Origin of the sequence: Rosenbergiella sp. YN46, from assembly GCF_036620675.1 — a bacterium.
Lineage (GTDB): Bacteria > Pseudomonadota > Gammaproteobacteria > Enterobacterales > Enterobacteriaceae > Jejubacter.
In genome coordinates this window covers 1-41,914 of sequence record NZ_JAZHEE010000036.1, presented here as the reverse complement: position 1 = coordinate 41,914, position 41,914 = coordinate 1, and the positions used below count along the sequence as shown (strand labels likewise).

Below are 41,914 nucleotides of genomic sequence, written 5' to 3'. Positions count from 1 at the left end.
TAGCGTCTTGCGACGTTCAGGATATCAGTGCTTTCGAGTGCCCACACAGATTGTCTGATAAATTGTTAAAGAGCAGTTGCGACGGGGCTGAGCCTCACATCGCGAGGTGGCGTATAATACGCTTTCCTCTTTCAGAGTCAAGCCTAATTTTTCAGGCTTTTCCCCTTGTCGGGCCGACCAATTGTGTGAAGTGATTCACGTTGTCGTCTCAACGGAGGCGCATTATAGGGATCCCATTTTTTAGCACAAGCCTTTTTTCGATCTTTTCTTTCAAGTGATGTTTTTTCAGCCTTTCCGTTGAGATCCTGAACGATCCGCCGCAGATTTGTCACTTTTCATCCTTGCGACGCGCCAGAAAAGCGCCCACAGTCTTAAGAAAGACCATTTAACGATGAGGTAGCTATGGCTGAAGTTCTCCGTCCCTATAAGGGTCTTGCGCCCCAGATTGGGCAGCGCGTAATGCTGGATGCATCCAGCGTAGTGATCGGCGATGTCCGACTGGCCGATGACGTCAGTATCTGGCCGCTGGTTGCGATCCGCGGCGACGTCAACACAGTCTCAATTGGCGCACGCACCAATATTCAGGATGGCTGCGTGCTGCACGTGACTCATAAATCCGCCAGCAAACCCGAAGGCAATCCTCTGATAGTGGGGGAAGAGGTTACCGTCGGTCATAAGGCGATGCTGCATGGCTGCATCATAGGTAACCGGGTGCTGATCGGTATGGGTTCGATTCTTTTAGATGGTGCCGTCATTGAAGATAATGTCGTGATCGGCGCCGGTAGCCTTGTGCCACAGAATAAGCGCCTGGAGAGTGGTTATCTCTATCTGGGGAGCCCGGTGAAACAAATTCGTCCTCTGAAGCCCGAAGAGCGTGAAGGGTTGAAATACTCCGCTAACAACTACGTAAAATGGAAAGATGACTACCTGGCTCAGGAAAGCCAGAGCCAGCCGGACTCATCTTCTTCCTGATCGCGAATGCGCTGTTCCGCTTCTTCTTCAAGATCCCAACGTCGGCTCCGGAACAGCGCAAGCGGTTCGTCAGTTGTACCATAGCGCGCCACCAACGTATTGCCACGAATGGCGCAGGTCAACTGCATACCTCCGACCAGCGCCGGAAAACAAACAGCCTGACCTGCCTCGTCCCAGGTTTCACGTTCAGGAAACTGGATCGTTTGATTCACGGCGCCATTTCCTGCTTCAACGCCGCAATAACCGGTTCGATCTCCGGCAGTTTGCCATGCCATAGCAGGAAGGCGTGTGCCGCCTGCCCCACCAGCATTCCCAGGCCATCTGCATAGCGCTGTACGCCGCCATCCAGGCACCAGCGCAGGAAGGGCGTTAATCCCTGCTGGTAAAACATATCGTAGCCGCGAACATGGTGATTCAGTATTGATGCCGGTAACGCCGGCACCTCACCGCTTAAGCCGCTGGATGTCGCATTAATGATAAGATCAAATTCATGACCTTCGATCGCCGACATCTCCAGCGCACTGACGCTGCCGGTATGGTTAAAGAGTTGAGCCAGTTCCCGGGCCCGGGAAAAAGTTCGATTCACAATCGTGACCGGGCAGTCCAGAGAAAGCAGCGGCAGAAGTGCGCCCCGCGCCGCGCCTCCGGCACCCACCAGCAGGATTCGGTAGCCAGGGCGGATCAACTGCAGACGTTCCAGATCGCTGAGTAGTCCCACACCATCGGTGTTATCGCCCAATAATCGGCCATCATCCAGGCACTTAAGCGTATTAACAGCCCCAGCCAGTGAGGCACGCTCGGTCAGTTCATCCGCCCGGGCAAATGCCTGCTCTTTAAAAGGCACGGTCACGTTAGCCCCCCGGCCGCCGGTCATAAAGAAATGCTCAAGCGTCGACACAAAGTCATCCATCGGGGCCAGTACACGTCCATAGGGATGAACGATATTCAGCTGTTCCGCAAACTGGCGATGAATAAATGGTGATTTACTGTGTGCAATCGGATTACCGAAAACAGCGTAGGTTTCCATGCTATTACCCCTGACGAATAAGTTCGCCGGTCAAGGCATCACGAATTTCAGAAGGATTCTGGCGTCCGCCGGTTTCCCCGAGCAGGACAGGGAAGTCTGCGCCAAACTGCTCAGCCACTTCCCGGGCACTGCGACACGGCGGTTGCCCGCTCAGATTGGCGCTGGTCGAAACCAGCGGTTTGCCGTATGCCCGGCACAACGTCACCACCAGAGGATGATTGGTCACGCGTACCGCCAGCGAATTAAAGCGGCCCGTCAGCCAACGCGGCGTGCTCGGCTTTGCTGGAAACACAAAGGTTACCGGCCCCGGCCAGCGGGAAAATATGGATTCACGCTGCATCTCATTTAGCATGCTGTCATCGATGTACGGCGTAAGCTGCGAATAATCCGCCGCAATCAGAATCAGCCCTTTCTCTACCGGGCGTTGTTTCAGCGCCAGCAGACGGTTAACCGCGGCTTCACTATCAGGATCGCAGCCAACGCCAAACACGGCTTCTGTTGGATAAGCGATAACTTGTTGTTGATTAAGGAGAGCGATAATCTCCTCTGTAGACATGTCAGGGGGGTTATTCTTCACAGGCTGATTGGGCCGGAATCGGCTTTCCACATTGTTTACTCGCGCAAAAACGTTTTACACCATGCGCGGTCTTCTTCTCGATAAGCAGCGGGTAGTGACATTCAGGACACTCACCCACCACCGGTTTAAAATTGATGGCGAACTGACAGGCCGGATAACGATCGCAGGAATGGAAGGTTTTGCCGTAGCGGGAACGCCGCTGCACCAGGTGCCCCTGCCCGCACTGAGGGCAAGGAATTGCGGTATCGTCAGGTTTATCGATAAGTTCCGTATGTTCGCAGGCGGGGTAGCCGGTGCAGCCAATAAACATACCAAAGCGCCCCTGGCGTAAAACCAGATCGCGACCGCATTCCGGACACTGCTGCCCCTCCAGCACTTTAATGACATGTCCATCCGCCTGATTCTTCAATGGTCGAATGTAGTCACATGCCGGATAGTGGGAGCAGCCCAGAAACGGGCCATGTTTCCCGGAGCGTATAACTAACTCTGCCCCACAGCAGGGGCAGAGTTCCTGATTGCTTACATCAAATAGTGCCGGTTTGGCCATAGGAATTTATCGAACCGCTGCGTTAGTGCAGCTGGCCTTCGCTGGTTTCAAACAGTAACTCTTCCATCTGCTGATAGGCATTTTCGCATCCCGGGATGTTAAACAGCACCATCAACACTACCCATTTAAGGTCTTCAAGATCGAACTCGTCGGCGTCCAGCGCCATGACGCGCTCAATCACCATTTCACGTGTTTCAAGGTTTAGCACCTGAATCTGCTCAAGAAACAGCAGGAAACCCCGGCAGTCGGCATCTAAACGACGGCGTTCATCCTCAGTGTAGATACGCATGGAGAGCGGATCGGCAGCCAACTGCATCGGCTCTGCCAGCCCATCCTGATAATCGGCCAGTTTTTCCAGCCACATCAGGGCGTTATAAATATCTTCCCGCTCAAAACCAACGTCCGTCAAATCACGGGTCAGTTTGTCCTGATCCACGCGCGCTTCCGGCTCAGTATGGATATAGGTTTCAAACAAATACATTAGTACGTCGAACATGGCCTGCCCTCCTCAATCGGACATAGCCGCCGGGTACAGCTGCGATCCATCCTGCTAACTCCAGTTCAAGTAATTGAGCCACTGTCACTGGCACAGGTTGGCCGGCACGTTCAGCGACGACGTCAACAGGTGTAACCTCATCTCCTACGTTAGCCAGGAGGTGGGCAAATGGCAATGGGGGGACTTCGCGATCTGTGGGATTATTGTCCGCATTCGCTAAAGAAGGAAGCCAGCATAGCTCATTTTGTAAATTATCGATAATGTCCTGAGGTTCGGTAACCGCAATCGCCCCCTGCTTGATCAACCAATGGGTTCCTTCGCTACCGGGGCTACCGATAGCGCCTGGCAGCGCAAACAGTTCCCTTCCCTGATCCAAAGCGTAGCGTGCTGTGGTCAGAGAGCCACTACGTAATGAGGCTTCTACCACCAGTACCCCGCGGCTGAGTCCACTAATAATTCGGTTACGACGAGGAAAATGGTAAGGCAGCGCTGGCGCATCCAGCGGAAACTCAGAAACAATCGCGCCGCCCTGTCCGATAATCTGTTCGGCCAGTTGCCTGTGGCGTCGCGGATAAATCGTTGCCAGCCCGTTACCCAGTACCGCCAGCGTTTTGCCTTGCGCGGCCAGCGCGCCCCGATGGGCGACGGCATCGATACCTAATGCCAGTCCACTCACGATAGACAGCCCGGCAGCCGCCAGCGCATACGCAAAATGTTCCCCCCAGCGGGCGCCATACCAGGAATGGTTACGGCTGCCGACGATCGCCAGTTGTTCGCTTCGCAGCAGCGACGGATTGCCTTTTAGCATCAGCGCGCCGGGAAACCAGTCGATGGCTCGTAACTGTAACGGATATTCTGGCGCCAGCGCCGTGATCAGATGATTTTCCGGCTGTTCCAGCCAGCGATACGCCCGTTCCAGCGCCGCCGGCGCCACGCTGTTAAACTGCATACGCTGCTGCAAGGTCAGGCCCCGCAGCGCTTCATCAATCCCCGACGAGGCTGTAAATCGGGTCGCCGCCACCGTCATCTTTTCGCCGCTGAAATATTGCACCGCCATTAAGCGCAGCCAGAACTCTGTCTCATCCATGTCCGCCTCCCGGCACAGGCCGCCCGACAATCCCTGCGATTGGTGACTGATGCTGTCAATCAGGGGGCGATTTGTCTAGAATAAAGGTCATAATCCTTTCAATCGTTGAATACAGATCCGGATAGTTATGTCAGTTTTGCAGGTATTACATGTTCCCGACGAGCGTCTGCGCAAAGTTGCTGAGCCCGTCAAAGAAGTGAATGCGGAAATTCAGCGTATCGTCGATGATATGTTCGAGACAATGTACGCCGAAGAAGGCATTGGCCTGGCCGCAACCCAGGTCAACATCCACCAGCGAATTATCGTTATCGACGTTTCAGAAAACCGCGACGAGCGCCTGGTACTGATTAATCCTGAGCTGCTGGAAAAAAGCGGCGAAACCGGAATCGAAGAGGGTTGCCTTTCCATTCCCGAACAGCGCGCGTTGGTGCCCCGCGCCGAGAACGTAAAAATTCGCGCCCTCGATCGCGACGGTAAAGAATATGAACTGGAAGCCGACGGCCTGCTGGCAATCTGTATCCAGCACGAGATGGATCACCTGATGGGCAAACTGTTTATCGATTATCTGTCGAAGATGAAACGCGATCGCATCGTACAGAAAGTCGAAAAACTGGATCGCCTGAAGGCGCGTGCCGCCAGCTAAACAGACAGGGAATAACGTGTCCGAATCACTCCGTATTATTTTTGCCGGTACGCCGGACTTCGCAGCGCGTCACCTAGACGCGCTGTTCGCGTCTGAGCACCAGGTGGTTGGCGTTTTCACGCAGCCGGATCGCCCGGCGGGCCGTGGTAAAAAACTGATGCCCAGCCCGGTGAAAGCTCTGGCTCAGGAAAAAGGCATCCCCGTTTTCCAGCCCGCTTCGCTGCGACCGGAAGAAAACCAGCAGTTGGTCGCCAATTTAAATGCCGACGTTATGGTGGTGGTGGCCTATGGCCTGATCCTGCCCAAAGCCGTACTGGCGATGCCTCGCCTGGGCTGTATTAACGTTCATGGCTCCCTGCTGCCGCGCTGGCGCGGTGCGGCGCCAATTCAGCGCGCTCTGTGGGCCGGCGATGCTGAAACCGGCGTGACCATCATGCAGATGGATGTCGGTCTGGATACCGGCGATATGTTGTATAAGCTCGCCTGCCCCATTACTGCGCAGGACACCAGCGCCACGCTGTATGACAGGCTCGCTGAGCTCGGCCCTGAAGGATTGCTGGCAACGCTGACGCAGCTGGCAAGCAATCAGGCCCGTGCGGAAAAACAGGATGAAGCGCAGGCCACCTATGCCGAGAAACTGAGTAAAGAAGAGGCCCGCCTGGACTGGTCGCTTTCTGCGGCCCAGCTTGAGCGCTGCATTCGCGCGTTCACCCCCTGGCCGGTAAGTTACTTCACCGTGGGCGAGCAGCCGGTTAAGGTGTGGCAGGCCTCGGTCATCGATGCTCCGGTTGGAGCCGAACCAGGTACCATTCTCGAAGCCAGCAAGCAAGGCATTCAAATCGCCACCGCCGACGGCGTGCTTAATCTGGAGATACTGCAACCGGCAGGTAAAAAGCCAATGGCGGCCCGCGACCTGCTGAACTCGCGCCGCGAGTGGTTCGAGCCAGGCAACCGCCTGGCCTGACGACCAGACAGACTCACGCCCGGAAGGCACCTTCCGGGCATTTTTGTTTTTAACGCGGGCACAGAACCAATCCAGTCTATGAAAAAGAACACAAACCTCCGCAGCCTGGCAGCCCAGTCCATCGAACAGGTAGTGGAAAAAGGGCAATCCCTGAGTAACGTGCTGCCTGTTATGCAAAATAAAGTGTCAGAGAAAGATCGGGCGCTGTTACAGGAGCTGTGCTTCGGCGTGCTGCGCACTCTCCCTCAGTTGGAGTGGCTGGCCGCTCAGCTAATGGCTCGCCCGATGACCGGGAAACAGCGCATCGTCCATTATCTGATCCTGGTGGGAATCTATCAGTTGATTCACACCCGCATTCCGGCCCATGCGGCGCTGGCGGAAACCGTTGAAGGTGCGGTAGTTCTGCGGAAAATGCAGTTTAAGGGGCTGATTAACGGCGTCCTGCGCAACTTCCAGCGTCGTCAGCAGGAGTTGCTGGCGCAGGCGGAAAAGAACGACTGCCGCTGGCTGCATCCCGAATGGCTGTTGGCCCGGCTACGCAAAGCATATCCCCGGCAGTGGCAGAGCATCGTCGAGGCAAATAACCAGCGCCCTCCGATGTGGCTACGGGTTAACCGCCAGCACGGCAGCCGCGATGCCTGGCTTGAACGCCTGAAAGCGCAGGAAATCAACGGGCATCCACACCCGCGCTATCGGGATGCGGTTCGGCTGGATTTCCCACTGCCGGTGCAGGCGCTCCCCGGTTTCGAACAGGGCGATGTCACCGTTCAGGATGCTTCGGCTCAGGGCTGTGTCGATCTGCTGGCCCCCCAAAACGGCGAGGCAATCCTAGATCTCTGCGCCGCACCGGGCGGTAAGACCACCCATATTCTGGAAGCCGCTCCCGACGCTGCGGTCATGGCGGTGGATGTCGATGAACAGCGCCTGAAGCGCGTGCATGAGAACCTGGCGCGTCTGGGGATGAAGGCCGAAGTAAAATGCGGCGATGGGCGCTTTCCTGCACAGTGGTGTGGCGAACAGCATTTTGATCGTATTCTGCTGGATGCCCCCTGTTCCGCAACCGGCGTTATTCGCCGCCATCCCGATATAAAATGGCTGCGACGCGATCGGGACATCGACGAGCTGGCGCAGCTCCAGGCAGAGATTCTCGACGCTGTATGGCCGCATCTGAAACCAGGCGGTACCATGGTCTATGCGACCTGCTCCATCCTGCCACAGGAGAACAGTGAGCAGATCGCCGCGTTTCTTAGCCGACATTCCGACGCCCGTCTGGTGGAAACCGGTACGCCTGCGCAACCAGGTATTCAAAACCTGCCAGCTGCAGATGAAGGCGATGGCTTCTTTTACGCTAAGCTAATCAAGGGCTAATCCGCGACAGTGGATTAGGTTTACAGCATCAACGAAGCGATATGCGATGAAGATAATTATTCTCGGCGCGGGCCAGGTCGGCGGTACGCTGGCGGAAAACCTGGTCGGTGAAAATAACGATATCACCGTGGTCGATACCAACGGCGATCGGCTACACAGCCTACAGGATAAATTCGACCTGCGCGTGGTGCAGGGCCATGGTTCCCATCCCCGGGTACTGCGTGATGCCGGCGCCGACGATGCCGACATGCTGGTCGCGGTTACCAGCTCTGACGAAACCAATATGATCGCCTGCCAGGTGGCCTATTCGCTGTTTAATACGCCAAACCGCATCGCCCGTATCCGCGCGCCGGAATATGTCCGCGATGCCGAGCGACTATTCACGCCGGAGGCCGTGCCCATCGACCACCTGATAGCGCCCGAACAGCTGGTCATCGACAGTATTTACCGGCTAATTGAATACCCCGGTGCCTTGCAGGTGGTGAACTTCGCCGAAGGCAAGGTAGCGCTGGCGGTAGTGAAGGCCTATTATGGCGGCCCGCTGGTCGGCAACGCGCTGTCAACGATGCGCGAGCACATGCCGCATATCGATACCCGCGTCGCGGCGATTTTCCGCCACGATCGGCCGATTCGCCCGCAAGGATCCACCATTGTCGAAGCTGGCGACGAAGTGTTCTTTATTGCCGCTTCCCAACACATTCGGGCGGTGATGAGCGAACTTCAGCGTCTGGAGAAGCCCTACAAGCGTATTATGCTGGTCGGTGGCGGCAATATCGGCGCCGGTCTGGCTCAGCGTCTGGAAAAGGATTACAGCGTGAAGCTGATCGAGCGCGATCAGCAGCGCGCCGCCGAACTGGCGGAGATGCTGCAGGACACTATCGTGTTCTATGGCGATGCGTCGGATCAGGAGCTGCTGGCCGAAGAGCATATCGATCAGGTGGATCTGTTTATCGCCGTCACCAACGATGATGAGGCCAACATCATGTCAGCGATGCTGGCCAAACGCCTGGGCGCCAAAAAAGTAATGGTGCTTATCCAACGACGTGCCTACGTCGACCTGGTGCAGGGCAGCGTGATTGATATTGCAATTTCACCTCAGCAGGCGACCATTTCTGCGCTGCTCAGCCACGTGCGTAAAGCGGATATCGTCGGCGTCTCTTCCCTGCGTCGCGGCGTCGCGGAAGCCATTGAAGCCGTGGCCCACGGTGACGAAAGCACCTCACGCGTGGTCGGCCGGGTCATCAGCGAAATTAAGCTGCCGCCCGGCACTATTATCGGCGCGGTCGTGCGCGGCAACGATGTGATGATAGCCAATGACGATCTGCGTATAGAGCAGGGCGATCACGTGATTATGTTCCTGACGGATAAGAAGTTTGTTTCCGATGTGGAACGCCTGTTCCAGCCCAGTCCCTTCTTTCTGTAACGCTCAGGCGGCGTCTGCCGCCCTTATAAAATCCCTTAATTTTCAGTGGATAACCCAGGATATTCTCCAGCCGCACAAATGGCAAAGCAGACGGCTTCTGTTAAACTTAGGCGTGTCGGCATATACATGGAGTAATAACAATGAGCTTTTTTAAAGAGTTCCGCGAATTCGCGATGCGCGGAAACGTGGTGGATTTGGCAGTAGGTGTCATCATTGGCGCGGCCTTCGGCAAAATCGTTTCGTCACTGGTCGCAGATATTATTATGCCGCCGCTGGGGTTACTGATCGGCGGTATTGACTTTAAGCAATTTGCCTGGACGCTTAAGGAAGCCGTCGGCGATACTCCGGCTGTGGTTATTAATTACGGCGTCTTCCTGCAAAACGTGTTTGATTTTGTGATTGTCGCACTGGCGATATTTATGATTATCAAACTGATCAACAACCTGCATAAGAAAAAAGAAGAGGCTCCGGCAGCACCGCCAGAACCGACCAAAGAAGAAGTTCTGCTGGGCGAGATCCGCGATCTGCTGAAAGAGCGTAACGGCAAATCTTGATTCCCACTGGCGGCTACCCGGCCGTAGCCGCCAGACTTTCACATATTATCCCGGTAGATAACTGAAATAATCGAAGTCAGCGTGACAGCCGTCGCCGCTTATATCCTCGCAGTGTAGTCCGACAAACGCGCCGGTGAAGAATCCTCGCCCGGCGATATAATCATCTGACAGTTTCCAGGCTTCAAAGCTCAACGGTACGCGCTGCCAGCGCGCGCCATCGAACGAGTAGCTGTAGTGATAACTGAGATGATCGACTTCCACTCTCAGCCAGACGAAGGATACCTCTTCCGGAACCAGGATTGGCTCTTCGTACAGATGCCAGCCCGGTACGTTGCGATCCAACTGGATAATCTTAAGCGTTCTCCCCCTGCCCTCTTCCCGATCCATAAAGAAGTAGCTCCAGTTCCTGGTGTTGTAGTAGCAGGTCAGCCCCGCGCTCTGCTGGAAGTGAGCGGGATCAAACTGCATACAGGTTTCAGCCCGGAAACGGAAATGCTGCCAGCGCCTGGCGACAGTAGCCTGCGCAAAGGTCGAGACCAGGGAGTCATTGCCGTAGAGACGCAGAAATCCTTCACGGGCACTCAACGACCCCAGGCGATCGTCGAACGGAATGCGCAGCGTCTGGAGTGCAGGATCGAGTGTCAAATTGTCGAAGTCATCACGCCACGCCTCACTTTGCAGAACCTCACACTTTGCCGTTCCCGGCCCCGGGATTTGCACACCGCCCTGTTTTCCTCCTTCTACATAAGGCCAACCGTCCTGCCAGCCAATACGGGCGATAGCAGTTTCACGCCCCAGCGGGCAGTAACCACGGCCACCGGCTGCCAGCAGAGGAACCCCGGGCAATCGCAGAGGTCGGCTGGCCAGATAGGCCATAAACCACTCACCGTCCGGTGTGTTAACCAACGAGCCGTGGCCGCTTTTCTGCAATGAATGTTCGGGTGCATCCCAGGTTGTCATAATTGTGGTATCGGGATGCAGTTCATAAGGGCCTTCCGGCGCTCCGGACCGTAATACCACCACGGCATGCTCATAGCTGGTCCCACCTTCCGCCACGACCAGGTAGTAATAACCATCACGCTGATACAGATGTGGTCCTTCGGTATAACGCAGCGCCGTACCGGTAAACAGCGTTTTGCGCTGCGGAGATAGCCGTCTCTCCTGAGGAAAATATTCCTGAATCACGATAGTACAGTGCGGATCGCTGTGATGGCGCGGCCCCCAGGGGCGATAAAGATAATATTTACGCCCGTCATTGTCGTGAAACAGCGAAGGATCGAACCCGCCATTGCCCATCGGGATCGGCTCACTCCATGGCCCTTCGATCGAAGGGGCTGTCACCAGATAGTTACGGCCGTTTTTCCACGGTGAATCCACTACCTTAACATCGGTATAGACCAGCCAGAACAGACCATCCGCATAGCTCAGACAGGGCGCCCAGATACCACCGGAATCCGGGTTTCCCCTCATATCAAGCTGCGATACGCGATCCAGTGGGCAAGCCGCAAGCGTCCAGTTATTGAGATCCCTGGAATGGTAGATTCGTACACCGGGGAACCATTCGAATGTGGAAGTAGCAATGTAGTAATCCTCTCCGCACCGGCAAATGGACGGATCGGGATGAAAGCCTTTCAGTACAGGATTGGTTATTGTGGACATTATCTTCTCCCTGCTGATTAACTGGACATGGTGACGGTCGATGAGGCTGGCTCCTGCCCCTGAGAGGGCAGCCGGCGATTTTTCTCTAACTGGCGACTGATCTCTTCCACTCTACGGCTGTCCAGCTTGTAAAAGTGCAGCATGGCGAACATGCCTGCATAGAGTACGACGGGAACAATACAAAACAGCACCCGGATTGATGTCAGCACAAGTTCCGGCTGCGCGGCGGTGCTGGAAGAGTAATTGACAGCGGCAAGGATCCAGCCAATAAGCGCACCGCCAAACGCCAGCCCGATTTTGAGGCTGAAGAGATAGGTCGAAAACACCAGGCCGTCCAGACGACGACCGCTACGGCTCTCTTCGTAATCAACCACGTCGGAGGCCATCAGCCACTGTAGCGGCGTGGTGGTATTAAAGATAAACAGGAACAGAATATTCAGGGCAAACAACAGAGCAATGCGATCCGCCGGAATAAAGAAAATCAACAGGCTAATCAACGAGTAGATAATAATTATCCAGCGGAACGCGACAAGGCGATCGAAACGCCCCAACAGCCGGGAAGAGCACAGAGAGCCAAACATGGTTGCAATGCTGCCATAGAGCAGAAACTGCGTTGCCAGCGCCGGATGATCCATCACATATTTCACAAAGTAGAGGGTGGCACCGCCACGAACCACCGTGGAACAGGTCGCCATCATTTTGAAAGCGCACATAATTCGCCACTGACCGTTGCCCAACAGTAATCGGAGGTCGCGCACTACCGAAGCCCCTGGCTGAGGAGCAAACTGATAGCGTTCACGGGTGGCGAAGAAGCAGATATACAGCAGAACCACACCAGTAATGCCCAGCACGCACATCGCCCCAAAGTATCCCACTCGCTCATCGCCCTGGCCAATCAGACCAACCAGCGGCAAAGCGATCCCGCTGATCGCCAGCGCCCCCGCCGCCGCCAGGAAGAACCGCCAGGACTGTAGCGCATGGCGCTGTTTAGGATCGTTGGTCAGCGTGCCCGGCATAGCGCAGTAAGGCACATTGATAAAGGTGTAGACCAGGGTCAGCAGAATATAGGTCACGCAGGCATAGACTATCTTACCGGTTTGAGAAAAATCAGGTGTATAGAAAGTCATGATGCAGACAATGCCAAATGGAATCGCCCCCCAGAGCAGGTAGGGGCGGAACTGGCCATAACGCGTACGCGTGCGGTCAACCAGCAATCCCATAAGCGGATCGGTAACCGCATCCAGGATCCGCGAGATCAGGAACAGAGTGCCCATCACTCCCGCCGACAGCCCAAAAACATCTGTGTAAAAATAGGCCAGCAGAAACATGGTTGCCTGCCAGACGAAGCCGCAGGCGGTGTCCCCCAGACCGTAACCAATCTTATCTTTCAGCGTTAACGCCATTTCGGCCCCCAACCAGAAGTAAGTGGATTAAAGGAATCTACAAAATGGGTGATACAGCGACTGGCATTCTGTAAGAAAAGCACCTTTATGCTGAGCACCAGAGCAGTTTCAGCCAGATCAGTATGGAAAGAGTCGGCTTTGGGCAATAGTGATCAATTCTGGTTTAGGCATTACGATTTTTGGTTTTTGTGATATTTAGCCAGGAATAAAACCTTTAAATATCATAACACTATCGATTAATAACTGGGGGTTATCGGAACAGGAATTAGTAAGAGAGGGAAGAAGGAAAGAGAACAGGACAAGACAGAAGGGCAGTGGTAAAAAAGCGCGTCGCTTGCTTGCCGCTGCCCTCCTGCCAGGCCTTACCGCTATGTTTGGCCTTACGCTTGTAGCTCCCTTTGCCTTTGCTGTTCTTTTCTACCCGCTGGCGAAAAAGGGGATCGTGCAACAAGGCTTCCAGTGCATTATCCTGGATCTTGCCGCGTTTGTGCTGATAGCGACTCATAAAATAAACCTTCTGGTCATGGATAAGAATGGTGGTATTACCGAATATGGCGCTATTATGCGCCGCGATATCTGGGGCTGCAACCTGACAGCGCTACGCTTCAGGCAGCCGCTGGCGCAGCTTATCAGCGTAATCACCATACAAAAAGTCAGTGTCAAGACCGGCCTGACGCAGGCGTAGCTCCAGCAGAGAAAGGCGTTTACTGATGGCCTTATAGTCCGGATGCTGCTGCTGAACCCCTTTCAGTAAATCCGCCAGTTCAATCGCCTCTTTGCGCATCTCCAGTTCTGGTGGCAGGCAACCTGCGTTTTTCAGTAGCCGATAACCGGCGCGCAGTTCCGCTGGAACATGGGAATCATCGTCAAGTTCAAGGGGTTCACCGCTGCCCGGCAAATCATCCAGTTCCCCTTTACGCTGCGCTTCCAGGATATGGCGCTCGGCCCATTCATCAATCAACCACATCGTGTATCTCCGTGGGAGTTATGAAATAAGAGTACGAGGATTTATGAAAGGAGGAAACGCCAGAGATAAAAAAACCCGCCGGAGCGGGTTTTTTTACATGCGGCAGATTACTCTGCAGCAGCTTCTGCTTGCGGCTCAGGGCGATCCAGCAGCTCGATGTATGCCATCGGCGCGTTATCACCTGCGCGGAAGCCACACTTCAGAATGCGAGTGTAACCACCTGCACGGCTCGCGAAACGCGGGCCCAGCTCGTTAAACAGTTTTGCCACGATCTCGTTATCACGAGTACGGGCGAATGCCAGACGACGATTAGCTACGCTGTCGGTCTTGGCAAGAGTAATCAGCGGCTCAACTACGCGACGCAGCTCTTTCGCTTTCGGCAGGGTCGTCTTGATTATCTCATGACGAACCAGAGAGCCTGCCATGTTGCGGAACATAGCCTGGCGATGGCTGCTGTTGCGGTTCAGTTGACGACCACTCTTACGATGGCGCATGACCTTATCCTTCTCAGTAAAACCTTAACCTGCGATCCGGTTATTCGTCAGCAATGCTTGCCGGCGGCCAGTTTTCCAGGCGCATGCCCAGAGACAGACCACGTGAGGCCAGCACGTCTTTAATCTCGGTAAGAGATTTTTTACCCAGGTTAGGCGTTTTAAGCAGCTCAACCTCGGTACGCTGTACCAGATCACCGATGTAGTGGATAGCTTCTGCCTTAAGGCAGTTAGCAGAGCGGACAGTCAATTCCAGATCGTCAACAGGGCGCAGCAGGATCGGATCGAATTCTGGTTTCTCTTCTTTCACTTCCGGCTGACGTACATCACGCAGGTCAACGAAAGCTTCCAGTTGTTCGGCCAGGATGGTTGCCGCACGACGAATCGCCTCTTCAGGATCGATAGTGCCGTTGGTTTCCATTTCGATGACCAGCTTGTCCAGGTCGGTACGTTGCTCAACACGCGCTGCTTCAACATTGTAGGCAATACGCTCTACAGGGCTGTAGCAAGCGTCGACCAGCAGACGACCGATCGGGCGCTCATCTTCTTCCGAATGAATTCGGGCAGACGCCGGAACATAACCACGGCCGCGCTGAACTTTGATACGCATGCTAATAGACGCGTTTTCATCAGTCAGGTGGCAGATCACATGCTGCGGCTTGACGATTTCGACATCACCGTCGTGGGTGATATCGGCTGCGGTTACAGGGCCAATGCCAGATTTATTCAGGGTAAGAATAACTTCATCTTTGCCCTGAACTTTCACCGCCAGCCCTTTCAGGTTGAGCAGGATTTCCAGGATATCTTCCTGAACGCCTTCTTTGGTGCTGTACTCATGAAGTACACCATCAATCTCAACCTCGGTCACCGCGCAACCCGGCATCGATGAAAGCAGAATACGGCGCAGTGCGTTACCCAGAGTATGGCCAAAGCCACGCTCTAAAGGTTCAAGGGTCACCTTGGCGTGCGTCGAACTCACTTGCTCGATATCTACCAGGCGCGGTTTTAGAAACTCTGTCACAGAACCCTGCATTGTGTCCTCTCTTTGGTACTAAGCTTTACTTGGAGTAAAGCTCGACGATCAGGTGTTCGTTAATGTCCGCAGACAGATCAGAACGCTCCGGCTTACGCTTGAACGTGCCTTCCATCTTGCCAGCATCAACTTCCAGCCAGGTAGGCTTTTCACGCTGCTCGGCCAGCTCCAGAGCGGCCTTGACGCGAGACTGCTTTTTAGCTTTCTCACGTACGCTTACAACGTCGCTCGGTCTAACCTGATAAGAAGCGATGTTAACAACACGACCGTTTACCATAATAGCTTTGTGGCTTACCAGCTGACGTGCTTCTGCACGAGTGGCGCCAAAACCCATACGGTATACAACGTTGTCCAGGCGACCTTCCAGCAGAGCCAGCAGGTTTTCACCAGTGTTGCCTTTCAGACGCGCTGCTTCTTTGTAATAGTTACGGAACTGACGCTCCAGAACGCCATACATACGGCGAACTTTCTGCTTCTCACGTAACTGTACACCATAGTCAGACAGACGCGGTTTACGCGCACCGTGCTGGCCAGGAGCCTGTTCAATTTTACACTTGGTATCGATCGCGCGAACGCCAGACTTCAGGAACAGGTCTGTGCCCTCGCGACGGCTCAGCTTGAGCTTAGGACCCAAATATCTTGCCATTTTCTTTCTCCAACATTCCTAAAAACGGGCGTTATACGCGACGTTTTTTCGGCGGACGACAACCGTTGTGAGGGATCGGAGTCACATCAGTAATGTTCGTGATGCGGAAACCAGCGGCGTTCAGAGCACGAATGGTAGATTCGCGGCCCGGACCCGGTCCCTTAACCATAACTTCCAGGTTCTTGATACCGTAATCTTTCACGGCTTCTGCGCAACGCTCTGCTGCTACCTGAGCGGCGAACGGCGTAGATTTACGAGAACCACGGAAACCGGAACCACCGGCAGTTGCCCAACCCAGAGCGTTACCCTGACGATCGGTAATGGTAACGATGGTGTTGTTGAAAGAAGCATGGATATGAGCCACGCCGTCAGAGACTTGCTTTCTTACACGCTTACGTGCACGAATAGGTGCCTTTGCCATTATTCAATCACCCCGATTATTTCTTGATCGGTTTACGCGGACCCTTACGGGTACGTGCGTTGGTCTTGGTACGCTGACCGCGAACCGGCAGACCACGACGATGACGCAAACCACGGTAGCAACCAAGGTCCATCAGACGCTTGATGCTCAGGGTTACTTCACGGCGCAAATCACCTTCTACGACGAAATTACCTACTTCGTTACGCAGCGTGTCGATCTGTTCTTCAGACAGCTCACTGATCTTAACATCTTCAGCGATGCCCGCAGCGGCACAGATGGCCTTGGAGCGGGTTTTGCCGACGCCATAAATAGCGGTTAACGCGATTACAGCATGTTTGTGATCAGGAATGTTAATGCCTGCTATACGGGCCACTATGCACTCCTACTATTAGATTTGTACGCCCCATGCTGAAAAGCCCGTTTTCAGGATACTCAAATGGAAACGTACAGACATACAAAAGATTGGCTGGCTAATCTAGCCAGCTCAACCCAACTTTGCAAGAAAAATATGCGAGATAATCAGCCTTGACGCTGTTTATGCTTCGGCTCGGCACTGCAAATCACGCGGATAACACCATCACGCTTAACGATTTTGCAGTTACGGCATAATTTCTTGACGGAAGCACGAACTTTCATTTTTACTCTCCGTAACTTCTCAGGCGCCTTAGCGGCCGTAGCCTTTCAGGTTCGCCTTCTTCAATGCAGACTCGTACTGACTGGACATCATCAGAGTTTGCACTTGAGCCATAAAGTCCATGATGACCACGACAACAATAAGCAGTGAGGTCCCACCGAAGTAGAACGGCACTTTCATCGCATCACGCATGAACTCCGGGATCAGGCAGATAAAAGTAATGTAGAGCGCGCCGACCAGTGTCAGACGAGTCATTACTTTATCGATATACTTCGCCGTTTGCTCTCCCGGACGAATTCCTGGTACAAATGCACCGGACTTCTTCAGGTTATCTGCTGTTTCACGCGGGTTGAAAACCAACGCCGTGTAGAAGAAACAGAAGAAGATGATTGCAGACGCATAGAGTAACACATAAAGCGGTTGCCCAGGCTGCAAATACAGCGAAATTGTTGTCAGCCAGTTCCAACCCGTTCCGCCCCCAAACCACGACGCGATGGTCGCCGGGAACAGAATAATACTGGAAGCGAAGATTGCCGGGATAACCCCTGCCATATTCACTTTCAGCGGTAAATGTGTGCTCTGTGCAGCATAGACGCGGCGCCCCTGCTGGCGTTTGGCGTAGTTCACCACAATACGGCGTTGACCACGTTCAACAAACACCACGAAGAAGGTCACGGCAAATACCAATACTGCAACCAACAGCAACAGGAGGAAGTGCAGGTCGCCCTGCCGCGCCTGCTCGATAGTGTGGGCGATAGCTGGCGGAAGGCCAGCTACGATGCCCGCGAAGATTATGATAGAGATACCGTTGCCGATACCTCGTTCAGTAATCTGTTCGCCAAGCCACATCAGGAACATGGTTCCCGTGACCAGACTCACAACAGCGGTGAAATAGAACGCAAAGCCCGGGTTAATAACCAGCCCCTGCATCCCAGGCATATTCGGCAGACCGGTTGCAATACCGACCGACTGGAATATCGCTAACACCAGCGTGCCGTAGCGGGTGTACTGGCTAATCTTACGACGGCCAGCCTCCCCTTCTTTCTTCAGCTCTGCCAGGGCGGGATGAACCACCGTCAGCAGCTGGATGATGATCGATGCCGAGATGTACGGCATGATACCCAGTGCGAAAATAGAAGCACGGCTCAGGGCACCACCAGAGAACATGTTAAACATTTCAATGATGGTGCCACGCTGTTGATCGAGCAGTTTGGCAAGTACAGCGGCATCAATACCAGGGATCGGAATAAAAGAGCCAATACGGAACACGATCAGCGCACCGATAACAAACAAAAGTCTGCGTTTCAGCTCGCCGAGGCCGCCTTTAGCACTTTGAAAATCTAATCCCGGTTGCTTTGCCATCTGCTACTTATTCCTCGATTTTACCGCCAGCAGCTTCGATAGCAGCACGCGCACCTTTGGTGACACGCAGGCCGCGAACGGTTACCGGACGAGTTACCGAACCCGCCAGGATCACTTTCGCGAACTCGATCTGGATACCGATAATGTTAGCTGCTTTCAGCGTGTTCAGGTCAACTACGTCGCCTTCCACTTTAGCCAGGTCAGACAGACGAACTTCTGCGGTAACCATAGCCTTGCGAGAGGTGAAGCCGAACTTCGGCAGACGACGGTACAGCGGCATCTGGCCACCCTCGAAACCGCGACGTACGCCACCGCCAGAACGAGACTTCTGACCTTTGTGACCACGACCACCGGTTTTACCGAGGCCTGAACCGATACCACGGCCCAGACGCTTACCTTCGCGCTTGGAGCCCTCGGCCGGAGACAGAGTATTTAAACGCATCTCTTACTCCTCAACTTTAACCATGAAGGAAACCGCGTTGACCATACCGCGAATAGCAGGAGTATCCTCGCGCTCTACGGTGTGACCAATACGACGCAGACCCAGGCCAAGCAGCGTTGCCTTATGCTTCGGCAAACGACCGATAGCGCTACGGGTTTGAGTGATTTTAATAGTCTTTGCCATGGTCAATTACCCCAGAATTTCTTCAACGGATTTACCACGCTTGGCAGCGACCATTTCCGGAGATTTCATGTTCGCCAGACCGTCGATAGTTGCACGAACCACGTTGATCGGGTTGGTGGAACCATAGGCCTTGGCCAGAACGTTATGGACCCCGGCGACTTCCAGGACGGCGCGCATTGCACCACCGGCGATGATACCGGTACCTTCGGAAGCCGGCTGCATGAACACGCGAGAACCCGTGTGAACACCTTTAACCGGGTGCTGCAGGGTAGCGTTGTTCAGCGCGACGTTAATCATGTTGCGACGGGCTTTTTCCATCGCTTTCTGGATCGCTGCCGGAACTTCACGGGCTTTACCGTAACCAAAACCTACGCGACCGTTACCGTCACCCACTACAGTCAGAGCGGTGAAGGAGAAAATACGGCCACCTTTAACAGTCTTGGATACGCGGTTTACCGCGATCAGCTTTTCCTGCAGTTCGCCAGCTTGTTTTTCGATGTGAGCCATCTTACACCTCTACCTTAGAACTGAAGGCCAGCTTCACGGGCAGCATCTGCCAGTGCCTGGACACGACCATGATATTGGAAACCAGAGCGGTCAAAAGAAACATCTTTGATGCCTTTTTCCAGAGCGCGCTCAGCGACAGCTTTACCGACAGCGGCGGCAGCGTCTTTGTTCCCGGTGTACTTCAGTTGCTCAGAGATAGCTTTTTCTACAGTAGAAGCGGCTACCAGAACTTCAGAACCGTTCGATGCGATTACCTGGGCGTAAATATGACGCGGGGTACGATGTACCACCAGGCGAGTCGCTCCCAGCTCTTTGAGCTTGCGACGTGCGCGGGTCGCACGACGGATACGAGCAGATTTCTTATCCATAGTGTTACCTTACTTCTTCTTAGCCTCTTTGGTACGCACGACTTCGTCGGCGTAACGAACACCCTTGCCTTTATAAGGCTCAGGACGACGGTAGGCACGCACGTCAGCAGCAACCTGGCCGATCACCTGCTTATCAGCGCCTTTCAGCACGATTTCAGTCTGAGTCGGACATTCAGCAGTAACGCCTGCCGGCAGCTCGTGGTCAATCGGATGTGAGTAACCCAGAGACAGGTTCAGCACATTGCCTTTAACCGCTGCACGATAACCTACACCAACCAGCTGCAGCTTCCGGGTGAAGCCTTCGGTAACACCGATAACCATTGAGTTCAGCAGTGCACGAGCGGTACCCGCCTGCGCCCAGCCGTCAGCGAAGCCGTCACGCGGACCGAAGGTCAGCGTATTGTCGGCATTTTTCACTTCAACAGCATCGTTGATAGTACGAGTCAGCTCGCCGTTTTTACCTTTGATCGTAATAACCTGACCGTTGATTTTAACGTCAACGCCGGCAGGAATAACGACCGGTGCTTTAGCAACACGAGACATTTTTTCCTCCGATTAGGCTACGTAGCAGATAATTTCGCCACCAAGACCAGCCTGGCGCGCTGCACGATCGGTCATAACACCTTTTGAGGTAGAAACGACAGCAATACCCAGACCGGCCATAACTTTCGGCAGCTCATCTTTTTTCTTATAGATGCGCAGGCCCGGGCGGCTGACACGCTGAATGCTCTCTACCACAGCCTTGCCCTGGAAATACTTAAGAGTCACTTCCAGTTCAGGCTTAGTGTCGCCTTCAGTTTTAAAATCTTCGATATAACCTTCTTCCTTCAGCACTTTGGCAATTGCCACTTTCAGCCTGGAGGAAGGCATGGTGACCGCAACTTTGTTCGCGGCCTGACCGTTACGGATACGGGTCAGCATATCCGCGATCGGATCTTGCATGCTCATCTGTCTTTACTCCCGTGATTCAATTGGTGACAATTACCAGCTAGCCTTTTTCAGACCCGGAATTTCACCGCGCATAGCGGCTTCACGGACCTTAATACGGCTCAACCCGAACTTCCGCAGGAATGCGTGCGGACGACCTGTTTGACGGCAGCGATTACGCTGACGGGACGGGCTGGAATCACGCGGCAGAGTCTGCAGCTTAAGAACGGCATTCCAACGATCTTCGTCGGAAGCGTTCACGTCTGAAATGATTGCTTTCAGTTCAGCGCGTTTAGCGAAGTACTTATCGGCCAGTGCGGCGCGCTTAACTTCGCGAGCTTTCATTGATTGCTTAGCCATGAACGTAACCCTGGTTTACTTGCGGAACGGGAAGTCAAAGGCTGCCAGCAGAGCGCGGCCTTCATCATCGGATTTCGCAGTGGTGGTAATGGTGATATCCAGACCACGTACGCGATCGACTTTGTCATAGTCGATTTCCGGGAAGATGATCTGCTCACGGACACCCATGCTGTAGTTGCCACGACCGTCGAAAGACTTTGCGGACAGGCCACGGAAGTCACGGATACGCGGTACAGCAATGGTGATCAGGCGCTCAAGGAACTCCCACATGCGTTCGCCACGCAGAGTTACTTTACAGCCGATCGGATAGCCCTGACGGATTTTGAAGCCTGCAACAGATTTGCGTGCTTTGGTGACCAGCGGTTTTTGACCGGAGATTGCCGCCAGATCCGCTGCTGCGTTGTCCAGCAGTTTCTTGTCAGCGATCGCTTCACCAACACCCATGTTCAGGGTAATCTTCTCGACCCGAGGGACTTGCATGACAGAATTGTAGTTAAACTCGGTCATGAGTTTTTTAACTACTTCGTCTTTGTAGTAATCATGCAGTTTCGCCATCGTACTACTCCAAATTACTTGATAGTTTCGCCATTAGATTTAAAGAAACGGACTTTTTTGCCGTCTTCGAATCTAAAGCCTACACGGTCCGCTTTACCGGTTGCCGCATTGAAGATCGCAACGTTGGACAGCTGGATCGCAGCTTCTTTTTCAACGATGCCACCCGGCTGGTTCAGAGCCGGAACCGGCTTCTGGTGTTTCTTAACCAGGTTGATACCTTCAACGATGACCTTACCAGAAGTCAGGACATTTTTTACTTTACCGCGCTTACCTTTATCTTTACCGGTCAGCACGATAATTTCGTCATCACGACGGATTTTCGCTGCCATGTTCGCTCCTTAGAGTACTTCTGGTGCCAGAGAGATGATTTTCATAAACTTCTCAGAACGAAGTTCACGAGTAACCGGCCCAAAAATACGCGTACCGATCGGCTGCTCGCTGTTGTTGTTCAGAAGAACACAAGCATTGCCATCGAAGCGAACGACAGAACCGTCAGGGCGACGAACACCCTTCCTGGTGCGCACCACTACCGCCTTCAGCACATCACCTTTCTTCACCTTGCCACGAGGAATTGCTTCCTTGATGGTGATTTTGATGATGTCGCCGACGCCTGCGTAGCGACGGTGCGAGCCACCCAGAACCTTGATACACATTACGCGACGCGCGCCGGAGTTGTCGGCGACGTTCAGCATAGTCTGTTCTTGGATCATTTCAGTGCTCCGCTAATGTCAACTACTACTACTTCGGGACCTAATTAAACAGGTCGTTGGAAAGCCCCATAATCAAGGGCGCGGCATTATAACACCACCCGCCTGATATGGGTAGAAAAAATAAACGGCCCATCGCTGGGCCGTTTATTTGTATGAAAGAGGTACTGTATTACAGAACCGCTTTCTCTACAACGCGAACGAGAGTCCAGGACTTGGTCTTGGAAATCGGACGGCATTCGTGGATTTCTACCACGTCACCGATACCGCATTCGTTGTTCTCGTCGTGTACGTGCAGTTTAGTCGTACGTTTGATGAATTTACCGTAGATCGGGTGTTTCACGAAACGCTCGATAGCAACAACGGCAGACTTCTGCATTTTGTTGCTAACAACACGACCCTGCAGAGTACGGATTTTATCGGTCATTACGCACCCGCCTTCTCAGTCAGTAAAGTCTTAACGCGTGCGACATCACGACGCACTTGCTTCAACAGGTGAGTCTGTTGCAGCTGGCCACTTGCCGCCTGCATGCGCAGGTTGAACTGCTCGCGCAGCAGGTTAAGCAGCTCGGTGTTCAGCTCTTCAACGCTCTTTTCACGCAGCTCTTTTGCTTTCATTACATCACCGTCTTAGTTACAAAGGTGGTTTTGATGGGCAGTTTCGCTGCTGCCAGCTTGAATGCTTCACGGGCCAGCTCTTCCGATACACCGTCCATCTCGTACAGGACTTTGCCCGGCTGAATCAAGGCAACCCAATATTCCACGTTACCTTTACCTTTACCCATACGCACTTCCAGCGGCTTTTCGGTGATCGGTTTGTCCGGGAATACACGGATCCAGATCTTACCCTGACGCTTAACTGCACGGGTCATTGCACGACGTGCTGCTTCGATCTGACGGGCAGTCAGACGACCACGGCCAACAGCTTTGAGACCGAAAGTGCCGAAGCTAACATCCGTACCGGCAGCCAGACCACGGTTGCGGCCTTTGTGCACTTTACGGAATTTTGTACGCTTTGGTTGTAACATCAGCGACGCTCCTTATTTACGGCCTTTACGCTGCTGCTTTTTGGGTTGAGCAGCCGGTTTTTCCGCCTGTTCAACAGCAGCCATACCACCAAGGATCTCACCTTTGAAGATCCACACCTTAACGCCGATTACACCGTAAGTGGTGTGCGCTTCGGAAGTGTTGTAGTCAATATCAGCACGCAGGGTGTGCAGCGGAACACGACCTTCACGATACCATTCGGTACGTGCGATCTCCGCGCCGCCCAGACGGCCGCTAACTTCAACTTTGATACCTTTAGCGCCCAGACGCATAGCATTCTGAACAGCACGCTTCATCGCACGACGGAACATCACACGACGCTCCAGCTGAGAAGTAATGCTGTCAGCAACCAGTTTTGCGTCCAGTTCAGGCTTACGAACTTCGGCGATATTGATCTGAGCAGGTACGCCAGCCAGATCGGCTACGGCCTTGCGCAGTTTTTCTACGTCTTCACCTTTCTTACCGATAACGATACCCGGACGAGCAGTGTGAATGGTCACACGAATGCTCTTAGCCGGACGCTCGATAACGATGCGGGATACGGACGCTTTAGCCAGTTCCTTAGTCAGGTACTGGCGCACTTTAAAATCGCTGTCCAGGTTGTCAGCGAATTCTTTGGTGTTCGCGAACCAGGTAGAGTTCCAGGGTTTTACAATACCCAGGCGAATACCATTAGGATGTACTTTCTGACCCATTGCTAGTCTCCAGAGTCTCAGCGATCGGACACAACCACAGTAATGTGGCTGGTGCGCTTCAGGATGCGATCTGCACGACCTTTGGCACGCGGCATAATGCGTTTCATGGTCGGACCTTCGTCGACGAAGATTTTCGTGACTTTCAGATCGTCGATATCAGCGCCATCGTTGTGTTCAGCGTTAGCAATGGCAGATTCCAGAACTTTCTTGACCAGTACAGCCGCTTTCTTATTGGTGTAGGTCAGAACTTCAAGAGCCTGCGACACTTTCTTACCGCGGATCAGGTCAGCCACCAGGCGAACCTTCTGAGCAGAAGAACGAGCATGGCGATGTTTAGCGATAGTTTCCATCTCTTCCTCCTCTCTTAACGTTTCTTGGCTTTCTTATCAGCCGCGTGGCCGCGATAAGTACGGGTCGGCGCGAATTCACCCAGCTTGTGACCGACCATTTCATCGGTTACGAATACCGGAACGTGCTGACGACCATTATGGACAGCGATGGTCAAACCGATCATGTTAGGAAAGATCGTTGAACGACGGGACCAGGTGCGCAGGGGCTTCTTGTCACCGCTTTCCACCGCTTTCTCTACCTTCTTCAGCAAGTGCAGGTCAATAAAAGGACCTTTCTTGAGAGAACGTGGCATGGCTTATCCTCTAAAATTATTTTTTGCTACGGCGACGTACGATGAACTTATCAGTACGCTTGTTGCTACGGGTCTTCTTACCTTTGGTCTGAACGCCCCACGGGGATACCGGGTGCTTACCAAAGTTACGACCTTCACCACCACCGTGCGGGTGATCTACCGGGTTCATCGCAGTACCGCGAACGGTCGGACGAACACCACGCCAGCGGCTGGCACCAGCTTTACCCAGTACGCGCAGCATATGTTCTGCGTTACCGACTTCGCCCAGTGTAGCGCGGCATTCAGCTTCAACCTTGCGCATTTCGCCAGAGCGCAGACGCAGGGTAACGTAAGCGCCGTCGCGAGCAACGATCTGCACATATGCGCCTGCAGAGCGAGCCAGCTGGCCGCCTTTACCCGGCTTCATTTCTACGTTATGAACGGTAGAACCCACCGGGATGTTACGCATCGGCAGAGTGTTGCCGGTTTTGATAGCAGCATCAACGCCAGACTGAATCTGGTCGCCAGCTTTCAGGCCTTTCGGGGCCAGGATATAACGGCGCTCGCCGTCTTTGTACAGAACCAGCGCGATATTCGCGGAACGGTTCGGATCGTACTCAAGACGCTCAACAACTGCCGGGATACCGTCTTTGTTGCGCTTAAAGTCAACAATACGGTAAGCCTGCTTATGACCACCACCAATGTGACGCGTGGTGATACGGCCATTGTTGTTACGGCCACCGGACTTGCTGTTTTTCTCCAGCAACGGAGCAAAAGGTTTGCCCTTGTGCAGCTCAGGGTTCACCACTTTAACGACGTGGCGACGACCCGGAGATGTCGGTTTACACTTAACAATTGCCATTGTTCTTTACTCCTCCGACTTACTCAGCGCCGCCGATGAAGTCCAGGTTCTGGCCTTCTTTCAGGGTGACGTAAGCTTTTTTCCAGTCGCTACGACGACCGATACGCTGTCCGTGACGCTTAACCTTACCCTTAACGATCAGAGTACGTACGTCATTGACTTCGACTTCAAACAGTTTCTGCACAGCAGCTTTGATTTCTGCTTTGGTCGCGTCTTTAGCAACTTTGAGAACGATGGTGTTGTTTTTTTCCATCGCAGTAGACGCTTTTTCAGAAACGTGCGGTGCACGCAGCACTTTCAGCAGACGTTCTTCACGGATCATGCCAGCATCTCCTCAACTTGCTTAACAGCGTCAGCAGTCATGACGACTTTGTCGAAGGCGATCAGGCTAACCGGGTCGATACCCGCTGCGTCGCGAACGTCAACCTTGTGCAGGTTGCGCGCGGCCAGGAACAGGTTCTCGTCCAGCTCACCAGTGATGATCAGCACATCTTCCAGCGCCATGTCTTTCAGTTTCTGCGCCAGCAGTTTGGTCTTCGGCGCATCGACTGCGAACTTCTCGACGACGATCAGACGATCCTGACGTACCAGTTCGGACAGGATGCTTTTCAGCGCGCCGCGGTACATCTTTTTGTTAACTTTTTGACTGTGGTCCTGCGGACGTGCAGCGAAGGTTACGCCACCAGAACGCCAGATCGGGCTCTTGATGGAACCGGAACGTGCACGACCAGTACCTTTCTGGCGCCACGGTTTTTTACCGGAGCCAGTCACTTCAGCACGGGTTTTCTGAGCACGGGTACCCTGACGAGCACCTGCAGCGTATGCAACTACAACCTGGTGTACCAGCGCTTCGTTGAAATCACGACCGAAGGTAGTTTCGGAAACAGTCAGCGCGCTCTGCGCGTCTTTCAGTACTAATTCCATTGCTATCTCCTCACGCCTTCACAGCCGGTTTAACGATCAGGTCGCAGCCGGTTGCACCCGGAACAGCACCCTTAACCAGCAGCAGGTTGCGCTCAGCGTCAACGCGTACTACGTCCAGGCTCTGAACGGTTACACGCTCATTACCCAGCTGACCTGCCATTTTCTTGCCTTTGAATACTTTGCCCGGAGTCTGGTTCTGACCGATAGAACCCGGAACGCGGTGAGACAAGGAGTTACCGTGAGTCGCGTCCTGGGTACGGAAGTTCCAGCGCTTAACGGTACCTGCGAAACCTTTACCTTTAGAGGTGCCAGTTACGTCAACTTTTTTAACGTCAGCAAACAGCTCAACGCTAATATCCTGACCTACGGTGAACTCTTCGCCTTCAGCCAGGCGGAATTCCCACAGACCACGGCCAGCTTCAACGCCAGCTTTAGCGAAGTGACCCGCTTCCGGCTTGGTTACACGGTTAGCTTTTTTAGCACCGGTGGTAACCTGGATTGCGCGGTAGCCATCGTTAGCCAGATCTTTAACCTGAGTAACGCGGTTTGCTTCTACTTCGATAACGGTTACGGGGATAGAAACGCCTTCTTCAGTGAAGATGCGGGTCATGCCCACTTTTTTACCGACTAAACCAATCATTGTTTCAACCTCTCAATCGCTCAATGACCCTGATTAACCCAGGCTGATCTGCACGTCTACACCGGCAGCCAGATCCAGACGCATCAGAGCATCAACGGTTTTCTCGGTTGGCTCAACGATGTCAACCAGACGCTTGTGAGTGCGGATTTCGTACTGATCGCGCGCGTCTTTATTAACGTGCGGAGAAATCAGAACGGTGAAGCGCTCTTTGCGGGTCGGCAGCGGGATCGGACCACGAACCTGCGCACCAGTGCGCTTGGCAGTCTCGACGATTTCCGCGGTTGATTGATCGATCAGGCGATGATCAAACGCTTTCAGGCGGATACGGATTCTTTGGTTCTGCATGAGACCAGAGCTCCAATTATTTTATAGACGAAAAGAATTACTCCTCGCACCCATTACGATTGATGGGGGAGTGTAATCGTTCTTGCGTAGCCCCCCGATTGGGAGCATTGTCGGTAATCTAAAAAAGAGAAGATTACCACAGGGTTCCGTCGAACCCGCCGTCAATAATGACAAGCCCGCGCATTATACGTGAATATCGCGCCGAAGCAAGTGCTGTTTAGAAAAGCGTCACTACCGACGACAACCGGCGCAGGAGACCACCTCCCCACCGGCCACTGAGAGCGAAAAGGCGTTATTCCTCTTCCTTGATTTGAGACTGAATGTAGTTCTGCAGGCCAATCTTATCGATAAGCCCCAGCTCCGTTTCCAGCCAGTCGATGTGATGCTCTTCTTCTTCAAGAATCTTAATCATCATATCCCGGCTGACATAATCATGAATACTGTCAGCATAGGCGATGGCTTCACGCAGATCCTTGGCACCTTCCATTTCCAGTTGCAGATCGGAACGCAACATCTCTTCCACATCTTCGCCGATGCGCAACTTACCGAGATCCTGGAGATTGGGGATGCCTTCAAGAAAAAGAATACGCTCAATGTACTTATCGGCGTGCTTCATCTCATCGATAGACTCGTGGTATTCAACGTCGTTCAGACGCATTAACCCCCAGTCCTTAAACATTCTGGCATGAAGAAAATACTGATTGATTGCGACAAGCTCATTTCCCAATAATTTATTGAGATAATTTATTATCTTAACGTCACCTTTCATTTTTAACCCTCCGCATCCACTACAAAAAAGCGTAGAAGGGCTTCAGGGTAAGTCAAATTATCCCCGATAAACTTGAGGTTGCCGACAATTCAGGCAGCACGCAGTGATAAATAGCGAACTCAGGCGATCTCTTGAAATTCCGGCATCTGGATCATCTCTTCCTGCATGATCTCACGGGCCGCTCTTACGCATTTGCCACACTGGTTACCAACAGGAATAAACTTGCGTAACTGCTGAAAAGACTGAGGATGGAACTGGCGCACGGCTTGGCGGATTTTTTTATCACTGACGCCATTACATAAGCAAACGTACATAACAACTCCCGTTCAAAAACTGCGCAAAGTGTAAATGAGAATAGTTATGATTACAATAGCGCATCGCGGGGAGAAAATCATATCAGCGTTGCAGTTCGCTGGCACCAGACAGAAAAAAAGCGCCCGAAGGCGCTTTTTTATTCAGCTTAAAGAGAATTAAGCTTTAACTTCAGCAACAACGCCCGCGCCAACGGTACGGCCGCCTTCACGGATTGCGAAGCGCAGACCTTTGTCCATTGCGATCGGGTGGATCAGCTCAACATCCATCTTGATGTTGTCGCCAGGCATTACCATCTCTACGCCTTCCGGCAGAGTGATGGAGCCCGTCACGTCAGTGGTACGGAAGTAGAACTGCGGACGGTAGCCTTTGAAGAACGGAGTATGACGGCCGCCTTCATCTTTGGACAGAACGTAAACTTCTGCTTCGAACCTGGTGTGCGGGTTGATGGAGCCCGGCTTAGCCAGTACCTGACCACGCTGAACTTCGTCACGCTTGGTACCACGCAGCAGGATACCGCAGTTCTCACCGGCACGGCCTTCGTCCAGCAGTTTGCGGAACATTTCAACGCCAGTACAGGTGGTCTTCGCAGTCTCTTTGATACCCACGATTTCCACTTCGTCGCCCACTTTGATGATACCGGTTTCTACACGACCGGTAACAACGGTACCACGACCAGAGATGGAGAATACGTCTTCGATCGGCAGCAGGAACGGCTTGTCGGTGTCACGCTCCGGCTCCGGAATGTAGGAGTCCAGCGCTTCAGCCAGTTCAATAACCTTCGCTTCCCACTCTGCGTCGCCTTCCAGCGCTTTCAGCGCGGAGCCGCGGATAACCGGGCAGTCGTCACCCGGGAAGTCGTACTGAGACAGCAGCTCACGAACTTCCATCTCAACCAGTTCCAGCAGCTCTTCGTCATCAACCATGTCACACTTGTTCATGAACACGATGATGCACGGTACGCCTACCTGGCGGCCCAGCAGGATGTGCTCGCGGGTCTGCGGCATCGGGCCGTCAGTCGCAGCAACAACCAGGATAGCGCCGTCCATCTGTGCAGCACCGGTGATCATGTTTTTCACGTAGTCGGCGTGCCCGGGGCAGTCAACGTGTGCGTAGTGACGGGTCGGGGTGTCATATTCAACGTGAGAGGTGTTGATGGTGATACCACGAGCCTTCTCTTCCGGCGCGTTATCGATCTGGTCGAATGCGCGAGCAGCACCGCCGTAGGTTTTAGCCAGTACGGTGGTGATGGCAGCGGTCAGAGTGGTTTTACCATGGTCAACGTGGCCGATAGTACCAACGTTGACGTGGGGTTTTGTACGTTCAAATTTTTCTTTAGCCACGACTATATTCCTTACTTTCTGTGCTCTCCCCTGTGGAAAGGAGAGCACGGGATCATTGTTTTAACCCAGCGGCTTATTTACCACGGGCTTCGATAACGGCCTGAGCAACGTTGCTCGGCGCTTCCGCATACTTCAGGAACTCCATGGAGTAAGAAGCACGGCCCTGGGTCTGGGAACGCAGGTCGGTTGCGTAACCAAACATTTCGGACAGCGGAACCTGCGCACGAACGGTCTTACCGGTCGGGGTATCATCCATACCTTCGATGATGCCGCGACGACGGTTCAGGTCACCGATAACGTCACCCATGTTCTCTTCCGGGGTCTCAACTTCAACCTTCATGATCGGCTCAAGCAGAACCGGCTTCGCCTTCTTAAAGCCCTCTTTAAAGGCGATAGAAGCGGCCAGTTTAAACGCCAGCTCGGAGGAGTCAACGTCGTGGTAGGAACCGAAGTGCAGACGCACGCCGAGATCAACTACCGGGTAACCAGCCAGCGGACCAGATTTGAGCTGCTCCTGAATACCTTTATCAACGGCCGGGATATATTCGCCAGGAATAACACCGCCTTTGATTTCGTTGACAAATTCGTAGCCAGCGCCGCCCGGCTCCAGCGGATACATATCGATCACTACGTGACCATACTGACCGCGACCACCAGACTGCTTCGCGTGTTTACCTTCGATATCCTTAACGGTATCGCGGATAGTTTCACGGTAAGCAACCTGAGGTTTACCGACGTTCGCTTCAACGTTGAATTCACGCTTCATGCGGTCAACGATGATGTCAAGGTGCAGCTCACCCATACCGGAGATGATGGTCTGGTTGGATTCTTCGTCCGTCCGCACGCGGAAAGACGGGTCTTCCTTGGCCAGACGACCCAGCGCCAGGCCCATTTTCTCCTGGTCAGACTTGGTCTTCGGCTCAACGGCGATGGAGATTACCGGCTCAGGGAACTCCATACGCTCCAGGATGATAGGCGCGTTCGGATCACACAGAGTGTCACCAGTAGTCACGTCTTTCAGACCAATCGCTGCAGCGATGTCGCCCGCACGAACTTCTTTGATCTCTTCACGCTTGTTAGCGTGCATCTGAACGATACGACCAAAACGCTCACGCGCGGACTTCACGGAGTTCAGCACGGTGTCACCGGAGTTAACCACACCAGAGTACACGCGGAAGAAGGTCAGGTTACCCACAAACGGGTCGGTGGCGATTTTGAACGCCAGCGCCGCAAACGGCTCTTTATCGTCAGAATGACGTTCAGCCGGGGTATCTTTACCATCGTCCAGCATACCTTTAATTGCCGGAACGTCAGTCGGTGACGGCAGATAATCGATAACTGCATCCAGCATCGCCTGCACACCTTTGTTCTTAAACGCAGAACCACAGGTGACCAGGATGATTTCGTTGTTCAGAACGCGCTGACGCAGAGCCGTTTTGATCTCTTCTTCAGTCAGTTCTTCACCGCCGAGGTATTTCTCCATCAGCTCTTCGGAAGCTTCTGCAGCAGACTCGATCAGGTTCTGGTGCCATTCTTCAGCCAGTTCCTGCATGTCAGCCGGGATATCTTCATAGTTGAAGGTTACGCCCGCATCTGCATCGTTCCAGTTGATAGCCTTCATTTTCACCAGGTCAACGACACCGGTGAAAGCGTCTTCAGCACCAATCGCCAGCTGCAGCGGAACCGGGTTCGCGCCCAGACGGGTTTTGATCTGACCTACAACTTTCAGGAAGTTCGCGCCCATACGGTCCATTTTGTTAACGAACGCGATGCGCGGAACGTGGTATTTGTTAGCCTGACGCCATACGGTTTCAGACTGCGGCTGAACACCACCGACCGCACAGTAAACCATGACCGCACCGTCGAGCACACGCATGGAACGTTCTACTTCGATAGTGAAGTCAACGTGCCCTGGGGTGTCGATGATGTTGATGCGATGCGGTTCATACTGCTTCGCCATACCCTGCCAGAACGTAGTGGTCGCAGCAGAGGTGATGGTGATACCACGCTCCTGCTCCTGCTCCATCCAGTCCATAGTTGCAGCGCCGTCATGAACTTCACCGATCTTATGGTTCACACCGGTGTAGAACAGAATACGTTCGGTAGTCGTGGTTTTACCGGCGTCGATGTGTGCGCTGATACCGATATTACGGTAGCGCTCAATAGGTGTTGTACGAGCCATTTGATTCCTCTATTGCCTTAGGCGTTCAAGTGAGTTACCCAGTGCGGGCAGCTTTCCTGAAGCGCCCGCCTGGTGACTAACACTCCGGTGGGATTACCAGCGGTAGTGTGCGAACGCCTTGTTGGCTTCTGCCATACGGTGAACGTCTTCACGTTTCTTCACTGCAGTACCTTTGTTTTCTGCAGCGTCAGAAAGTTCGTTCGCCAGGCGCAGAGCCATGGATTTATCACCGCGTTTACGAGCAGCTTCAACGATCCAACGCATTGCCAGGGCATTACGACGGACCGGACGAACTTCAACCGGAACCTGGTAGGTGGAACCACCCACGCGGCGAGACTTAACTTCGACAGTCGGGCGCACGTTTTCGAGGGCGATTTCGAAAGCTTCCAGTTCGGTTTTACCAGAGCGCTGAGCCAGGGTCTCAAGCGCGCTGTATACGATTGCTTCAGCGGTAGACTTCTTACCGTCTACCATCAGGATGTTCACAAATTTAGCCAGCAGTTCAGATCCGAACTTCGGATCCGGCAGAATTTTACGCTGACCAATGACGCGACGACGTGGCATGGAATTACTCCGTTGTTAATTCAGGATTGTCCAAAACTCTACGAGTTTAGTTTGACATTTAAGTTAAAACGTTTGGCCTTACTTAACGGAGATCCATTAAGCCTTAGGACGCTTCACGCCGTACTTGGAACGAGCCTGCTTACGGTCTTTAACACCAGAGCAGTCCAGCGCGCCACGAACGGTGTGGTAACGAACACCCGGGAGGTCTTTAACACGACCACCGCGGATCAGGACAACGGAGTGCTCCTGCAGGTTGTGGCCTTCACCACCGATGTAGGAGGTCACTTCGTAACCGTTAGTCAGACGAACACGGCAAACTTTACGCAGTGCAGAGTTCGGTTTTTTCGGAGTGGTGGTATATACGCGAGTACATACACCACGTTTTTGCGGGCAGGCTTCCAGCGCCGGCACGTTGCTTTTCGCAACTTTGCGTGCGCGTGGTTTGCGTACCAGCTGGTTAACTGTTGCCATTAAATAGCTCCTGGTTTTAGCTTTTGCTTCGTAAACACGTAATAAAACGGCCTCATACAATATGAGGACGCAGAATTTTAGGGCCGGGCCGAAAGGGTGTCAAGAAATATACAGCGGAACGCAACTCACCAGGCCATCTGACTATGCTGGTTTACCGCCAGTCTGACGAAGTCAGTATAGCTTACGCACTCAATTTCGGTCGAAATTTGCGCAGATAAGCCGCGTGCTTCAACATCTTCCTTCAAGGCGTAGACAGATATGGGGGCGCAGCGCAATAACCCAAGGGCCGCCCCGCCTTTCAGCGCGGCAATAACACCATCCTGCAGCAGCAGTAGCTCGTCGCCGGAGCGGGTCGTGCGCAACAGCGCGGCGAGATCGCAATGGAACGGAGAGTGGCTGAGCGTAAACAGCATAGGAGCCTCAGAAAGTTAAGATCACATCGTACTCGTCCAGTCGGGCGCGCAACGCATCCGGCTCCAGAGGCACGGCATCCATGACCAGCGGCAGACCAGGCTCCAGACCGCGCTCGCGCATTGAAGCGCTGCATATCCAGCACTGGTCAATATCATAGAGTTCCAGCACGCCGAAGGTGGCGATATAGTCACGCGCCAGGATTTTCTGGGGCTGCTGGTCGGGCAGCAGTTGCAGCACCCCATCGCTCAGAAAGAATACGCCGATCTCATCGCTTAACGCCGAAGTCGCCAGTAGCGCATCCAGCCCTTCACGACCAGTAGCAGAGCCATGGGGAGCCCGGGTAAAAACAAAGGCAATACGTTTCATCAGAACTGCACCATCCGCTCGCAGCTCAGCGCTGCCTCGGCAAGCTGCCCCAGGCCGCTCATCGTAAATCCTGGCTGCATATTGGCCACGCCAGGGCTCAGATGCTGCGCTTGCGTCTCATCCACCACGCCGCGACGCAACGCGGCGGCCACGCAGATATGAAGCTGGACGCCATGCGCTTCATGAAGCGCCTGCCAGGCGCGCACCACATCAAACTCATCGCTGGCCGGAGCTGTCAGTTGATTGGCGTTGTAAACGCCTTCGCGATAGAAAAACACGCGCTCCAGCTGATGGCCTTCAGCAATTAACGCTCTGGCGAACTGCAACGCGCTGCTGGCCTGCTGGGTGCCATAGGCAGGGCCGGTCACCATCAGGGCGAAACGCATTACTTCTCCTGCCCCTGGAAATCGCCGCTTTTAAACTGGCGAATATAGAGATAGACCGTGTGCTTGGAAATATTCAGACGATCCGCAACCTGATTAATAGCATCTTTAATATCGAAGATCCCTTTCTCATAAAGATTCAGGACAATCTGACGATTCTTGGCGTTATTGGAAACATTACGATCGGCGTTGACCTCTTCTATCGTGAACTCCAGCGTCTGGGTCACCAGATCGTCCACAGACGATGCAAAATTGACTGAAGAAGGAACCTCTTCCTGGCTTTCCGGCGGAATAAAGGTACTCATAATCTGGGAGAACGGCACATCAAGATTCATGTTGATGCACAGTAGCCCAATAACCCGCTGTTCCCGATTGCGAATGGCGATGGTCACCGATTTCATCAAAACGCCGCTTTTGGCGCGGGTGAAATAGCACTTCGATACGCTGCTGTCGGCACCAGTCATATCGTGCAGCATACGCAGCGCCAGGTCGGTAATCGGTGATCCGATCTTACGCCCGGTATGTTCGCCGTTAGCGATGCGAATCGCCGAGCATTTCAGATCCTGTAATGAGTGCAAAACAATTTCACAGTGGGGGCCAATTAACATAGCCAGGCCATCCACTACCGCTTCATAGGATTTCAGAATATCGAAGTCGGTTTGTACAAAGGGACGCTGATCCAGTAAATCAAGCTCACTGGTTTCATTAGTTAAAAGCGACCTGGACATGAAAAAAATCACTCCTTTACGGCAGCCTGTTGCCATGACGAAGACGCAGGCTCGTTATATGACGTGTGATGCTAAGGTAATACAGCCCAGGCAGCGCTTTCCAGTTTTAATTCCAATAAAAAACGCCGCCCCAAAGGGCGGCGCCTGTATGAAACGGATTACTTTTTCTTTTCCGCTTCCTGCTTAGCCTTATTGGCATCAGCTTTAGCGTCTTCTTTCGGCGCCGGTTTAATATCCAGCAGCTCGACGTCAAACACCAGGGTGGAGTTGGCCGGGATCCCCGGAACGCCCGCTTTACCGTATGCCAGACCCGGTGGGATAACCAGTTTGATCTTGCCACCTTTCTTGATGTGCTTCAGGCCTTCGGTCCAGCCAGGAATCACACCGTCCAGACGGAAGGAGAGCGGCTCGCCGCGGGTGTAAGAGTTATCGAACTCTTTACCATCGATGAGCGTGCCTTTGTAGTTAACAACAACCGTATCGCTGTCTTTCGGCGCGTCGCCGCTACCCTCTTTCTCTACTTTGTACAGCAGACCGCTCTTGGTGCTCTTCACACCTTTCTCTGCGGCAAAGTCGGTACGGAACTTCTTACCTTTAGTTTCGTTTTCCGTCGCTTCTTTTTCCATACGTTCCTGAGCGGCGGTCTTCACACGGGTTTCAAACGCCTGGAGCGTCTTCTGAGTTTCCTCATCAGAAAGCTTGCTCTTATTAGCAAAGGCATCCTGAACGCCGGCGATCAACTGGTCTTTGTCCAGTTTGATCCCCAGTTTTTCTTGCTCTTTCAGTGAGTTCTCCATGTAACTGCCCAGCGATGCCCCCAGGGCATAAGCGGATTTCTGATCGTCATTCTTGAAATTCGCTTTGCTGTCGCTCGCAGCAGCAGCCGGTTTAGCTGCATCGGCAGCAGACGCCAGCGGCGCATTCAGGGCAACGGCCATCGTGGTCGCAAGCAGCGTTACTTTAAACAGTGATTTCATCCATTATCTCCAGCCCGAAGCCTCTCGCCCCGGGTTTGTATGAACCGAATTGTGTACTATACCGTCAGTGAGAAAAGCAACACAATCTCACCCGGTCCGATCTCAAGTCAAGTTAAGACTATTTTTGTTTAAATAAGTTTCCTCAGACCCAATAAGTCACTGTCAGATCCGGATAATTCCAGTAAAATCCCGAAGCCGTACAGGGGCTGCGGCAAACACCAGGAGGAATCATGCAGAACAAATCGACCGAAGAGCGCCTGGCTGAACTGGAAAGTCGTCTGGCATTCCAGGAACTGACCATCGAAGAGCTAAACCAGACGGTCACCGCCCATGAACTGGAAATGGCCAGACTGCGCGAGCATCTGAAAATACTGGTAGAGAAGATCAAGTCCAGTCAGGACTCCCTGGTCGCGCATCAGTCAGAAGAAACGCCGCCGCCGCACTACTGAAACTCAGACATAAAAAAAGCTTCCGGATGGAAGCTTTTTTTGCGCCTGTGGCACGCTTAATGGCAACCACAACCGCCGTTACCACAGCCGCCTTTGCCATGCTCGTGATCGTGACCATGACCGCCGCAGCAGCCATCGCCGTGGTCGTGATGATGATCGTGCTCGCCATGAACGTGGCCGTGAGCCAGCTCTTCCTGAGTCGCTTCACGGATAGCAACCACTTCAACGTTAAAGTTCAGGTTCTGACCCGCCAGCATGTGGTTACCGTCAACCACAACGTAGTCATCGCCGACCTCGGTAATTTCTACCGGCACCGGACCCTGATCGGTTTCCGCGAGAAAACGCATACCTACCTGCAGTTCGTCAACGCCCATGAAGACGTCTTTCGGTACGCGCTGAACCAGATTTTCATCGTACTGACCGTATGCGTCGTTAGCGCCAACGCTTACGTCGAACTTATCGCCAACGCTGCGGCCATCCAGCGCTTTTTCCAGGCCCGAAATCAGGGAGCCGTGACCGTGCAGATAGTCCAGCGGCGCACTCACCGGAGACTCATCAACCATTACACCGTCTTCTGTACGTACCTGATAGGCCAGGCTGACCACCAGGTCTTTTGCTACTTTCATGATATCTCCTGAGCGTGAGAAAGTGACGGGCGCCGATTGTAGCGGAAATCGACGCCGGTGTACCCCTTAGCTTAAAAAAACCTGTCCTATCTCGCTAGTCTGGATGAAAAATCCCTATAACTTGCTCACGTTCGCGCACGCTGCCGCGCGCTTCTTTATCGGCTTCGCGCATCTGGCGGCCACACTTCACACACTCGACGATGTCCACGCCGTTTTCGCGCCACATCGCCATGGAATCCTGCGCCTGACAGTGTGGGCACACTGCACCGGCAATAAATCTTTTACGCACTGCCATTACTTAGTCCTCTATTCGAACTCATCCCAGCCGCTAGTCTGGCGTCGCTCATGCTGCATCTCGCGCTCAAAAATTTCTTCCAGCTCGCGCCGGGCCTCGCGGACGCGGGAAATCTGCGCATTGTCGCTGTGAAGCGGCATCAGTTCTCGCAACATGCTCATATCCAGACGACGGAAGTGATGCTGGGCGCGCAGCGCCTGATGCGGGTGCATACCCAGCGACATTAATACCTTACGCCCCAGCTCCAGGGCGCTGGAAAAGGTTTCGCGGCTGAACTGATCGACCCCGGCCTGCAGCAATTCGTGGGCTTCCACCCTGCCTCTGGCCCTGGCCAGAATCGCCAGGTGGGGAAAATGTTGCTGACACAGATGGACGACCTTCATCGTATCTTCCGGCTCATTACAGGTGATGACTATCGAACGCGCGCGCTCCGCCCCCGCTGAACGCAGCAGTTCCAGCTCTGCGGCATCGCCATAATAAACTTTATAGCCGTATTTACGCATCAGATTGACCGCGGCGATATCGCGCTCCAGCACCGTAATGCGCTTCTTATTGGCCATCAGCAGACGGCCGATCACCTGACCGAAACGGCCAAACCCCACTACGATCACCTCTGGCCGATCGTCTTCCACCCAGGGCTTTTCATCACTCTCTTCCACGCTGTTGATTCGCCGGGCCAGAAGTTTGTCGATAAACTTCATCAGCAGCGGCGTAGTCATCATCGACAACGTCACCGTCACCAGCAACAGCGCCATCTGATCGTTGTGGAACAGTTTCTGGGAAGAGGCTGTGGAAAACAGCACGAAGGCGAACTCCCCACCCTGGCTTAGTACCCCTGCGAACTGGAGCCGTTCATCGGCACGCAGACCATGCAGACGGGCCAGCCCCCAGAGCACCAGAATTTTAACCGCTACCAGCACCAGTACGCTGACTGCCACCCACAACAGATGGGTGTAGAGCACCCCCAGGTTAAGCGCCATTCCCACCGAAATAAAGAACAGCCCCAGCAGCAGCCCCTTAAAAGGTTCTATCGCAATTTCCAGCTCGTGGCGGTATTCACTTTCCGCCAGCAGCACCCCGGCAATAAAAGTGCCCAGCGCCATCGAAAAGCCCAGTGCATCCATAAACAGCGCCGATCCCAGCACCAGCAGCAGCGCCGCCGCGGTAAACACCTCGCGCACACCGGATCCGGCGATAAAACGAAACACCGGGCGTAGCAGATAACGACCAAACAGCAGCATACCGGCGAAGGCCAGTACCTTAAGTCCGATTCGAATCCAGTCCGGATGTTCGTCGCCGTTTCCGGCCAGCAGCGGCACCAACGCCAGCGCCGGAATCACCGCCAGATCCTGAAACAGCAGCACCGAAAATCCCAGTTGGCCAGATTCGCTGCGATTCATGCCTTTATCGCGCATCAGTTGCAGCGCCATTGCCGTTGACGACATCGCCAGCCCGATACCACCGACCACAGCGGCCTGCCAGCTAAAATCGGTCAGCATCAGCAACCCCGCCAGCACTGCGGCGCTAATCAACACCTGGCCGGTACCGACGCCGAAAATCGGCCGCCGCAATTGCCAGAGCCGGGAAGGATTCAGCTCCAGGCCGATGATAAACATCAGGAACACCACGCCCAGCTCGGAAAAATGCAGAATCTCATCGACATCGCTGATAAAAGCCAGCCCCCAGGGGCCGATGGCTATTCCCGCCAGCAGATAACCCAACACAGCGCCAATACCCAGCCGGGAGGCTACCGGCACCGCCACCACGGCGGCAAACAGGAACAGCAACCCCGCCAGCAGCAAATCGCTTCCTTCCATCAACGTCCTCCCGGCGGCAGCGGTTCGGCCAGCCATTCTCCGTAAGCGCTGGCGTAGTGAGCCAGAGCCGTCGCAGACTGACGACGAGCCTGATAAATGATCATTGGATTCATCCAGTGCATCCGGCACATGGCGGCAGTCAACTCAAAAGGGCGCAGCACTTCATTCAGGGTATAGTGATTCAGACCATCGCGGCGCCATGCCGCCTGCGGCTCTCCGGTGGTAATCACGTTACGCCAGTATTTTCCGGCCAGTACATCACCCCCCACCCCGCTGGCGAAACCGCGGCTCAGCACGCGATCCAGCCACTCCTTCAGCAACGCCGGACAGCTATAGGTATAGAGGGGATGCTGAAATACCACGATCTCATGCTGCTTCAGCAGTTCCTGTTCATGGCGGATATCAATAAAAAAGTCCGGATAGTGCGCGTACAGGTCGTGCACGGTGACATTGGTTAACTGCTGCGCCGGTTGGAGCAAAACCCGGTTGGCCACCGAGTCCTGAGATTCCGGATGGGCATACAGCAGCAAAACTTTAGGCGGCTGCGACATCATTACCCTCCAGGGCGTCGTCTTCGATTCTGTTTTGGGCTACCATGCAGCCCGGGCGGGCATACCACCATGCTACGCCTTCGTCATTACAATTTAACATACTCTGAACATACGGCGCCTTATGATTGTTTTCTCATCTCTCCAGATCCGCCGCGGCGCTCAGCTTTTGCTGGATAACGCGACCGCCACCATCAACCCCGGCCAGAAAGCAGGGCTGGTGGGTAAGAACGGCTGCGGCAAGTCGACGCTGCTGGCGTTGCTGAAACATGAGATTACCGCCGACGGCGGCAGCGCCACCTTTCCCGGCACCTGGCAGCTCGCCTGGGTGAATCAGGAAACTCCGGCGCTCGCCATGCCGGCCATCGAGTATGTTATCGACGGCGATCGCGAATATCGCCAGCTCGAACGGCAGCTTACCGACGCCAACGAGAAAAACGACGGTCACGCCATCGCCGCGCTCCACGGAAAACTCGACGCGATAGACGCATGGACCATCCGTGCCCGCGCCGCCAGCCTGCTGCACGGCCTGGGCTTTAGCAACGCTCAACTGGAGTTGCCAGTCAGCGACTTTTCCGGGGGCTGGCGTATGCGCCTTAACCTGGCCCAGGCGCTGCTCTGCCGTTCCGATCTGCTGCTGCTTGACGAACCCACCAACCACCTGGATCTGGACGCGGTTATCTGGCTGGAAAAATGGCTGAAAAGCTATCAGGGAACGCTGATTTTGATCTCTCACGATCGCGACTTTCTCGATCCTATCGTGGACAAAATTATTCATATCGAGCAGCAGCAACTGTTCGAATACACCGGCAATTACAGCGACTTCGAACGCCAGCGCGCTACGCGCCTGGCCCAGCAGCAGGCAACTTACGAAAGCCAGCAACTGAAGGTCGCGCATCTGCAAAGCTATATCGACAGATTCCGCGCCAAGGCGACCAAGGCCAAACAGGCCCAGAGCCGTATAAAAATGCTGGAGCGCATGGAGCTCATTGCCCCGGCCCACGTCGATAACCCGTTCCACTTCAACTTCCGGGCGCCGGAAAGCCTGCCGAATCCGCTGCTGAAGATGGAACACGTCAGCGCCGGTTATGGCGATAAAGTCGTGCTGAAGTCGATTAAGCTCAACCTGGTCCCGGGTTCACGCATCGGTCTGCTGGGACGTAACGGCGCCGGTAAATCGACGCTTATCAAACTGCTGGCGGACGAACTGGCACCGCTTAACGGCGAAGTGGCATTAGCCAAAGGCATTAAGCTGGGCTATTTCGCCCAGCATCAGCTGGAGTTTCTGCGTGCCGATGAGTCTCCGCTCCAGCACATGGCGCGTCTGGCACCAAAAGAGACAGAACAAGCGCTGCGCGACTATCTGGGCGGTTTCGATTTCCGCGGCGATAAGGTCAGCGCCCCCACTCAGCACTTTTCCGGCGGCGAGAAGGCCCGACTGGTGCTGGCGCTTATCGTCTGGCAGCGCCCCAACCTGCTGCTGCTCGACGAACCGACCAACCACCTGGATCTCGATATGCGTCAGGCGCTCACCGAAGCCCTGATCGGCTTTGACGGCGCGCTGGTGGTGGTTTCGCACGACAGGCACCTGCTACGCTCCACCACCGACGATCTCTACCTGGTGCACGACGGGCTGGTAGAGCCGTTCGACGGCGATCTGGACGACTATCAGCAGTGGCTGAGCGATCGGCAGAAGCAGGAGAGTCGTCAGGAAACGGCAGCGAAGCCGGATAGCGCCAACAGCGCCCAGGCACGTAAGGATCAGAAGCGACGCGAGGCTGAATTCCGCAGCCAGACACAGCCGCTGCGTAAACAGATTACAACCCTTGAAAAGCAGATGGAAAAACTGGGCAGCACGCTGGCGGCGGCCGAAGAAAAACTGTCTGATCAGGCGTTGTACAATCCGGAACGTAAAGCCGAACTCAATGAGTGCCTGCAGACCCAAAGCCAGGCCAAATCCGCCCTTGAAGAGACGGAAATGGCCTGGCTGGAAGCGCAAGAGGAGCTGGAACGGCTAACCCAGACGTTCGAGGCGCAGTAACGACCGGGTCATGACTGTACGCCGGCGACACGGCCATTAATGGCTACACATCGGCGAGACAAGGCGCAAGGCACCGAGGGAACGGAGCATACAGAGAGTATGTGAGTATCCCGAGGCGACGCAGCAACGCCGTCGTAGCCACGCCAGTCCTTCCGGGTAATGGCTGTGCGT

61 protein-coding genes are annotated in these 41,914 nt (G+C 54.0%); 8 read left to right on the top strand and 53 right to left on the bottom strand.

Going from position 1 to position 41,914, the window contains the following annotated elements; genetic code table 11:
- Nucleotides 1-402 precede the first annotated feature (402 nt).
- Nucleotides 403-972 carry a gamma carbonic anhydrase family protein gene (locus tag V3W49_RS18990; RefSeq protein WP_500147609.1) on the top strand — a complete coding sequence of 190 codons (570 nt, stop codon included), beginning with the start codon at nt 403-405 and terminating at the stop codon, nt 970-972.
- Here V3W49_RS18990 and V3W49_RS18985 read toward each other — a convergent pair.
- From V3W49_RS18985 to dprA, 6 genes are read right to left on the bottom strand one after another with little or no spacing between them, the layout of a single operon-like run.
- Nucleotides 933-1,184, bottom strand: a complete 252-nt coding sequence (locus V3W49_RS18985; RefSeq protein ID WP_500147608.1) for a DUF1488 family protein — start codon at nt 1,182-1,184, stop codon at nt 933-935. The two genes, V3W49_RS18990 and V3W49_RS18985, sit on opposite strands and share 40 nt — an antisense overlap.
- The gene (gene aroE / locus V3W49_RS18980; RefSeq protein WP_500147607.1) at nt 1,181-1,999 is read right to left on the bottom strand and encodes a shikimate dehydrogenase; all 819 of its coding nucleotides are present in this window, start codon (nt 1,997-1,999) and stop codon (nt 1,181-1,183) included. Before aroE ends, V3W49_RS18985 begins: the two co-directional genes overlap by 4 nt.
- 4 nt (nt 2,000-2,003) lie before the next feature.
- On the bottom strand, nt 2,004-2,555 hold the full coding sequence (gene tsaC, locus V3W49_RS18975) for an L-threonylcarbamoyladenylate synthase type 1 TsaC (RefSeq protein WP_500147606.1): 552 nt from the start codon (nt 2,553-2,555) through the stop codon (nt 2,004-2,006).
- Between the two features lie 10 nt (nt 2,556-2,565).
- Complete coding sequence (locus V3W49_RS18970; RefSeq protein ID WP_500147605.1) at nt 2,566-3,123, bottom strand: DNA topoisomerase family protein; 558 nt, start codon at nt 3,121-3,123, stop codon at nt 2,566-2,568.
- A 22-nt stretch (nt 3,124-3,145) separates the two neighbouring features.
- Nucleotides 3,146-3,619, bottom strand: a complete 474-nt coding sequence (smg, locus tag V3W49_RS18965) for a DUF494 family protein Smg (RefSeq protein WP_500147604.1) — start codon at nt 3,617-3,619, stop codon at nt 3,146-3,148.
- Nucleotides 3,591-4,706 carry a DNA-protecting protein DprA gene (gene dprA / locus V3W49_RS18960; RefSeq protein ID WP_500147603.1) on the bottom strand — a complete coding sequence of 372 codons (1,116 nt, stop codon included), beginning with the start codon at nt 4,704-4,706 and terminating at the stop codon, nt 3,591-3,593. Before dprA ends, smg begins: the two co-directional genes overlap by 29 nt.
- A 127-nt stretch (nt 4,707-4,833) precedes the next feature.
- Here dprA and def point away from each other — a divergent pair, with 127 nt between their 5' ends.
- The 5 genes from def (at nt 4,834) to mscL (ending at nt 9,658) form a co-directional block, all read left to right on the top strand.
- Nucleotides 4,834-5,349 (top strand): peptide deformylase, encoded by a 516-nt coding sequence (def, locus tag V3W49_RS18955; RefSeq protein WP_500147602.1) that lies wholly within the window; start codon nt 4,834-4,836, stop codon nt 5,347-5,349.
- Between the two features lie 16 nt (nt 5,350-5,365).
- Nucleotides 5,366-6,313, top strand: a complete 948-nt coding sequence (gene fmt, locus V3W49_RS18950; RefSeq protein ID WP_500147601.1) for a methionyl-tRNA formyltransferase — start codon at nt 5,366-5,368, stop codon at nt 6,311-6,313.
- Nucleotides 6,314-6,391: 78 nt separating this feature from the next.
- Complete coding sequence (rsmB, locus tag V3W49_RS18945; protein WP_500147600.1) at nt 6,392-7,681, top strand: 16S rRNA (cytosine(967)-C(5))-methyltransferase RsmB; 1,290 nt, start codon at nt 6,392-6,394, stop codon at nt 7,679-7,681.
- Nucleotides 7,682-7,727: 46 nt separating this feature from the next.
- Entirely contained in the window at nt 7,728-9,104 is a 1,377-nt protein-coding gene (gene trkA, locus V3W49_RS18940) for a Trk system potassium transporter TrkA (RefSeq protein ID WP_500147599.1), read from the top strand.
- 140 nt (nt 9,105-9,244) lie between these two features.
- Complete coding sequence (gene mscL, locus V3W49_RS18935) at nt 9,245-9,658, top strand: large-conductance mechanosensitive channel protein MscL (protein ID WP_500147598.1); 414 nt, start codon at nt 9,245-9,247, stop codon at nt 9,656-9,658.
- A gap of 45 nt (nt 9,659-9,703) precedes the next feature.
- Here mscL and V3W49_RS18930 read toward each other — a convergent pair whose 3' ends face one another.
- The 43 genes from V3W49_RS18930 to fkpA form a co-directional block, all read right to left on the bottom strand.
- Nucleotides 9,704-11,317, bottom strand: a complete 1,614-nt coding sequence (locus tag V3W49_RS18930; protein WP_500147597.1) for a glycoside hydrolase family 43 protein — start codon at nt 11,315-11,317, stop codon at nt 9,704-9,706.
- Nucleotides 11,318-11,334: 17 nt separating this feature from the next.
- Complete coding sequence (locus tag V3W49_RS18925; protein WP_500147595.1) at nt 11,335-12,720, bottom strand: glycoside-pentoside-hexuronide (GPH):cation symporter; 1,386 nt, start codon at nt 12,718-12,720, stop codon at nt 11,335-11,337.
- A 265-nt stretch (nt 12,721-12,985) separates the two neighbouring features.
- On the bottom strand, nt 12,986-13,225 hold the full coding sequence (locus V3W49_RS18920) for an alternative ribosome-rescue factor A (protein WP_500147593.1): 240 nt from the start codon (nt 13,223-13,225) through the stop codon (nt 12,986-12,988).
- Nucleotides 13,226-13,318: 93 nt separating this feature from the next.
- Nucleotides 13,319-13,687 carry a DnaJ family domain-containing protein gene (locus V3W49_RS18915; protein WP_500147591.1) on the bottom strand — a complete coding sequence of 123 codons (369 nt, stop codon included), beginning with the start codon at nt 13,685-13,687 and terminating at the stop codon, nt 13,319-13,321.
- A 107-nt stretch (nt 13,688-13,794) separates the two neighbouring features.
- Nucleotides 13,795-14,181, bottom strand: coding sequence for a 50S ribosomal protein L17 (rplQ, locus tag V3W49_RS18910; RefSeq protein ID WP_138094396.1), 387 nt, complete (start codon nt 14,179-14,181; stop codon nt 13,795-13,797).
- A gap of 40 nt (nt 14,182-14,221) precedes the next feature.
- Nucleotides 14,222-15,211 (bottom strand): DNA-directed RNA polymerase subunit alpha, encoded by a 990-nt coding sequence (locus V3W49_RS18905; RefSeq protein WP_500147589.1) that lies wholly within the window; start codon nt 15,209-15,211, stop codon nt 14,222-14,224.
- Nucleotides 15,212-15,236: 25 nt separating this feature from the next.
- A complete protein-coding gene (gene rpsD, locus V3W49_RS18900) occupies nt 15,237-15,857 on the bottom strand; it encodes a 30S ribosomal protein S4 (protein ID WP_154776080.1) in 621 nt (206 codons plus the stop codon).
- A gap of 31 nt (nt 15,858-15,888) precedes the next feature.
- On the bottom strand, nt 15,889-16,278 hold the full coding sequence (gene rpsK, locus V3W49_RS18895) for a 30S ribosomal protein S11 (protein WP_116938351.1): 390 nt from the start codon (nt 16,276-16,278) through the stop codon (nt 15,889-15,891).
- A 16-nt stretch (nt 16,279-16,294) separates the two neighbouring features.
- Nucleotides 16,295-16,651: a 30S ribosomal protein S13 gene (gene rpsM / locus V3W49_RS18890; RefSeq protein ID WP_138094402.1), complete on the bottom strand. Its 357-nt coding sequence runs from the start codon at nt 16,649-16,651 to the stop codon at nt 16,295-16,297.
- A gap of 146 nt (nt 16,652-16,797) precedes the next feature.
- Entirely contained in the window at nt 16,798-16,914 is a 117-nt protein-coding gene (rpmJ, locus tag V3W49_RS18885) for a 50S ribosomal protein L36 (RefSeq protein ID WP_000868187.1), read from the bottom strand.
- Between the two features lie 28 nt (nt 16,915-16,942).
- Nucleotides 16,943-18,274: a preprotein translocase subunit SecY gene (secY, locus tag V3W49_RS18880; protein ID WP_138094405.1), complete on the bottom strand. Its 1,332-nt coding sequence runs from the start codon at nt 18,272-18,274 to the stop codon at nt 16,943-16,945.
- Nucleotides 18,275-18,281: 7 nt separating this feature from the next.
- Nucleotides 18,282-18,716, bottom strand: a complete 435-nt coding sequence (rplO, locus tag V3W49_RS18875) for a 50S ribosomal protein L15 (RefSeq protein ID WP_500147573.1) — start codon at nt 18,714-18,716, stop codon at nt 18,282-18,284.
- 3 nt (nt 18,717-18,719) lie between these two features.
- A complete protein-coding gene (gene rpmD / locus V3W49_RS18870) occupies nt 18,720-18,899 on the bottom strand; it encodes a 50S ribosomal protein L30 (protein WP_079805475.1) in 180 nt (59 codons plus the stop codon).
- 6 nt (nt 18,900-18,905) lie between these two features.
- On the bottom strand, nt 18,906-19,406 hold the full coding sequence (rpsE, locus tag V3W49_RS18865) for a 30S ribosomal protein S5 (protein WP_154776077.1): 501 nt from the start codon (nt 19,404-19,406) through the stop codon (nt 18,906-18,908).
- Nucleotides 19,407-19,420: 14 nt separating this feature from the next.
- Entirely contained in the window at nt 19,421-19,774 is a 354-nt protein-coding gene (rplR, locus tag V3W49_RS18860; protein ID WP_017460073.1) for a 50S ribosomal protein L18, read from the bottom strand.
- Nucleotides 19,775-19,783: 9 nt separating this feature from the next.
- Complete coding sequence (rplF, locus tag V3W49_RS18855; RefSeq protein ID WP_500147572.1) at nt 19,784-20,317, bottom strand: 50S ribosomal protein L6; 534 nt, start codon at nt 20,315-20,317, stop codon at nt 19,784-19,786.
- A gap of 12 nt (nt 20,318-20,329) precedes the next feature.
- Nucleotides 20,330-20,722 (bottom strand): 30S ribosomal protein S8, encoded by a 393-nt coding sequence (gene rpsH / locus V3W49_RS18850; protein WP_500147571.1) that lies wholly within the window; start codon nt 20,720-20,722, stop codon nt 20,330-20,332.
- Nucleotides 20,723-20,755: 33 nt separating this feature from the next.
- Nucleotides 20,756-21,061 carry a 30S ribosomal protein S14 gene (gene rpsN / locus V3W49_RS18845; protein WP_138094417.1) on the bottom strand — a complete coding sequence of 102 codons (306 nt, stop codon included), beginning with the start codon at nt 21,059-21,061 and terminating at the stop codon, nt 20,756-20,758.
- A gap of 15 nt (nt 21,062-21,076) precedes the next feature.
- Entirely contained in the window at nt 21,077-21,616 is a 540-nt protein-coding gene (rplE, locus tag V3W49_RS18840; protein ID WP_138094419.1) for a 50S ribosomal protein L5, read from the bottom strand.
- Nucleotides 21,617-21,630: 14 nt separating this feature from the next.
- Complete coding sequence (rplX, locus tag V3W49_RS18835; protein WP_138094421.1) at nt 21,631-21,945, bottom strand: 50S ribosomal protein L24; 315 nt, start codon at nt 21,943-21,945, stop codon at nt 21,631-21,633.
- 9 nt (nt 21,946-21,954) lie between these two features.
- Nucleotides 21,955-22,326, bottom strand: coding sequence for a 50S ribosomal protein L14 (gene rplN / locus V3W49_RS18830; protein ID WP_035344535.1), 372 nt, complete (start codon nt 22,324-22,326; stop codon nt 21,955-21,957).
- 169 nt (nt 22,327-22,495) lie between these two features.
- The gene (gene rpsQ / locus V3W49_RS18825; protein ID WP_138094423.1) at nt 22,496-22,750 is read right to left on the bottom strand and encodes a 30S ribosomal protein S17; all 255 of its coding nucleotides are present in this window, start codon (nt 22,748-22,750) and stop codon (nt 22,496-22,498) included.
- On the bottom strand, nt 22,750-22,941 hold the full coding sequence (rpmC, locus tag V3W49_RS18820) for a 50S ribosomal protein L29 (protein WP_004388609.1): 192 nt from the start codon (nt 22,939-22,941) through the stop codon (nt 22,750-22,752). The genes rpsQ and rpmC overlap by 1 nt, the downstream gene beginning before the upstream one ends.
- Nucleotides 22,941-23,351, bottom strand: coding sequence for a 50S ribosomal protein L16 (rplP, locus tag V3W49_RS18815; RefSeq protein ID WP_090967267.1), 411 nt, complete (start codon nt 23,349-23,351; stop codon nt 22,941-22,943). Before rplP ends, rpmC begins: the two co-directional genes overlap by 1 nt.
- Nucleotides 23,352-23,363: 12 nt before the next feature.
- Nucleotides 23,364-24,065 (bottom strand): 30S ribosomal protein S3, encoded by a 702-nt coding sequence (gene rpsC / locus V3W49_RS18810; RefSeq protein ID WP_138094425.1) that lies wholly within the window; start codon nt 24,063-24,065, stop codon nt 23,364-23,366.
- A gap of 17 nt (nt 24,066-24,082) precedes the next feature.
- On the bottom strand, nt 24,083-24,415 hold the full coding sequence (rplV, locus tag V3W49_RS18805; RefSeq protein ID WP_138094427.1) for a 50S ribosomal protein L22: 333 nt from the start codon (nt 24,413-24,415) through the stop codon (nt 24,083-24,085).
- 14 nt (nt 24,416-24,429) lie between these two features.
- On the bottom strand, nt 24,430-24,708 hold the full coding sequence (gene rpsS / locus V3W49_RS18800; protein ID WP_017374152.1) for a 30S ribosomal protein S19: 279 nt from the start codon (nt 24,706-24,708) through the stop codon (nt 24,430-24,432).
- A 16-nt stretch (nt 24,709-24,724) separates the two neighbouring features.
- Nucleotides 24,725-25,549 (bottom strand): 50S ribosomal protein L2, encoded by an 825-nt coding sequence (rplB, locus tag V3W49_RS18795; protein WP_138094429.1) that lies wholly within the window; start codon nt 25,547-25,549, stop codon nt 24,725-24,727.
- 19 nt (nt 25,550-25,568) lie between these two features.
- Nucleotides 25,569-25,871, bottom strand: a complete 303-nt coding sequence (rplW, locus tag V3W49_RS18790) for a 50S ribosomal protein L23 (RefSeq protein ID WP_012768102.1) — start codon at nt 25,869-25,871, stop codon at nt 25,569-25,571.
- Entirely contained in the window at nt 25,868-26,473 is a 606-nt protein-coding gene (gene rplD / locus V3W49_RS18785) for a 50S ribosomal protein L4 (RefSeq protein ID WP_500147570.1), read from the bottom strand. The genes rplW and rplD overlap by 4 nt, the downstream gene beginning before the upstream one ends.
- Nucleotides 26,474-26,483: 10 nt before the next feature.
- Entirely contained in the window at nt 26,484-27,113 is a 630-nt protein-coding gene (rplC, locus tag V3W49_RS18780) for a 50S ribosomal protein L3 (RefSeq protein ID WP_500147569.1), read from the bottom strand.
- A 33-nt stretch (nt 27,114-27,146) separates the two neighbouring features.
- Nucleotides 27,147-27,458 carry a 30S ribosomal protein S10 gene (gene rpsJ, locus V3W49_RS18775; protein WP_001181005.1) on the bottom strand — a complete coding sequence of 104 codons (312 nt, stop codon included), beginning with the start codon at nt 27,456-27,458 and terminating at the stop codon, nt 27,147-27,149.
- 292 nt (nt 27,459-27,750) lie between these two features.
- A complete protein-coding gene (bfr, locus tag V3W49_RS18770; protein WP_138094435.1) occupies nt 27,751-28,227 on the bottom strand; it encodes a bacterioferritin in 477 nt (158 codons plus the stop codon).
- Between the two features lie 119 nt (nt 28,228-28,346).
- A complete protein-coding gene (gene bfd, locus V3W49_RS18765; protein WP_500147559.1) occupies nt 28,347-28,541 on the bottom strand; it encodes a bacterioferritin-associated ferredoxin in 195 nt (64 codons plus the stop codon).
- 156 nt (nt 28,542-28,697) lie between these two features.
- A complete protein-coding gene (gene tuf / locus V3W49_RS18760) occupies nt 28,698-29,882 on the bottom strand; it encodes an elongation factor Tu (protein ID WP_500147557.1) in 1,185 nt (394 codons plus the stop codon).
- 73 nt (nt 29,883-29,955) lie between these two features.
- Complete coding sequence (gene fusA, locus V3W49_RS18755; protein WP_500147556.1) at nt 29,956-32,064, bottom strand: elongation factor G; 2,109 nt, start codon at nt 32,062-32,064, stop codon at nt 29,956-29,958.
- Nucleotides 32,065-32,157: 93 nt separating this feature from the next.
- Nucleotides 32,158-32,628, bottom strand: a complete 471-nt coding sequence (gene rpsG / locus V3W49_RS18750; protein WP_154774056.1) for a 30S ribosomal protein S7 — start codon at nt 32,626-32,628, stop codon at nt 32,158-32,160.
- Between the two features lie 96 nt (nt 32,629-32,724).
- Nucleotides 32,725-33,099, bottom strand: coding sequence for a 30S ribosomal protein S12 (gene rpsL, locus V3W49_RS18745; RefSeq protein WP_138094445.1), 375 nt, complete (start codon nt 33,097-33,099; stop codon nt 32,725-32,727).
- 125 nt (nt 33,100-33,224) lie between these two features.
- Nucleotides 33,225-33,512 carry a sulfurtransferase complex subunit TusB gene (gene tusB / locus V3W49_RS18740; RefSeq protein WP_500147554.1) on the bottom strand — a complete coding sequence of 96 codons (288 nt, stop codon included), beginning with the start codon at nt 33,510-33,512 and terminating at the stop codon, nt 33,225-33,227.
- A gap of 7 nt (nt 33,513-33,519) precedes the next feature.
- Entirely contained in the window at nt 33,520-33,879 is a 360-nt protein-coding gene (tusC, locus tag V3W49_RS18735) for a sulfurtransferase complex subunit TusC (RefSeq protein ID WP_500147553.1), read from the bottom strand.
- A complete protein-coding gene (gene tusD / locus V3W49_RS18730) occupies nt 33,879-34,265 on the bottom strand; it encodes a sulfurtransferase complex subunit TusD (RefSeq protein ID WP_500147552.1) in 387 nt (128 codons plus the stop codon). The genes tusC and tusD overlap by 1 nt, the downstream gene beginning before the upstream one ends.
- A complete protein-coding gene (locus tag V3W49_RS18725; protein ID WP_500147550.1) occupies nt 34,265-34,990 on the bottom strand; it encodes a helix-turn-helix transcriptional regulator in 726 nt (241 codons plus the stop codon). Before V3W49_RS18725 ends, tusD begins: the two co-directional genes overlap by 1 nt.
- 158 nt (nt 34,991-35,148) lie before the next feature.
- Nucleotides 35,149-35,967, bottom strand: coding sequence for an FKBP-type peptidyl-prolyl cis-trans isomerase (gene fkpA / locus V3W49_RS18720; protein WP_500147549.1), 819 nt, complete (start codon nt 35,965-35,967; stop codon nt 35,149-35,151).
- 230 nt (nt 35,968-36,197) lie between these two features.
- Here fkpA and V3W49_RS18715 point away from each other — a divergent pair, with 230 nt between their 5' ends.
- The gene (locus V3W49_RS18715) at nt 36,198-36,416 is read left to right on the top strand and encodes a SlyX family protein (RefSeq protein ID WP_500147547.1); all 219 of its coding nucleotides are present in this window, start codon (nt 36,198-36,200) and stop codon (nt 36,414-36,416) included.
- 56 nt (nt 36,417-36,472) lie between these two features.
- Here the strand turns inward: V3W49_RS18715 and slyD are convergent, their stop codons facing one another.
- From slyD to kefG, 4 genes are all read right to left on the bottom strand, one after another.
- Complete coding sequence (slyD, locus tag V3W49_RS18710; protein ID WP_500147546.1) at nt 36,473-37,042, bottom strand: peptidylprolyl isomerase; 570 nt, start codon at nt 37,040-37,042, stop codon at nt 36,473-36,475.
- A gap of 94 nt (nt 37,043-37,136) precedes the next feature.
- Nucleotides 37,137-37,337 (bottom strand): YheV family putative zinc ribbon protein, encoded by a 201-nt coding sequence (locus V3W49_RS18705; RefSeq protein ID WP_500147545.1) that lies wholly within the window; start codon nt 37,335-37,337, stop codon nt 37,137-37,139.
- 11 nt (nt 37,338-37,348) lie between these two features.
- Nucleotides 37,349-39,154, bottom strand: a complete 1,806-nt coding sequence (kefB, locus tag V3W49_RS18700) for a glutathione-regulated potassium-efflux system protein KefB (protein WP_500147543.1) — start codon at nt 39,152-39,154, stop codon at nt 37,349-37,351.
- On the bottom strand, nt 39,154-39,708 hold the full coding sequence (kefG, locus tag V3W49_RS18695) for a glutathione-regulated potassium-efflux system ancillary protein KefG (RefSeq protein ID WP_500147542.1): 555 nt from the start codon (nt 39,706-39,708) through the stop codon (nt 39,154-39,156). The genes kefB and kefG overlap by 1 nt, the downstream gene beginning before the upstream one ends.
- Nucleotides 39,709-39,826: 118 nt before the next feature.
- On the opposite strand from kefG, the gene V3W49_RS18690 reads away from it, so the two are divergent.
- Nucleotides 39,827-41,743, top strand: coding sequence for an ABC transporter ATP-binding protein (locus tag V3W49_RS18690; RefSeq protein ID WP_500147541.1), 1,917 nt, complete (start codon nt 39,827-39,829; stop codon nt 41,741-41,743).
- Nucleotides 41,744-41,914 lie beyond the last annotated feature (171 nt).

What these genes read in the sequence shown, in the direction of transcription:
- rplX (WP_138094421.1), bottom strand. Translation starts at nt 21,945, where the DNA reads ATGGCAGCGAAAATCCGTCGTGATGACGAAATTATCGTGCTGACCGGT.
- rplN (WP_035344535.1), bottom strand. Translation starts at nt 22,326, where the DNA reads ATGATCCAAGAACAGACTATGCTGAACGTCGCCGACAACTCCGGCGCG.
- rplQ (WP_138094396.1), bottom strand. Translation starts at nt 14,181, where the DNA reads ATGCGCCATCGTAAGAGTGGTCGTCAACTGAACCGCAACAGCAGCCAT.
- rpmC (WP_004388609.1), bottom strand. Translation starts at nt 22,941, where the DNA reads ATGAAAGCAAAAGAGCTGCGTGAAAAGAGCGTTGAAGAGCTGAACACC.
- rplV (WP_138094427.1), bottom strand. Translation starts at nt 24,415, where the DNA reads ATGGAAACTATCGCTAAACATCGCCATGCTCGTTCTTCTGCTCAGAAG.
- fkpA (WP_500147549.1), bottom strand. Translation starts at nt 35,967, where the DNA reads ATGAAATCACTGTTTAAAGTAACGCTGCTTGCGACCACGATGGCCGTT.
- tsaC (WP_500147606.1), bottom strand. Translation starts at nt 2,555, where the DNA reads ATGTCTACAGAGGAGATTATCGCTCTCCTTAATCAACAACAAGTTATC.
- rpsQ (WP_138094423.1), bottom strand. Translation starts at nt 22,750, where the DNA reads ATGACCGATAAAATCCGTACTCTGCAGGGTCGTGTTGTTAGCAACAAA.
- bfd (WP_500147559.1), bottom strand. Translation starts at nt 28,541, where the DNA reads ATGTACGTTTGCTTATGTAATGGCGTCAGTGATAAAAAAATCCGCCAA.
- tusC (WP_500147553.1), bottom strand. Translation starts at nt 33,879, where the DNA reads ATGAAACGTATTGCCTTTGTTTTTACCCGGGCTCCCCATGGCTCTGCT.
- rplB (WP_138094429.1), bottom strand. Translation starts at nt 25,549, where the DNA reads ATGGCAATTGTTAAGTGTAAACCGACATCTCCGGGTCGTCGCCACGTC.
- tusB (WP_500147554.1), bottom strand. Translation starts at nt 33,512, where the DNA reads ATGCTGTTTACGCTCAGCCACTCTCCGTTCCATTGCGATCTCGCCGCG.
- V3W49_RS18715 (WP_500147547.1), top strand. Translation starts at nt 36,198, where the DNA reads ATGCAGAACAAATCGACCGAAGAGCGCCTGGCTGAACTGGAAAGTCGT.
- V3W49_RS18990 (WP_500147609.1), top strand. Translation starts at nt 403, where the DNA reads ATGGCTGAAGTTCTCCGTCCCTATAAGGGTCTTGCGCCCCAGATTGGG.
- V3W49_RS18705 (WP_500147545.1), bottom strand. Translation starts at nt 37,337, where the DNA reads ATGGCAGTGCGTAAAAGATTTATTGCCGGTGCAGTGTGCCCACACTGT.
- rplE (WP_138094419.1), bottom strand. Translation starts at nt 21,616, where the DNA reads ATGGCGAAACTGCATGATTACTACAAAGACGAAGTAGTTAAAAAACTC.
- rplC (WP_500147569.1), bottom strand. Translation starts at nt 27,113, where the DNA reads ATGATTGGTTTAGTCGGTAAAAAAGTGGGCATGACCCGCATCTTCACT.
- slyD (WP_500147546.1), bottom strand. Translation starts at nt 37,042, where the DNA reads ATGAAAGTAGCAAAAGACCTGGTGGTCAGCCTGGCCTATCAGGTACGT.
- kefG (WP_500147542.1), bottom strand. Translation starts at nt 39,708, where the DNA reads ATGATGTCGCAGCCGCCTAAAGTTTTGCTGCTGTATGCCCATCCGGAA.
- rpsH (WP_500147571.1), bottom strand. Translation starts at nt 20,722, where the DNA reads ATGAGCATGCAAGATCCGATCGCGGATATGCTGACCCGTATCCGTAAC.
- dprA (WP_500147603.1), bottom strand. Translation starts at nt 4,706, where the DNA reads ATGGATGAGACAGAGTTCTGGCTGCGCTTAATGGCGGTGCAATATTTC.
- aroE (WP_500147607.1), bottom strand. Translation starts at nt 1,999, where the DNA reads ATGGAAACCTACGCTGTTTTCGGTAATCCGATTGCACACAGTAAATCA.
- rpmD (WP_079805475.1), bottom strand. Translation starts at nt 18,899, where the DNA reads ATGGCAAAGACTATTAAAATCACTCAAACCCGTAGCGCTATCGGTCGT.
- bfr (WP_138094435.1), bottom strand. Translation starts at nt 28,227, where the DNA reads ATGAAAGGTGACGTTAAGATAATAAATTATCTCAATAAATTATTGGGA.
- trkA (WP_500147599.1), top strand. Translation starts at nt 7,728, where the DNA reads ATGAAGATAATTATTCTCGGCGCGGGCCAGGTCGGCGGTACGCTGGCG.
- rpsK (WP_116938351.1), bottom strand. Translation starts at nt 16,278, where the DNA reads ATGGCAAAGGCACCTATTCGTGCACGTAAGCGTGTAAGAAAGCAAGTC.
- smg (WP_500147604.1), bottom strand. Translation starts at nt 3,619, where the DNA reads ATGTTCGACGTACTAATGTATTTGTTTGAAACCTATATCCATACTGAG.
- rplR (WP_017460073.1), bottom strand. Translation starts at nt 19,774, where the DNA reads ATGGATAAGAAATCTGCTCGTATCCGTCGTGCGACCCGCGCACGTCGC.
- rpsE (WP_154776077.1), bottom strand. Translation starts at nt 19,406, where the DNA reads ATGGCTCACATCGAAAAACAAGCTGGCGAACTGCAGGAAAAGCTGATC.
- secY (WP_138094405.1), bottom strand. Translation starts at nt 18,274, where the DNA reads ATGGCAAAGCAACCGGGATTAGATTTTCAAAGTGCTAAAGGCGGCCTC.
- V3W49_RS18925 (WP_500147595.1), bottom strand. Translation starts at nt 12,720, where the DNA reads ATGGCGTTAACGCTGAAAGATAAGATTGGTTACGGTCTGGGGGACACC.
- rpsG (WP_154774056.1), bottom strand. Translation starts at nt 32,628, where the DNA reads ATGCCACGTCGTCGCGTCATTGGTCAGCGTAAAATTCTGCCGGATCCG.
- rpsJ (WP_001181005.1), bottom strand. Translation starts at nt 27,458, where the DNA reads ATGCAGAACCAAAGAATCCGTATCCGCCTGAAAGCGTTTGATCATCGC.
- fusA (WP_500147556.1), bottom strand. Translation starts at nt 32,064, where the DNA reads ATGGCTCGTACAACACCTATTGAGCGCTACCGTAATATCGGTATCAGC.
- V3W49_RS18970 (WP_500147605.1), bottom strand. Translation starts at nt 3,123, where the DNA reads ATGGCCAAACCGGCACTATTTGATGTAAGCAATCAGGAACTCTGCCCC.
- rplF (WP_500147572.1), bottom strand. Translation starts at nt 20,317, where the DNA reads ATGTCTCGTGTTGCTAAAGCACCGGTCGTTATTCCTGCCGGCGTTGAC.
- rsmB (WP_500147600.1), top strand. Translation starts at nt 6,392, where the DNA reads ATGAAAAAGAACACAAACCTCCGCAGCCTGGCAGCCCAGTCCATCGAA.
- tusD (WP_500147552.1), bottom strand. Translation starts at nt 34,265, where the DNA reads ATGCGTTTCGCCCTGATGGTGACCGGCCCTGCCTATGGCACCCAGCAG.
- rpsL (WP_138094445.1), bottom strand. Translation starts at nt 33,099, where the DNA reads ATGGCAACAGTTAACCAGCTGGTACGCAAACCACGCGCACGCAAAGTT.
- rpsD (WP_154776080.1), bottom strand. Translation starts at nt 15,857, where the DNA reads ATGGCAAGATATTTGGGTCCTAAGCTCAAGCTGAGCCGTCGCGAGGGC.
- rplO (WP_500147573.1), bottom strand. Translation starts at nt 18,716, where the DNA reads ATGCGTTTAAATACTCTGTCTCCGGCCGAGGGCTCCAAGCGCGAAGGT.
- rplP (WP_090967267.1), bottom strand. Translation starts at nt 23,351, where the DNA reads ATGTTACAACCAAAGCGTACAAAATTCCGTAAAGTGCACAAAGGCCGC.
- def (WP_500147602.1), top strand. Translation starts at nt 4,834, where the DNA reads ATGTCAGTTTTGCAGGTATTACATGTTCCCGACGAGCGTCTGCGCAAA.
- mscL (WP_500147598.1), top strand. Translation starts at nt 9,245, where the DNA reads ATGAGCTTTTTTAAAGAGTTCCGCGAATTCGCGATGCGCGGAAACGTG.
- V3W49_RS18725 (WP_500147550.1), bottom strand. Translation starts at nt 34,990, where the DNA reads ATGTCCAGGTCGCTTTTAACTAATGAAACCAGTGAGCTTGATTTACTG.
- kefB (WP_500147543.1), bottom strand. Translation starts at nt 39,154, where the DNA reads ATGGAAGGAAGCGATTTGCTGCTGGCGGGGTTGCTGTTCCTGTTTGCC.
- V3W49_RS18915 (WP_500147591.1), bottom strand. Translation starts at nt 13,687, where the DNA reads ATGTGGTTGATTGATGAATGGGCCGAGCGCCATATCCTGGAAGCGCAG.
- rpsN (WP_138094417.1), bottom strand. Translation starts at nt 21,061, where the DNA reads ATGGCTAAGCAATCAATGAAAGCTCGCGAAGTTAAGCGCGCCGCACTG.
- rpsS (WP_017374152.1), bottom strand. Translation starts at nt 24,708, where the DNA reads ATGCCACGTTCTCTCAAGAAAGGTCCTTTTATTGACCTGCACTTGCTG.
- rpmJ (WP_000868187.1), bottom strand. Translation starts at nt 16,914, where the DNA reads ATGAAAGTTCGTGCTTCCGTCAAGAAATTATGCCGTAACTGCAAAATC.
- rplW (WP_012768102.1), bottom strand. Translation starts at nt 25,871, where the DNA reads ATGATCCGTGAAGAACGTCTGCTGAAAGTGCTGCGTGCACCGCACGTT.
- rpsC (WP_138094425.1), bottom strand. Translation starts at nt 24,065, where the DNA reads ATGGGTCAGAAAGTACATCCTAATGGTATTCGCCTGGGTATTGTAAAA.
- V3W49_RS18930 (WP_500147597.1), bottom strand. Translation starts at nt 11,317, where the DNA reads ATGTCCACAATAACCAATCCTGTACTGAAAGGCTTTCATCCCGATCCG.
- V3W49_RS18920 (WP_500147593.1), bottom strand. Translation starts at nt 13,225, where the DNA reads ATGAGTCGCTATCAGCACAAACGCGGCAAGATCCAGGATAATGCACTG.
- rplD (WP_500147570.1), bottom strand. Translation starts at nt 26,473, where the DNA reads ATGGAATTAGTACTGAAAGACGCGCAGAGCGCGCTGACTGTTTCCGAA.
- V3W49_RS18905 (WP_500147589.1), bottom strand. Translation starts at nt 15,211, where the DNA reads ATGCAGGGTTCTGTGACAGAGTTTCTAAAACCGCGCCTGGTAGATATC.
- V3W49_RS18690 (WP_500147541.1), top strand. Translation starts at nt 39,827, where the DNA reads ATGATTGTTTTCTCATCTCTCCAGATCCGCCGCGGCGCTCAGCTTTTG.